At 69.1% G+C, this 57,671-nt stretch carries 52 protein-coding genes (2 of these 52 running past the window's edge); 27 read left to right on the top strand and 25 right to left on the bottom strand.

Annotated features, from left to right (window positions below; all coding sequences use genetic code 11):
• Positions 1–73 carry the 3' end of an NAD(P)/FAD-dependent oxidoreductase gene (locus DI276_RS23630; RefSeq protein ID WP_112266868.1) on the top strand. 1,100 nt of this gene lie to the left of the window's left edge, so the window shows 73 of its 1,173 coding nt (coding positions 1,101–1,173); the start codon falls outside the window, past its left edge; the stop codon is at positions 71–73.
• Here the strand turns inward: DI276_RS23630 and DI276_RS23635 are convergent.
• Both DI276_RS23635 and DI276_RS23640 read right to left on the bottom strand, forming a co-directional pair.
• Positions 40–690, bottom strand: a complete 651-nt coding sequence (locus tag DI276_RS23635; protein WP_198680845.1) for a response regulator transcription factor — start codon at positions 688–690, stop codon at positions 40–42. The genes DI276_RS23630 and DI276_RS23635 overlap by 34 nt on opposite strands.
• The gene (locus DI276_RS23640) at positions 687–1,949 is read right to left on the bottom strand and encodes a sensor histidine kinase (protein ID WP_112266872.1); all 1,263 of its coding nucleotides are present in this window, start codon (positions 1,947–1,949) and stop codon (positions 687–689) included. The genes DI276_RS23635 and DI276_RS23640 overlap by 4 nt, the downstream gene beginning before the upstream one ends.
• A 208-nt stretch (positions 1,950–2,157) precedes the next feature.
• Between DI276_RS23640 and DI276_RS23645 the strand changes: the two genes are divergently transcribed.
• Both DI276_RS23645 and DI276_RS23650 read left to right on the top strand, forming a co-directional pair.
• Positions 2,158–3,318, top strand: a complete 1,161-nt coding sequence (locus tag DI276_RS23645) for an ABC transporter substrate-binding protein (RefSeq protein ID WP_269814292.1) — start codon at positions 2,158–2,160, stop codon at positions 3,316–3,318.
• A gap of 177 nt (positions 3,319–3,495) precedes the next feature.
• The gene (locus DI276_RS23650) at positions 3,496–4,239 is read left to right on the top strand and encodes an MBL fold metallo-hydrolase (protein ID WP_112266877.1); all 744 of its coding nucleotides are present in this window, start codon (positions 3,496–3,498) and stop codon (positions 4,237–4,239) included.
• Here the strand turns inward: DI276_RS23650 and DI276_RS23655 are convergent.
• A complete protein-coding gene (locus DI276_RS23655) occupies positions 4,226–4,648 on the bottom strand; it encodes a VOC family protein (protein ID WP_112267661.1) in 423 nt (140 codons plus the stop codon). The genes DI276_RS23650 and DI276_RS23655 overlap by 14 nt on opposite strands.
• 10 nt (positions 4,649–4,658) lie before the next feature.
• Positions 4,659–5,093 carry a helix-turn-helix transcriptional regulator gene (locus DI276_RS23660; RefSeq protein ID WP_408610571.1) on the bottom strand — a complete coding sequence of 145 codons (435 nt, stop codon included), beginning with the start codon at positions 5,091–5,093 and terminating at the stop codon, positions 4,659–4,661.
• A 151-nt stretch (positions 5,094–5,244) separates the two neighbouring features.
• On the opposite strand from DI276_RS23660, the gene DI276_RS23665 reads away from it, so the two are divergent.
• Positions 5,245–5,955 (top strand): NPP1 family protein, encoded by a 711-nt coding sequence (locus tag DI276_RS23665; protein WP_198680846.1) that lies wholly within the window; start codon positions 5,245–5,247, stop codon positions 5,953–5,955.
• A 52-nt stretch (positions 5,956–6,007) separates the two neighbouring features.
• Here DI276_RS23665 and DI276_RS23670 read toward each other — a convergent pair whose 3' ends face one another.
• Complete coding sequence (locus DI276_RS23670) at positions 6,008–8,269, bottom strand: glycosyl hydrolase family 18 protein (protein WP_408610574.1); 2,262 nt, start codon at positions 8,267–8,269, stop codon at positions 6,008–6,010.
• A gap of 171 nt (positions 8,270–8,440) precedes the next feature.
• Between DI276_RS23670 and DI276_RS23675 the strand changes: the two genes are divergently transcribed.
• Both DI276_RS23675 and DI276_RS23680 read left to right on the top strand, forming a co-directional pair.
• On the top strand, positions 8,441–8,887 hold the full coding sequence (locus tag DI276_RS23675) for a hypothetical protein (RefSeq protein ID WP_112266883.1): 447 nt from the start codon (positions 8,441–8,443) through the stop codon (positions 8,885–8,887).
• A 69-nt stretch (positions 8,888–8,956) separates the two neighbouring features.
• A complete protein-coding gene (locus DI276_RS23680) occupies positions 8,957–9,121 on the top strand; it encodes a hypothetical protein (RefSeq protein ID WP_157984893.1) in 165 nt (54 codons plus the stop codon).
• A gap of 19 nt (positions 9,122–9,140) precedes the next feature.
• On the opposite strand, the gene DI276_RS23685 is transcribed toward DI276_RS23680, so the two are convergent.
• The 4 genes from DI276_RS23685 to DI276_RS23690 are packed head-to-tail and all read right to left on the bottom strand — an operon-like array spanning position 9,141 to position 11,264.
• Positions 9,141–10,136: a YdcF family protein gene (locus DI276_RS23685; RefSeq protein WP_112266887.1), complete on the bottom strand. Its 996-nt coding sequence runs from the start codon at positions 10,134–10,136 to the stop codon at positions 9,141–9,143.
• A gap of 22 nt (positions 10,137–10,158) precedes the next feature.
• Positions 10,159–10,329, bottom strand: a complete 171-nt coding sequence (locus DI276_RS51190; protein ID WP_198680847.1) for a hypothetical protein — start codon at positions 10,327–10,329, stop codon at positions 10,159–10,161.
• 16 nt (positions 10,330–10,345) lie between these two features.
• Positions 10,346–10,498: a hypothetical protein gene (locus DI276_RS51195; RefSeq protein ID WP_198680848.1), complete on the bottom strand. Its 153-nt coding sequence runs from the start codon at positions 10,496–10,498 to the stop codon at positions 10,346–10,348.
• Positions 10,499–10,511: 13 nt separating this feature from the next.
• Positions 10,512–11,264: an aminoglycoside phosphotransferase family protein gene (locus DI276_RS23690; RefSeq protein WP_112266888.1), complete on the bottom strand. Its 753-nt coding sequence runs from the start codon at positions 11,262–11,264 to the stop codon at positions 10,512–10,514.
• Positions 11,265–11,326: 62 nt separating this feature from the next.
• Between DI276_RS23690 and DI276_RS23695 the strand changes: the two genes are divergently transcribed.
• Together DI276_RS23695 and DI276_RS23700 are read left to right on the top strand one after the other, a co-directional pair.
• Positions 11,327–12,088: an IclR family transcriptional regulator gene (locus DI276_RS23695; RefSeq protein ID WP_112266890.1), complete on the top strand. Its 762-nt coding sequence runs from the start codon at positions 11,327–11,329 to the stop codon at positions 12,086–12,088.
• Positions 12,089–12,118: 30 nt separating this feature from the next.
• Positions 12,119–13,564: an aldehyde dehydrogenase family protein gene (locus DI276_RS23700; protein ID WP_112266892.1), complete on the top strand. Its 1,446-nt coding sequence runs from the start codon at positions 12,119–12,121 to the stop codon at positions 13,562–13,564.
• Between the two features lie 13 nt (positions 13,565–13,577).
• On the opposite strand, the gene DI276_RS23705 is transcribed toward DI276_RS23700, so the two are convergent.
• From DI276_RS23705 to DI276_RS23735, 7 genes are all read right to left on the bottom strand, one after another.
• Positions 13,578–14,213: a response regulator gene (locus DI276_RS23705; protein ID WP_112266894.1), complete on the bottom strand. Its 636-nt coding sequence runs from the start codon at positions 14,211–14,213 to the stop codon at positions 13,578–13,580.
• Complete coding sequence (locus DI276_RS23710; protein ID WP_112267665.1) at positions 14,210–15,073, bottom strand: sensor histidine kinase; 864 nt, start codon at positions 15,071–15,073, stop codon at positions 14,210–14,212. Before DI276_RS23710 ends, DI276_RS23705 begins: the two co-directional genes overlap by 4 nt.
• Positions 15,070–16,281: a serine hydrolase domain-containing protein gene (locus DI276_RS23715; RefSeq protein WP_112266896.1), complete on the bottom strand. Its 1,212-nt coding sequence runs from the start codon at positions 16,279–16,281 to the stop codon at positions 15,070–15,072. The genes DI276_RS23710 and DI276_RS23715 overlap by 4 nt, the downstream gene beginning before the upstream one ends.
• Positions 16,282–16,373: 92 nt before the next feature.
• Positions 16,374–17,924, bottom strand: a complete 1,551-nt coding sequence (locus DI276_RS23720; protein WP_112266898.1) for an MDR family MFS transporter — start codon at positions 17,922–17,924, stop codon at positions 16,374–16,376.
• Positions 17,921–18,544, bottom strand: a complete 624-nt coding sequence (locus DI276_RS23725; RefSeq protein ID WP_112266900.1) for a TetR/AcrR family transcriptional regulator — start codon at positions 18,542–18,544, stop codon at positions 17,921–17,923. Before DI276_RS23725 ends, DI276_RS23720 begins: the two co-directional genes overlap by 4 nt.
• Positions 18,545–18,607: 63 nt before the next feature.
• Positions 18,608–19,360: a DUF427 domain-containing protein gene (locus tag DI276_RS23730; RefSeq protein WP_112266902.1), complete on the bottom strand. Its 753-nt coding sequence runs from the start codon at positions 19,358–19,360 to the stop codon at positions 18,608–18,610.
• Positions 19,361–19,384: 24 nt separating this feature from the next.
• Positions 19,385–20,374: a ribose-phosphate diphosphokinase gene (locus tag DI276_RS23735; RefSeq protein ID WP_269814293.1), complete on the bottom strand. Its 990-nt coding sequence runs from the start codon at positions 20,372–20,374 to the stop codon at positions 19,385–19,387.
• Between the two features lie 475 nt (positions 20,375–20,849).
• Between DI276_RS23735 and DI276_RS23740 the strand changes: the two genes are divergently transcribed.
• Positions 20,850–22,334 (top strand): alpha/beta hydrolase, encoded by a 1,485-nt coding sequence (locus tag DI276_RS23740; protein ID WP_112266906.1) that lies wholly within the window; start codon positions 20,850–20,852, stop codon positions 22,332–22,334.
• 54 nt (positions 22,335–22,388) lie between these two features.
• Here the strand turns inward: DI276_RS23740 and DI276_RS23745 are convergent, their stop codons facing one another.
• Positions 22,389–25,151 (bottom strand): AAA domain-containing protein, encoded by a 2,763-nt coding sequence (locus tag DI276_RS23745; protein WP_157984894.1) that lies wholly within the window; start codon positions 25,149–25,151, stop codon positions 22,389–22,391.
• A 40-nt stretch (positions 25,152–25,191) separates the two neighbouring features.
• Here DI276_RS23745 and DI276_RS23750 point away from each other — a divergent pair, with 40 nt between their 5' ends.
• Positions 25,192–26,076, top strand: a complete 885-nt coding sequence (locus DI276_RS23750) for a phosphotransferase (protein ID WP_232836861.1) — start codon at positions 25,192–25,194, stop codon at positions 26,074–26,076.
• Here DI276_RS23750 and DI276_RS23755 read toward each other — a convergent pair.
• The 3 genes from DI276_RS23755 to DI276_RS23765 form a co-directional block, all read right to left on the bottom strand.
• On the bottom strand, positions 26,073–27,884 hold the full coding sequence (locus DI276_RS23755) for a S8 family peptidase (RefSeq protein ID WP_112266912.1): 1,812 nt from the start codon (positions 27,882–27,884) through the stop codon (positions 26,073–26,075). The genes DI276_RS23750 and DI276_RS23755 overlap by 4 nt on opposite strands.
• Positions 27,885–28,048: 164 nt before the next feature.
• Positions 28,049–28,987 carry a sigma-70 family RNA polymerase sigma factor gene (locus DI276_RS23760; RefSeq protein ID WP_112266914.1) on the bottom strand — a complete coding sequence of 313 codons (939 nt, stop codon included), beginning with the start codon at positions 28,985–28,987 and terminating at the stop codon, positions 28,049–28,051.
• Positions 28,988–29,052: 65 nt separating this feature from the next.
• A complete protein-coding gene (locus DI276_RS23765) occupies positions 29,053–30,333 on the bottom strand; it encodes a hemolysin family protein (protein WP_112266916.1) in 1,281 nt (426 codons plus the stop codon).
• Positions 30,334–30,425: 92 nt separating this feature from the next.
• On the opposite strand from DI276_RS23765, the gene DI276_RS23770 reads away from it, so the two are divergent.
• The 8 genes from DI276_RS23770 (at position 30,426) to DI276_RS23805 (ending at position 37,463) form a co-directional block, all read left to right on the top strand.
• Positions 30,426–30,827 (top strand): ATP-binding protein, encoded by a 402-nt coding sequence (locus DI276_RS23770; RefSeq protein ID WP_112266918.1) that lies wholly within the window; start codon positions 30,426–30,428, stop codon positions 30,825–30,827.
• 79 nt (positions 30,828–30,906) lie between these two features.
• The gene (locus tag DI276_RS23775) at positions 30,907–31,317 is read left to right on the top strand and encodes a hypothetical protein (protein ID WP_157984895.1); all 411 of its coding nucleotides are present in this window, start codon (positions 30,907–30,909) and stop codon (positions 31,315–31,317) included.
• 10 nt (positions 31,318–31,327) lie between these two features.
• The gene (locus DI276_RS23780) at positions 31,328–32,389 is read left to right on the top strand and encodes a sensor histidine kinase (RefSeq protein ID WP_198680849.1); all 1,062 of its coding nucleotides are present in this window, start codon (positions 31,328–31,330) and stop codon (positions 32,387–32,389) included.
• Positions 32,386–32,991: a response regulator transcription factor gene (locus tag DI276_RS23785; protein ID WP_112266924.1), complete on the top strand. Its 606-nt coding sequence runs from the start codon at positions 32,386–32,388 to the stop codon at positions 32,989–32,991. The genes DI276_RS23780 and DI276_RS23785 overlap by 4 nt, the downstream gene beginning before the upstream one ends.
• 59 nt (positions 32,992–33,050) lie before the next feature.
• On the top strand, positions 33,051–35,825 hold the full coding sequence (locus tag DI276_RS23790) for a type 2 lanthipeptide synthetase LanM family protein (RefSeq protein WP_112266926.1): 2,775 nt from the start codon (positions 33,051–33,053) through the stop codon (positions 35,823–35,825).
• An 18-nt stretch (positions 35,826–35,843) separates the two neighbouring features.
• A complete protein-coding gene (locus tag DI276_RS23795; protein WP_112266928.1) occupies positions 35,844–36,038 on the top strand; it encodes a mersacidin/lichenicidin family type 2 lantibiotic in 195 nt (64 codons plus the stop codon).
• Positions 36,039–36,157: 119 nt separating this feature from the next.
• Positions 36,158–36,703, top strand: a complete 546-nt coding sequence (locus tag DI276_RS23800) for a hypothetical protein (protein ID WP_112266930.1) — start codon at positions 36,158–36,160, stop codon at positions 36,701–36,703.
• Positions 36,704–36,716: 13 nt separating this feature from the next.
• Positions 36,717–37,463: a hypothetical protein gene (locus DI276_RS23805; protein WP_112266932.1), complete on the top strand. Its 747-nt coding sequence runs from the start codon at positions 36,717–36,719 to the stop codon at positions 37,461–37,463.
• Here the strand turns inward: DI276_RS23805 and DI276_RS23810 are convergent.
• Complete coding sequence (locus tag DI276_RS23810) at positions 37,460–38,095, bottom strand: GntR family transcriptional regulator (protein WP_112267667.1); 636 nt, start codon at positions 38,093–38,095, stop codon at positions 37,460–37,462. The genes DI276_RS23805 and DI276_RS23810 overlap by 4 nt on opposite strands.
• 66 nt (positions 38,096–38,161) lie before the next feature.
• Here DI276_RS23810 and DI276_RS23815 point away from each other — a divergent pair, with 66 nt between their 5' ends.
• Both DI276_RS23815 and DI276_RS23820 read left to right on the top strand, forming a co-directional pair.
• The gene (locus DI276_RS23815) at positions 38,162–38,581 is read left to right on the top strand and encodes a VOC family protein (RefSeq protein WP_112266934.1); all 420 of its coding nucleotides are present in this window, start codon (positions 38,162–38,164) and stop codon (positions 38,579–38,581) included.
• Positions 38,582–38,683: 102 nt separating this feature from the next.
• Positions 38,684–39,925 (top strand): cytochrome P450, encoded by a 1,242-nt coding sequence (locus DI276_RS23820; RefSeq protein ID WP_112266936.1) that lies wholly within the window; start codon positions 38,684–38,686, stop codon positions 39,923–39,925.
• A 3-nt stretch (positions 39,926–39,928) separates the two neighbouring features.
• On the opposite strand, the gene DI276_RS23825 is transcribed toward DI276_RS23820, so the two are convergent.
• Complete coding sequence (locus DI276_RS23825) at positions 39,929–40,519, bottom strand: TetR family transcriptional regulator (RefSeq protein ID WP_112266938.1); 591 nt, start codon at positions 40,517–40,519, stop codon at positions 39,929–39,931.
• A 139-nt stretch (positions 40,520–40,658) separates the two neighbouring features.
• Between DI276_RS23825 and DI276_RS23830 the strand changes: the two genes are divergently transcribed.
• The 7 genes from DI276_RS23830 to DI276_RS23860 all read left to right on the top strand — a co-directional run bounded on the left by DI276_RS23830 (position 40,659) and on the right by DI276_RS23860 (position 54,743).
• Entirely contained in the window at positions 40,659–43,718 is a 3,060-nt protein-coding gene (locus DI276_RS23830; RefSeq protein ID WP_198680850.1) for a S8 family peptidase, read from the top strand.
• Between the two features lie 111 nt (positions 43,719–43,829).
• Positions 43,830–45,092, top strand: coding sequence for an alpha/beta hydrolase family protein (locus tag DI276_RS23835; protein WP_232836863.1), 1,263 nt, complete (start codon positions 43,830–43,832; stop codon positions 45,090–45,092).
• Positions 45,093–45,410: 318 nt separating this feature from the next.
• Positions 45,411–49,214, top strand: coding sequence for a discoidin domain-containing protein (locus DI276_RS23840; protein WP_112266942.1), 3,804 nt, complete (start codon positions 45,411–45,413; stop codon positions 49,212–49,214).
• A 26-nt stretch (positions 49,215–49,240) separates the two neighbouring features.
• Positions 49,241–52,567 carry a CARDB domain-containing protein gene (locus tag DI276_RS23845; protein WP_112266944.1) on the top strand — a complete coding sequence of 1,109 codons (3,327 nt, stop codon included), beginning with the start codon at positions 49,241–49,243 and terminating at the stop codon, positions 52,565–52,567.
• A gap of 67 nt (positions 52,568–52,634) precedes the next feature.
• Positions 52,635–53,486, top strand: a complete 852-nt coding sequence (locus DI276_RS23850) for a universal stress protein (RefSeq protein WP_112266946.1) — start codon at positions 52,635–52,637, stop codon at positions 53,484–53,486.
• 6 nt (positions 53,487–53,492) lie between these two features.
• Positions 53,493–53,894, top strand: coding sequence for a hypothetical protein (locus DI276_RS50160; protein ID WP_157984896.1), 402 nt, complete (start codon positions 53,493–53,495; stop codon positions 53,892–53,894).
• A 33-nt stretch (positions 53,895–53,927) separates the two neighbouring features.
• Positions 53,928–54,743, top strand: a complete 816-nt coding sequence (locus tag DI276_RS23860) for an MBL fold metallo-hydrolase (RefSeq protein WP_112267671.1) — start codon at positions 53,928–53,930, stop codon at positions 54,741–54,743.
• Here the strand turns inward: DI276_RS23860 and DI276_RS23865 are convergent.
• The 3 genes from DI276_RS23865 to DI276_RS23875 all read right to left on the bottom strand — a co-directional run.
• The gene (locus DI276_RS23865) at positions 54,731–55,297 is read right to left on the bottom strand and encodes a dihydrofolate reductase family protein (protein WP_112266950.1); all 567 of its coding nucleotides are present in this window, start codon (positions 55,295–55,297) and stop codon (positions 54,731–54,733) included. The genes DI276_RS23860 and DI276_RS23865 overlap by 13 nt on opposite strands.
• Before the next feature lie 30 nt (positions 55,298–55,327).
• Entirely contained in the window at positions 55,328–56,263 is a 936-nt protein-coding gene (locus DI276_RS23870) for an alpha/beta hydrolase (protein ID WP_112266952.1), read from the bottom strand.
• Between the two features lie 92 nt (positions 56,264–56,355).
• Positions 56,356–57,671, bottom strand: partial view of a neutral/alkaline ceramidase gene (locus DI276_RS23875; RefSeq protein WP_112266954.1) — the 3' portion only. It continues 685 nt past the right edge of the window; the window shows 1,316 of its 2,001 coding nt (coding positions 686–2,001); the start codon falls outside the window, past its right edge — the gene reads right to left on this strand; the stop codon is at positions 56,356–56,358.

The raw sequence follows: 57,671 nt of genomic DNA on the forward strand, positions 1-57,671 counted from the left end.
CAACGCCAAGCTGTTCGGCCGGATGCGCCGGCAGCTCGCTCAGCCGCCCGGCGTCACGATCCCCGCCTCGTAGGCGAAGACCACCGCGTGCGTCCGGTCGCGCAGCTGCAGTTTGGCGAGCACCCGTGACACGTGCGTCTTCACGGTCGTCTCCCCCAGGTACAACGCGGCGGCGATCTCCGCGTTCGACGCGCCCTTCGCGAGCTCGACCAGCACCTCGAACTCGCGGTCGGTCAACGACGGCGGCCTGATCCGCTCCTGTTTGGTCGCCGTGCTGAACCGCGCGATGACGCGTCTGGTGACCTCTGGCGACAGCAGTGCGTCGCCACGGGCCACCACTTTGACGGACTCGACGAGGTCCTCCGGCGAGGCGTTCTTCAGCAGGAAGCCGCTCGCGCCCGCCTGCAGCGCCTCGAACAGGTAGTCCTCGCGGTCGAACGTCGTCAGGATGACCACGCGGGTGCCGTTGCCCGCGGACAGGATCTGCCGGGTGGCTTCGAGGCCGTCCATGCGCGGCATCTGCACGTCCATCAGCACCACGTCGGGCCGCAATGTCGCCACCAGCTCCACGGCCTCGGCGCCGTCACCCGCTTCGCCGACGACCTCGATGCCCGGTTCGGTGCCGAGGATGACCCGGAAACCGGCGCGGACCAGGTCCTGGTCGTCAGCCAGCACGACTCGCAAACTCACGCGTTCTCCTCCGTGGGGAGCGATGCACGGACCAGATAACCCGCATCGCGCCGTGGGCCTGCCTCCAGCGAACCGCCGTGCACAGCCAGACGTTCACGCATCCCGACGAGGCCGAAACCTGAGCCTGCGGTGGCTTTGCGCCCGCGGCCGTCGTCGGAGATCTCCAGTTCCAAAGCGCTGTCCAGGAACCGCATCCGCACGTCGACCCGTTGCGCGTCGGCGTGTTTCACGACGTTCGTCAACGCTTCCTGCACCACGCGGTAGGCGGAGAGGGCGACGGCCGGCGACACCTCGCGCGGGTCGCCGTAGACGCCGTGCTCGACCTTCAAACCGGCGGCGCGGGCGTTGTCGAGCAGCTCCGGCAGGTCGTCGAGACCCGGATTCGCGCGGAGATCCGGCTCCGCGTCCGCTCTGAGCACGCCGAGGAGGCCGCGCAGCTCGTTGATCGCGGTCCGTGCGGTCTGTTCGACCGTTTGCAGTGCGTCGCGTGTGGTTTCGGGATCCGAGTCGAGGACCCGGCGGGCGGCACCGGCCTGGATGCCCATCACGGAGACGTGGTGTGCCACGACGTCGTGCAGGTCGCGCGCGATCCGCATGCGTTCGGCGGCGATGGCGCCACGCGTGTTCTGCTCCTGTGAACGCCGCAGTTCCTCGGCCTTGAACTCGAGCTGGGCCTGCCGGCGTGCGGCCGTCCACGCCATTTCGCCCGCCACGTAGGCGAAGACGAAGAAGAAGATGTTGAACTCCAGTCCGTAGAGGACGGAGGCGAGCACCGGATCCATCGGTCCCGCGGCTTTTTCGAACTCCCCCACCGGCCCGAGCAGGGCCTTCACCAGAGCGAAGCCCAGCCACAGGAACATGGCGACGATGACGCCGATGCGGGACCAGCGCGCCAGGACGCGGTTCTGCTCCCACGCGCCGACGGTGAAGATCGCGAGGAAGAGGATCCCGGACGGCACGAGGTTGTCGCCCACCTGCTGCCACTGCGCGGCGATGAACAGCGCCGACACCACGAGCAGGACCGCCACCGGGTAGCGGCGGCGCACCACGAGCGGCACCGCCAGCGGGAGCATCCAGGCGAGCTGCTCGTTCAGCTCGGGAGCCCGGCCGAACGTGAACGCGCCCATGCTGTTGACCAGCACGGTGGCCTCGAACGCGCAGACCAGCACGAGCACGGCGATGCCGATGTCACGCCGCCGTTGGGCGCGCGTCGGGCCAGGACGCCGCCACTCGTTCCACACGGGCTCTTCCACCCTCATACGGTACCTGCGCCGGATTTTCCATTGGTAATCGAAGCTATTCACCCCGGAGGGTGTTTCCGGCCACAAAATTGGACGTGTTGAGACCTGTTACCCAATACTTCGCGCTACCCACGAGTAACCTCCCTGCGACGAGGTCTGAATGTCCATTCGTCACCTGTTCCTAACCCTTCCTCTGCTGCTCACCGCCTGTGCGTCCGATGACCAGATGACCGAACCTGTTCGCACTGGTCCAGGCGTCTCCACTGAATCGATTTCGCTCGGCGTGTTGACAGACATGACAGGCCCGTTCAAAGGGACTTCGGTTTTTCGGATCCGCGGCTACGAGCTCTATCTCGACGAAGTCAACAAACGCGGCGGCGTGTGCGGCCGCCGGATCGAGCTGAAGCACAAGGACCACGCTTACGACGTGCAGAAGGCGCTCGACGGCTATTTCGAGCTGGAACCGCAGGTACTGGGTTTCATCGACGTCGTGGGCCAGCCGATGACCGCGGCCATCGAGCCCGACCTGATGCAGACCAGGGCACTGACCGTGCCCGTCTCGTGGGCCGCGTCCCTACTGGGCAACCCGCACATGATGGTCGTCGGCACCACCTACGACCTCGACATCATCAACGGCCTCGACCACTACAAGCGCAAGGGCTCGTTGGGGGCCGGCGACACGATCGGACACGTCCACCTGCGCGGCAGCTTCGGTGACAACGCCCTGGAAGGTTCTCGTTTCGTCGCCGAGAACTGGAACATGAAGGTCGCCGAACAAGCCGTCACCGAGACGACGGCCAACCTCGTCGAGCAGATCACCGCTTTGAAGACCGCCGGTGCCAAGGTGCTGGTGCTGTCGCTGACCCCGCCGCAGACCGCGGCCGCCGTGGGCATCGCCGCGCAGCTCGGCTGGACCGTGCCGATCCTGTCCAGCGCCGTCAGCTACGACCCGGCGATCATGGAGTCGCCGGTGGCCCCGGTGTTCGCGCGGCAGGTCCTGCTCACCTCCCCGGTCGCGCCGTGGAGCGCCGACGTGGAGGGCGTCCGCCAACTGCGCGACGGCTACCACCGGCGCTTCCCCGGCGAGGAAGGCACGCTCAACACGGTGCACGGCTACACCGTCGCGATGGCGTTCGTCGCCGTGCTGGAGAAGGCCTGCGGCAAACGGGACCTGAGCCGCGACGGGGTGCTGCGCGCATTCCACGACACCAACAACCTCACGACGAAGAGCCTCACCGGCGAGCTGCGGTTCTCGCTGGTGGGGCGGCCGTCCGCGACCCAGTCGTACATGGCGCGGCCGGATGCGAAGGTGCCGGGCACGCTGAAGGTGGAGGCAGGCCTCCACGAGTCGGAACTGGTGAAGCTCAAGGGCACCCGCGCCCGTTGATCTAGTGGCGTGGCCCAGAGCGTTGCCAGGCGAATTCGCGGTCAGACGGGTGCATCGTGGTGCCGCCCCCGCGTCTTCATACTGGACGTATGGGGGCGCGGGGGCGGTGCCGCGAGGCGCCCTGCTGAGCATGAATTACCCGGCCGTCGTTCTGGGCCACGCCGCTAGAGTCGGCCGATGGACCTCAGCCTCACCGTGCTCGGGTGCGCGACGCCGTACCCGAGCACGGACAACCCGTGCTCCGGCTACCTGGTGTCGCACGGCGACACTCGCGTGTGGATGGACGCGGGCACCGGCACGCTCGGCCCGCTCCAGCGCCACACGCGGCTCGAGGACCTGGACGCGATCTGGATCTCGCACCTGCACGCGGACCACAGCGCGGACCTGCTCACCGCCTACTACGCCCTGCTGTTCGCGGATGTCTCGCGTCCGCCGGTCCCGCTGTACGGCCCGCCCGGGATCGCCGACCGGCTCGCCGGCTTCCTCACGAACGGCCCGGAGCGCAGCCCGGTCGAGTCGGCGTTCGAGATCACCGAGCTCCGGGATGGACTGGAGGCGTCAGTCGGTTCGTTGCGGCTCACCACAGCGGCGGTCGAGCACGGCATCCCGGCGTTCGCGGTGCGAATCGACGCAGACGTGTCGTTGACGTTCTCCGGCGACACTTCGCCGTGTTCAAGTCTCGTCGAACTGGCGCGTGGCACCGACGTGTTGTTGTGCGAGGCCGAGAGCACGGAGAAGAACCCGGCCCACCACACGCCCGAGGACGCTGGCGAGACGGCAACCGCCGCGGGCGCGGGCCGGTTGATCATCACGCACGTTGGCCGCTTCCTGACCCCGCAGGAAGCGGTCACCCGTGCCTCGTCCCGGTACGCGGGGCGGATCGAGTACGCCGCGCCCGGCACCACGTTCACCGCTGGTTGATGCGCACCAGGTTGCCGGCCGGGTCGCGGAACGCGCAGTCCCGCACGCCCCACGGCTGGTCCTCCGGCTCCTGCAGCACCTCACCGGCGCCTGACTGCTCGACCCACGCCTTGGCCTGGTCGAACGTGCCCTGCAGGTCCTTCGAGGCGAGCGAGACGGCCGTGTAGACGCCCTTCGCCATGAGGACGGCGATCGTGCGGCGCTCCTCGTCGCTCACGCCGGGGTCGGCGGCGGGCGGGTGCAGGACGATGCCGGTCTCCGGCTGGTCGGGTGGGCCCACGGTGATCCAGCGCATGGTGCCCTGGCCGACGTCCTGGCGGACCTCGAAGCCGAGGCCGTCGCGGAAGAAGCCGAGGGACTTCTCGGGGTCGTCTGCCGGCAGGAACGCCGCGGCGATGATGACTGACATGGCGATCAACCTAATCGGGCGAACCGGCTGCCGCTTCTCGATTCCTGATCGGACGCATCACGGCTTTGGCCAGACAGTTCGGGATGCCGTGGCCGTCCTCGGCGGCGACCTTCTTGTACTGGCTCGGTGACATGCCGACCAGTTCGGAGAAGCGGGTGCTGAACGTGCCGAGCGACGTGCAGCCGACTTCGAAGCAGACCTCGGTGACGGACAGGTCGCCGCGCCGCAGCAGGGTCATCGCGCGTTCGATGCGGCGGGTCATCAGGTAGCTGTACGGGGACTCGCCGAACGCGGCGCGGAAAGCGCGCGACAGGTGGCCCGCGGACAGGTGCACGCCGCGGGCCAGCGCCGCGACGTCGAGCGGTTCGCGGTACTCGCGGTCGATCCGGTCGCGCACCTTGCGGAGCAGGACCAGTTCCTGCAGGCGCGGGTCTTGGGCGGTCACGGGAGACAGATTACGGCCAGGTCCCAGTTGATGTTCCGAAAACGTTTCGGTCGCCAGCCTCCGACCCACCCTGCCAGTGATCGGAGAGAGCACAACCATGTTCCCTGCACGGAAACACCTTGTGGCTGGAGGTGCCGCCGTCCTTCTCGCCATGGGACTGACGACCAGCGCTTCGGCCGCCGTGCTGACCCCGCTGCCCACGAACGCCACGTCGTTCCAGCGGACGTTCCAGCCCTTGTTCGACTACGACGGCGACGGTTGCCTGCCCGTCGCGGCCATCGACAGCAGCGGGAGGCTCAACGGCGGCCTCAAGGACAGCGGGCCCGTTACCGGTCAGTGCCGCAGCGGCCACCTCGGTCAGGCCAACACGTATTCGCGGGCCAAGTGCAACAACGGCTGGTGCGCTATCTCGTACGCCCTGTACTTCGAGAAGGACATGAGCTGCGCCGGCTGCACCGCCACCTCGCACCGCCACGACTGGGAGGGCGTTGTGGTGTGGGTGCCGCAAGGGCAGCCGACCCCCGGCTACGTGTCCGTGTCCGTGTCCCGGCACGGACAGTACGAGACCAAGTCGTGGAGCGACGTTCCGGCGAAGACCGGCACCCGCGTCCGGGCCGTCTACCACAAGGACGGTGTCAGCACGCACGTCATGCGCTTCGCCGGCGCCGACGAACAGCCGGAGGCGTGGGGAGACGGCGGCTGGGACGAGCCCGCCCTGCTCAGCTGGGAGAACCTCGCCCCGGCCCTGCGGGACACCTTGAACGGCTCTTCGTGGGGCAACGCCAACTTCCCGCTGCAGGACGGCAGGTGGCCGACTGAGCTGTCCAGGGCCAAGCCGTCCGGAATCCCGTTCCAGCCCTGAGGAACGAGGGTTTCCGTTGTCCTGGACGAGGACAACGGAAACCCTCACGGCCTCAGCAGGCGCCCTGGTCGCGCCAGACGCCCCACTCACCGGTGGTGCCGGGTTCCTCGTTCTGCGTCCACCACTGGGCCTTCCACTTGCGGCCCTTGTGCGACACCTCGTTGCCGCCCGTGTAGACCTTGCCGCTCTCCCACGCCGGCAGCGAGCAGGTCGGCGGGTTCGACGTCGTGGTCGTCGTGGACGTGGTGGTCGGCGTGCTGCCGCCACCGATCCGCGGGTGGTCCGCCGAGATCGCGTAGGACTGACCGCCGAAGGTGAACACGAAGTTCGACGGCGTCGAGATCGGCAGCTGGTAGCTGACCGTCAGCTCGATCGACGCGCCCGGTGCGAGCGACTGCCACGACGGCAGCGTCAGCTCCGCCTTCTGGAAGTCGCCCTTCAGGCCACCGACGTTGGACCCGCTGTGCCCCTTCGTCACGACCTTCAGCCCGAACCCGGACTGGTCGGCCATGCTGCCGGGCGCGCTGGTGCCGTAGTCGAACGCGATCTTCGTGCCACCGGGGATGGTGACCGCGGACCGGTTCGTGAACTTGATCTTCGGCGTGATCGGGTAGTTGTTGTCGCCCAACGCGAAGCCGTGCACGTCCACGTCAACGGCCAGAACCTGGGACTGCTGGGCGGAAGCCTTGGCAGCACCGTAAGGCGCGGCGCCGTTCAGGCCGGTGTTGATCGTCGACAGCAGGGTGTCGCCGATGAAGTACTCCTTCTTCACGGAGTCGTACCTGTAGTCGCCGGCGAGCTCCCAGATCATGATGCCGCCGAGGCCCTTGTCGCGCACGTACTTCGCCTTCTCCGCGATCGACTGCTCGGTCTCGGTGGAGAGGAACACCTTCTTGTCGTTGTTCCACAGCCACGGCGACTTCAGCGTCGCGTCGTAGTACGGCGTGTACGTGCCGGTGAGGCGGTCGGTCGGGTCGTTGACCGGGTCGAGGCCGTACTGCGCGGAGTACGAACCGGTGACCTTGGCTTCAAGGTTCTTGGTGTGCCACAACGGGTTCACCCCGGACGGCACCTCCGCGCCACCGGCCGTGACGTCGTGCCAGATGTTGTCGATGCCGGTCGCGCCGTTGCCGCACGGCGTGGTCGAGCCGACCGAGGAACCGGTGCCGGGCGGGCACTTCGACTGGTCCGGCAGGGCCGCGCGTCCCCACAACCCGTTCGTGCCACCGGTGACGCCCTGCCAGCCGCGCGAGTAGAACGGCACGCCGATGTTGATGCGTCCGGCCTGCATTGCGCCGCGGTAGTAGTGGTACGACCAGTCGGTGTTGAGATAGCCCATGCCCTCGTACTGCGGCGCCGTGTACACGCCACCGGCCGCGAGCTCGCCGTCCTTGCCGTCGTCGTAGAGAGCGGCGTTCGGGCCGACGAAGTGGTTCCACGAACCATGCAGGTCGTAGCTCATGACGTTGAGGTAGTCGAGGTACTTGACCACCTGGTACGACTCCTGGCCGCGCAGCAACCAGCCCGACGCGGGCACGGCCGCGGTGAGCAGGTAGTGCTTGCCGTCCGCGGCACCGGCGCGGTCGAGCTTCTCGCGCAGCGTCTTCATGATCGCCTGGTAGCCGGCCCACAGGGTGCCGCGGTTGGCGTTGGAGATCCAGAAGTCGTCCGGGTTGCCGGCGTGGTTGTTCGACGTCGCGTACTCGTAGTCGATGTCAGCGCCGTTGAATCCGTACTGGCGCAGGAAAGCCACGACCGAGTCGGCGAACGTGTCGATCGCCGCCTGCGACTGGCCCAGCTTGTAGAAGCCGCCGGACGCGTTGCGCGTGCCGTCGGCGTTGAAGAAGCCACCGGTCTCCGCCCAGCCGCCGACGGAGATCAGCGTCTTGACGTTCGGGTGCTGCTTCTTGAACTTCGTCAGCTGGTTGAAGTGCCCCTTGTAGGGCAGCGACGGGTCCATCTCGGCACCCGCGACGCCCGGCCACTCCATGCCGATCGACGAGTTGTTGGCGCTGTTCGCACCCACCGAGATCTTGTTCTGCGCGTCGATGTGCGCGAACGCGTAGTTGAGGTGCGTGACCTTCGTCCAGGGGATGTCCTTGGCGAGGTACCCGGGCTGACCGTTCTTGCCGGTGCGCCAGCTGGTGAAGTACCCGATCACGCGCCGGGACTTGTCGGTCCCCATGTTCTCGCGGCCGGCGGTGTCGTAGACGGTGCAGTAGGGCACGTCGACGCCGGCTGTCTTGTAGAGCCCGTCCGGCCGGCAGTCCTCATGGGCTGCGGCGGCCGTGGGGGCGTTCGTCACGGCTATCACTGTCCCGGCTAGCAGGGCTAGCACCGGGACCACTCTGCTGAGCAGTCGCAAGACAAGGACCTCCTGGCTAGGGCGGCGGCCACTGCGCAGACGGTAAAATGGTCCAGACCTTTGCGTCAATAGTCGATCACTGACATTGGTTGTCAGTGATACCGATTTAGCGTTCCCGGCATGAGTGAGAACGATTTCGACTTCTTCCACGGCCGCTGGCACGTCGCCCACCGCAAGATCGCCGACATCCCCGGACGCGGCACCGAGTGGGTCGAGTTCGGGGCGGAGACCGAGTGCCGGCCGATCCTCGGCGGCGCGGCGAACGTGGAGAGCCTCCGTGCCGACGACTGGGAGGGCATGACGCTGCGGCAGTACGACCCCGCACGGGAGGTCTGGCGCATCTGGTGGGCCTCCACCCGCGCTCCCGGCCACCTCGACCCGCCGGTCGAGGGCAGGTTCACCGACGGGCAGGGCGTGTTCTTCGGCGACGACGTGGTGGGCGGGCACGAGGTGAAGGTGCGGTTCGACTGGACCGCCGGCGAGGAGCCCGTCTGGCAGCAGCAGTTCTCCTACGACGGCGGGGAGACGTGGGAGACCAACTGGGTCATGCGGTTCACCCGCGCCTGACCTGCGGGTTCAAAGTTCCTGCAAGCGCGCGGTCGCATGCTGGAGGAACCGCCGAACTGGGGAGGTGTCATGGTGGGGAAGAAGACAGCGGGCGTTCTGGTGCTCGCGGCAGCGGCTCTCGTGCTCGGGATGGGCACGGCATCGGCCGCAGGGGATGACAGTGGTCAGGGCACGCGGGTGACCGGCACGGACGGCACGCGAGTGACGTCGCAGGACTCAGGAACACTGACCTGAGAACCGGGGCGGGCGGCTCTCAGCTGATCTGGGTCAGCGCGAGACCGCCCGCCATCAGCAACGCACACGCCAGCCCGTGCACGACCGGGTTGCGCACCAGCAACGCCACGAACTCCCGCAGGAACGCGCTCGGCACGAAGTACCAGGCCGTCGGCGCGCCGATGACCTGCAGCCGCAGCCCCTGCTTGTGCGACAACACGGCCGTGCGGAACACGTGGTAGTTGTTCGTGACCGCGACGACCCGGCCGATGTGTCCGCGTTCGGCCAGCAACTTCTTGCTGTAGCGGAGGTTCTCCTCCGTGGTGGTCGCCTGGTCCTCGAGCACGATGTCGTCCTCTGGCACCCCGCGTTCGACCAGGTACTGGCGCATCGCGAACGCCTCGGAGACCTCCTCGTCCGCGCCCTGTCCGCCGGACACCACGATGATCGGTGTACGGCCGGCCTCCTGATCGCGCCGGTACAGCCGCAACGCGCGGTCGAGCCGGGACGCGAGCAGCGGCGGCACCCGTGAGCCGATCAGGCCGGCGCCGAGCACCACGATGCCGTCGAACCCGCTGCGGCGGCCGGTGCGGCCGTAGATCACGGAGTAGAGCAGCAGGCTCACGAACAGGAACGCGATGTACGCGGACACCAGGAACAACCCGATGGCGCTGCCGCGGATCCAGTCGTTGGCCTGGCCGATGCCCCAACCGAAGTAGATCATCTCGCCGATCAGCGCGAGCCCGGCCAGCAACGACAGCAGGTTGCCCAGCGAACGGCCCTCGCGGCGGACCATGACCAGGCCGTTCGCCAGCAACGCCAGAGGCAGCAGCAGGAGGCCCAGCACGGCGAGCAGGAACGCGAGCAGCAGCGGCAGGCTGACCACCGGGTTGTCGCGCCCGGCCTCCGCCAGCAACAACAACAGCATCACCAGCGAGATGCCGAGCCAGATCGCGTTGCTCAGCCTGCGCCGGTCGCGCACCATCCCGTACACGAAGATCGATGCGGGGACGATGAACAGCAGGCCGGCGAACACCGGCCAAGCGTAGTACCGATGATCAGTCAGTGCTCTCGGTTTCCGGTGCAACGGGCTTCGGCCGCGGCCTCAGCCGCACCGCGCCCGTCGTGAGGTCGAGCGGACCGGTCTCCTCGAAGTCCTCGCCGGTACCGGAGTCCCCCGCCTCGCTGCGGAGCTTGCGTCCCGGGAACAACTCACCCAACTGCCCCATGACCTCGACCCTACTCTCAGAACAGGGCGACGAGCAGCAGGATCACGGCGATCACGACCAGGATCGGGATCAGCGCCCCGCCAGGCGGCCTGCGGTAGTGGCTGCGGACCGTGGTGGTGCGGAACCAGCTGTACGGGGTGCTGCGGCGGTGCCGGCGTACCCAGGGCATTCTCGACACTCCTTCAGACGATGGGCTCCCTGGATACCCCGATTTTCAGCCGGTCACGCACGCCGGCCAGGCCCTCCGCCGTCACCTGCGGATCCCCGATGTCGTTGCCGTACAACACTTCGTGCCACGGACCGAGCTGATGCCACCGCAACGCGCGCATCCGCAGGTCTTCCGTTGGGCCATATGCCGCAGCGAGCGCGTCCGCGAACTCGGGCGGAGTCGAGTGCAGCGCCCAGGCCAGGTCGAGCGCCGGGTCCCCGAGCTGGAGGTCACCGAAGTCGATCACGCCGGTCAGCACTCCGTCGGTGCCCAGGACGTGCTCGGGGCCGATGTCGCCGTGCACGAGCGTGTCCGCGGGCAGGTTCCGCAGTTCGGCCAGCAACGCCGCGCCTTCCGGTACGTGCGGCAGGACTTCGGCGCGGAACCGCTCGATCGGCAGTGGCGTCCGGCGGACACCGCGCAACGCTGCCTCTTCCGCCGCAACCGCGTGCAGCGCCAGCAGGAACTCGCCCAGCTGACGGCCCTGGACCGCGTTCGGGGACGCCAGTTCCTCGCCGCGCACCAGTTCGTGCCGGACGACCAGCGGGTCCGCGGAGACGATGACGGGCACCGGGACCGGCAGGGGCAGCAACGGCGCGAGCCACGGCATCACCACGGTCTCGCGCACCAGTTGCGGGCCGATCTCCGGACGGCGCGGCCGCCGGTCCACCCACCGGCCGTCGATCAGATCGGCCCTGCTGTCCCAGCCTTCGCCCAGGTAGGTCACGCGTCCAGTGTGGCCAATCGGGCCGACAGGGCTGAACCGACTTTCGCGTGCAGAATTCTGGGATGACCGCCACCGTGTCCTCGAAGCTGCTGTCGCTGCTCGGCACGTTCGACGCCCGTCACCGCCGGCAGACGCTCAGCGGCATCGCCCGGCGCAGCGGCCTGCCGATCAGCACGACGCACCGCCTGCTGGCCGAGCTGGAGGCGTGGGGCGCGGTGCGGCGCCTGGAGTCCGGCGAGTACGTGATCGGCCGCCGGATCTGGCGGCTCGGGCTGCTGGCGGCCGGCGAGGTCGACCTCAGCCGGGTCGCGGAGCCGTTCCTGCACGACCTCCACGCGGCGACCAGGGCGGTGGTGCACCTGGCCGTGCGCGAAGGGACCGAGGTGCTGTACCTCGACCGGGTGTCGGGCCACGCGTCCGTGCCGATCGTCAGCTCGACGGGCAGCAGGTTGCCGTTGCACTCGACCGGCGTGGGCAAGGTGTTGCTCGCTTTCGCGCCCCCTGAGGTGCAGGAAGAGGTGCTGGAGCACCACCTGACGCGGCTGACGGCGTACACGGTGACCGAGCCGGGACGCATGCGCGCACAGCTGCACCGGATCCGGCGCGACGGTTACGCGCAGACGTTCGAGGAGATGACGCTCGGGGCGTGCAGCGTGGCGGTGCCGGTCGAGGTGGACGGGCACGTCGTGGCGGCGCTCGGGATCGTGGTGCCGGACCTGCGCAACGTCCGGGCCCGGCTGGTGGCGGCGTTGCAGGTCGCGGCGAAGGGCATCGGGCGGACACTGCATCCGGGTTTCCACCCACCGGAAGAAGGTATTGGATGACGTACCTCACAAGCGGTTGAATCTTCAACCGTGGCAAGCGAAAAGCGTGAGCTCATCATCGGCGGCGAAAGCGTTCCCGCGTTGGACGGCCGCACCACTGACGACCTCAACCCCTACACGGGTGAGGTGTACGCCGTCGTCGCAGCGGCCGGGACCGCCGACGTCGCGCGTGCCGTCGACGCCGCGGAGGAGGCGTTCGCGGAGTGGTCCGCGACGCCGCCGTCCGCCCGGCGGCGAATTCTGCTGAAAGCCGCCGACATCCTGGAATCCCGCACGCCGGAGGCCATCGCGCTGATGGCCCAGGAGGTCGGTGGCGTCGCCGGGTGGGCCGGTTTCAACGTGATGCTGGCGGCCGGCATGCTGCGCGAGGCAGCCGCGGCGGTCACCCAGCCCGTCGGCGAGGTGCTGACGACGGAGAAGCCGGGGCAGCTGTCGCTCGCGGTGCGGGAACCGCTCGGCGTGGTCGCGGCGTTCTCGCCGTGGAACGCGCCGATCATCCTGAGCACGCGCGCCGTCGCCGCGCCGCTCGCCGCCGGCAACACCGTGGTGATGAAGCCCAGCGAGGACGCGCCGATCGCGGCCGGGCTGTTCATCGCCGACGTGCTGCACGAGGCCGGGTTGCCGGCGGGCGTGCTCAACGTCGTGACGAACGCACCGTCCGACGCCGCCGAGATCGCGGAGGCGCTGATCGCCGACCCGCGGGTGCGGGCGGTGAACTTCACCGGGTCGACCGGGGTCGGGCGGATCGTCGGAACCCTTGCCGCGCAACACCTCAAGCCCGCGGTGCTGGAGCTCGGTGGCAAGAACTCGTTGCTGGTGCTCGACGACGCGGACCTCGACCACGCGGTCGAGGCGGCGACGTTCAGCGCCTTCTTCAACGCCGGCCAGATCTGCATGTCGGCCGACCGGATCCTGGTGCACCACTCGGTGGCTGAGGAGTTCACCACGAAGTTCGCCGCCAAGGTCGCCTCGCTCCCCCACGGCGACCCGGCCGACCCCGGCACGGTGATCGGCCCCGTCATCACGCCGCGCTCCGCCGACCGCGTGGCCGCGCTGGTCGCCGAGGCGGTCGACGCCGGCGCTCGCTTGCGGACCGGCGGTGACGGCGTCCCGTTCGTGCTGGACGGTGTGACCCCGCAGATGCGCATCTTCACCGAGGAGATCTTCGGCCCGGCCGTCGTCGTGACCACCGTCGCGGACGACGACGAGGCCGTCGCCATCGCCAACAACACCGAGCACGGCCTGACCGCAGGCATCCTCACCGAGGACTCTCGGCGTGGCCTCGCCCTGGCTCGGCGGATCCGCACAGGCATCGTGCACGTCGGCAACCAGACCGTGGACGACGCGCCGCAGGTGCCGTTCGGCGGGGTCAAGGCCAGCGGGTACGGCAGGTTCGGCGGCCGGTGGGGCATCGAGTCCTTCTCCAGCACCCGGTGGGTCACCATCGCCGGCGGCCACGGCCACTTCCCCATCTGACGAGGGGACCCGTTCAGCTCGTCAGTCCCGCTTCGTGCGCCACGATCGCCGCCTGCACTCGGTTCTCCGCCCCGAGCCGGGTCAGGATGGCGCTCACGTGCCCCTTCACCGTGCCCTCGACCAGCTCCAGCCGCCGCGCGATCTGCGCGTTCGACAGCCCCTCCCCGAGCAACGCCAGCACGTCCCGTTCCCGCGCGGTCAGCGACTCCACGCGGGACCGGGCCTCGCTGACCCGACCGCCGCGGAACCGGGTGATCATCCGGGCGGCCACCTTGGGCGCCAGGTAGGCGCCACCGGACGCCAGCGCGTGCACGCCCGCGATCAGCTCGCGCGGATCGCCCGACTTCAGCAGGAAGCCGCGCGCGCCGCCGTCCAGGGCCTGTTCGAGGTAGCCGTCGTCGTTGAACGTCGTCAGCATCGCCACGCCGAACCCCAGGCGCGCCAGCTCACGTGCCGCTGCCAGCCCGTCGGTCCTCGGCATCCGAACATCGAGCAGCACCACGTCGGGACGGTGCTTCAAAGCCAGGTCGATGGCCTCACGGCCGTCCGCCGCCTCGCCCACCACCTCGATCATCGGGTCCGAACCGAGGATGGCGCGCACGCCCGCACGCACCATCGCCTCGTCGTCGGCGAGCAGAACGCGAATCACGAATCCCCCGCGTGCGGAAGCGTTGCCACCAGCTCAAATCTGCCGTCGTCCCGGCTGGTCCGGAGCGTACCTCCCGCGAGCCGCACCCGTTCGCGCAACGCGATCAAGCCCAACCGGCTGCCCGCACCGCGGCGCAGGCCGAGGTCGTTGCTCGCCTCCACGACCGTGGTGGCATCGGCCGTGGTCACGCGAAGCACCACCACGGACTTCGGTGCGTGCTTGGCGGCGTTCGTCAACGCCTCCTGCACCACTCGATGCACCGCGGACTCCACTGTGGACGGGAACCCTCCCTCCACAGTGAACTCGACCTGCAATCCGGAAGCCACCGCGCGGTCGACCAGATCCCGTAGCTCCACGACCGCGGGCGGATCGCCGTCACGCAGCAGGAACACCAGGTCTGCCAACCGTTCCGTGGCAGCGGAGGCGGCCACCCGGAGCTGAGCGGCCGCTGCCTGGTGCTCCGCGGGCAGGTTCATCTCCATGGCACCCGCCTGCAACGCGATCAGGCTCAGCTCGTGGCCCAGCGTGTCGTGCACCTCGTGCGCGATCCGCGTGCGTTCGCGCAGGTGAGCGGCCTCCACGCCGGCTGCGGCCAGTGCGGCCTGCTGGTGGCCCACACGCCCGAGGAACCACGGCAGTGCGACCGCGAGCCCCACCAGGAAGAGGCCCATGAGCCCGCCGAGAACACCGGCCGCGAACACCGAAGCGGGCCACCAGGACGCGGTCCGACGTCCGAGCAGGAACGAGATCACGAACAGCGGGACCCACACCACGACCGTCCACGGCGGAACGTTCGCCTGCATGAAGAACGACACGGCAACCGCTGCGGCGACGCACGCCGCGAGAGCCACGATCTTCATCGACGCCACCTCACGACCGCCACGCTGACGTTCAGCACACTGGACACGCCCAACCACACCACAAGCGGCAGCGAATAGTGCATCAGTTGGTAGAACGTCATGTCCCTCCCGCCGCCGTACAACGCCCCCAGCAACGTCGGCGCCGCGACCAGCACACCCAGCGGCACGAACCTGAGCGTCTGCCACGCCTTGTGAAAACGTCGCGGCCGCCGCAAAGCACGAACACCGAGCGCCACGGACAACAGGGTCAACGCGGCCAGCACGAGATCGATGATCAGCCGGTACGAGCCGACCTCCGGCGGCGTCCTGCCGTCCAGGACGTCCGCGATCCCGTTCTCCAACGCGTAGGTGCCCTCGTTGCCGAGCGAGATCCCGCTGTTGGACATCACCGCGATCCCGTGGCCGGACGACGTCAGCAGCTGGCCGGCCGTGCCGGTGAACCAGATCCCGCCGTGCCTCAGCTGGCCCTTCGAGTCGGCCTTCCAGCCCATGCCGTCCTGCGGCGCCAGCTTCGGTTGCGCCGCCAGCCACTTCGCCATGTCCGCGGCCGTGCTGATGATCCCGTCCGACCCGGTCAGGAACCGGTGCGGCTCGGTCAGCGAGACCGAGAAGCCGTAGGCGTACCCGTAACCGCGCCGGAAGTCCGGCGGCAGATCGCGTGGCGCCACGTCGATCGCCACGGTGTCGCGCATGCCGAGTGGCTCGAACACGTGCTTCTTCAAATACGCGTTGAAGTCCTCACCGGACGCCAGCTCCACCAGCCGCGCGGCCAGGTGGTAGTTCGTGTTGGTGTACCGGAACTGGCCGTCGGGGACCGCCTCGCGCAAAACCTCCCGAGCCCGTTCGGCAGCCTCCGCAGCGGTGTTCGGTTGCGGCAGGCTCTTCTCCGGCAACGTCCGATCGCTGATGCCGGACGTGTGGTTCAACAGCTGACGTGGCGTGACACGAGAGTCGAAAACAGGTGCGTCCAGGTCGAGCTTGCCGGCGTCGGCGAGCTGACGGACGGCGAGCGCGGTGAACGACTTGCTGACCGACGCGATCGCCATCTTCGAGTTCTCGGTGATCGGCGCGCCCGTCGAGTCGTGGCCGTAGCCCTGGACCGCGATCACCTGGTCCCCCTTGGTGATCGCGACCGCGACGCCAGGATGCGAGGACTCGCCCATAAACGTGGAAACGAACAGCGTGAGCGCTGCACCCCAGATGTTCATGGGACAGAAGGTATGGAGCGCGAGCAGAACAAACCCGACCCGAAAGACAGAGCGGACCCCCGACGAAAGTCAGGGGTCCGCTCCACCACACCTCAGTGACTGGCGGCCATCTCCGCGGCCAGCCGGTCGTCACCGCTCTGCTCCTTGAGCGGCTTCTCCTTGATGAACAGCACCGCCAGCAGCGCCAGCACCGCGAACGGCGCGCCCACCAGGAAGATCTCGGCGGTGGCGGTGGCGTAGATGTCGGCGATCACGGCCTTGACCTCGGGCGGCAGCACCGCGAGGTCCGGCACCTGCGCACCGTCGGAACCACCCATCGGGCCGAACTTCTCGGCCGCGAGCGACGACACCTTGCCGGCCAGCACTGCACCCAGGGCCGAGACACCGATCGCACCGCCCAGCGAGCGGAAGAACGTCAGCGTCGACGTCGTGGCACCCAAATCTTTGGCCGGCACGTCGTTCTGCGCCGCCAGCACCAGGTTCTGCATCAGCAGACCCACGCCGACGCCGAGCACGAACATGTGCACGGACACCATGAACACCGTGGTCTGTGCCGTGATCGTGGACAGCAGCAGCATGCCGCCGACCATGATCACGCCACCGGACACCAGGAAGGCCTTCCACCTGCCGTACTTCGTGATCAGCTGACCCGCCACGGTCGACGAGATCAGCAGGCCGAAGATCAGCGGCAGCCCCAGCAGACCGGCCTGCGTCGGCGTCTTGCCGAGCGAGAGCTGGAAGTACTGCGAGAGGAACACCGTGCCGCCGAACATCGCGACACCCACCAGGGCGCTGGCGATGGTCGTCAGCGCCACCGTGCGGTTGCGGAAGATCGACAGCGGCACGATCGGGTCGTGCGCGGTGGCCTCGACGCGCACCGCCGCCACCAGCAGCAGCACGCCCAGCGTCACCAGGCCCGCGGTCCAGCCCGACGCCCACTCGAACTTCTGCCCGGCCAGCGAGGACCAGATCAGCAGCGTCGAGACACCGGACACGATCAGGAACGCGCCCAGGTAGTCGATCTTCGTCTCCTCCTTGCGCACGACCGGCAGGTGCAGGGTGCGCTGGAGCAGCCAGATCGCGGCGAGGCTGAACGGCACGCCGATGAAGAAGCACCAGCGCCAGCCGAGCCACGAGGTGTCGACGAGCAGGCCGCCGATCAGCGGGCCCGCCACCGTGCCGACGCCGAACACGGCGCCGAACAGGCCGGAGTACTTGCCGAGCTCGCGCGGCGGGATCATCGCGGCCATCACGATCGTCGCGAGCGCCGTGACGCCACCGGCGCCCAGGCCCTGCACGACGCGGCTGACGATCAGCATCTCGATGTTCTGCGAGAAGCCCGCGATCAGCGAGCCGACCACGAACAGGCCGAGCGAGGCCTGGATCAGCAGCTTGCGGCTGTAGAGGTCGGCGAGCTTGCCCCACAACGGCACGGTCGCCGTCATCGCGAGCAGCTCAACCGTGACGATCCAGGCGAAGATCGACTGCGAGCCCTTCAGCTCGGCGACGATCCGCGGCAGCGCGTTCGAGACGACGGTGCCGGCGAGGATCGCGACGAACATGCCGAGCATCAGGCCCGACATGGCCTGGACGACGTCTCTCTTGCTGTGGACTGGTGTTGGAGCATCGGTTTCGGTGCTCATGATCCCCCTTCGTGGTGACGCGGCGCGTGAGCCAGCCCGGAGCCGAACAGGTCGAACGCTTCGCCGACCAGGTCGCCGAGCGCCACGGTGTCGTCGAGCGCCCACCGGGTGACCGCACAGCGGAACGAGGCCGTCCCCGCGGCGACCATCAGCCGCGGGTACAGGTGGCTCTCCGGCAGTCCGGCGCGCTCCGCCACCGCGGTCACGAGCAGCTGCTCGGCCTCCGCGTTCGTGGCGAACGCGCGGACCAGCAGGTCCGGGCGCTGCATCAGGACGTCCTTGCGCAGCAACCACAGGTCGCGAGCGTTGTTCAGCTCCTCGTCGATCTCCGCGAGCACGGCCGAGCGGAACGCCTCGAACGGGCTGACCCCGGCGGGCCCGGCGAGGATGCGCGCGGCCATGCGCGGACCCACCTCCGGGTCCGCGCCGATCAGCGCCTCGTCCTTGCTCGCGAAGTAGTTGAAGAACGTCCGCACCGACACGTCGGCCTCGGCGGCGATCTCCTCCACGGTGACGTGGTCGTAGCCCTTCTCAGCGGCAAGACGCAGCGTCGCCCGCTCGAGCGCGGCACGCGTGCGGCGCTTCTTGCGGTCGCGCAGGCTCTCCCCCGGCTGGTTCACGTCTCACACGATACAGGAGAGTTTTGCAGTCACTGCAACTTTGCAGTGTGTGAAGTACGTCGCCTACGACCAGGGGGTTTTGGGCTTGTCCTGGAGTTCACCGTCGATGAAGAGGTCGACTCGCTCGCTGTAGAAGCACGCGAGCCCGGCGACCTTCTGGCTCTCCGGCAGCGGCGTGCGGTAGATCCACACGATGTCCTCGTGAAGCTTCCCGTTCACCTCGACCGACCAGTAGTCGGCGGTCCCCTTGTACGGGCACTGCGTCCGGGTGTCCGACGGCCTGAGCAGATCGAACCGGACGTCGCTCAACGGCAGGTAGTAGCGCGGCGGAAGGCTCGTCTCGAACAGGATGCGCGGCTGCGACGACGCCGCGAGCGTCACGCCGTCGAGCGCGACCCGCACGTGCCGCGAGCTGTTCAGGACGTCGACCCGCTTGTACGGGTCGCGCGGGTGGACGTAGATCGGTTCGTCCTCCTCCAGCCACTCGTCCATCGCGGCGAACTCGAACCGGACGACGTCGCGCAGCTCCTCGATCGGCGAGTCCGCGTAGATCATCGCCGCGCCCTCGGCCGTGCCGCCCGCCGTGACGACGTCGTGGACCCGGCCCTCACCCCTGCTCGGCGAGTGCTTGGTCTCCCCCGTCGGCTTCAGCTCGGCGCGGACGGAGGAAAGCGGCAGGTAGTAGGCGGGGTAGTGCGGGATCTCCCAGACCAGTCGTGGCGTGGTCGTGTCCGCGACCAGCTCGCCACCGAAGTACGCACGGACTCGCTTCGCCGAGCGCTCTACGCGTACCCGGCCACGCTGTTCGTTGCCCATGTCACAGCACAACGCGCCACGCGATCAGGCATTCCCGTCGAACAGGCTGGTCACCGAGCCGTCCTCGAAGACCTCCTGGATCGCCCGCGCGAGCAGCGGGGCGATGCTGAGCACCGTGAGGCCCTGGAAGCGCTTCTCGTGCGGGATCGGCAGGGTGTCGGTGAGGATCACCTCGCGCGCCTTGCTGGCGATGAGCCGGTCGTACGCCTCACCGGACAGCACGCCGTGCGTGGCCACCAGGACGACGTCCTTCGCGCCCTGCTCCAGCAGCTGCCGCGCCGCGCCCGTGCTCGTCAGCGCCGTGTCGATCATGTCGTCGACCACGACGCAGGTGCGGCCCTCGACGTCACCGACGACGCGGTTGGCCATGACCTCGTTGGGGCGCAACGGATCGCGGGTCTTGTGGATGAACGCGATCGGGCACCCGCCGAGCAGGTCGGCCCACTTCTCGGCGAGCCTGGTGCGACCCGCGTCCGGCGAGACGATCGTGAGGTCCTCGCTCTGGTACCGCGCCCGGACGTGGTCGGTGAGCAGCCACATCGCGTGCAGGTGGTCGACCGGGCCGTCGAAGAAGCCCTGGGCCTGCGCCGTGTGCAGGTCGACCGTCACGATCCGGTCCGCGCCGGCCGTGGAGAACATGTTCGCGACGAGCCGTGCCGAAATCGGTTCACGTCCAGCGTACTTGCGGTCCTGACGCGCGTACGGATACGACGGCACGACCGCGGTGATGCGCTTGGCCGAGGCTCGCTTGAGGGCGTCGACCATGAGCAGCTGCTCCATCAGCCAGTCGTTGATGGGCGCGCTGTGGCTCTGCATGACGAACGCGTCGGCGCCGCGCACGGACTCCTCGAACCGCACGAAGATCTCGCCGTTCGCGAAGTCGTAGGCGGCCTGCGGGGTGATGCCGACGCCGAGGTGCTTGGCGACGGCCTCCGCGAGCTCCGGGTGCGCCCTGCCGCTGAGCAGGATGAGCTGCCGTTTGGCGATGCCGGGTTTGCCGCTGACCACAGTCACGCTCCACGTTCGTCCGGCTGTCAGCCCGATGGTTCAGCATGGCCGCGAGATCACGCAAACGGTACGTCCGGCCGGTGAGATTCCACGTTGCTGGGCAAATTTGAGTACCCCCATCGGGCACACCCACACGTAGGTCCTCGGCAGGCGCGGACTCCCACCCTCGGTATAGATCGGCTGATTCGGATTCACCCCATGGGGTACGTCGAGTGTGATTTCTTGATCAGCGTGCTTGTGGGGTCAACGGTCATGCCTACCCTCCTCGCATGCCTGCAGATCAGGACGGCCCCGGACCGACACCGCCGGCACCACCACCGAACCCGATCGTGATGAGCACTCCCATCCACGACCAGATCGCCGACCGGCTGGGAGTTCGGCAGAAACACCGACGGCCGGATTGACCGCCTTTCGGAGGTTCTCAGCGCTGTCGCCAGCCGGTAGGAATGGCCCCCTCTGCGGACAAGAGGGGAGCTTGTCGATGCGTTTCACCGTGCTCGCCGCGGCAGCCGCGCTCGTCATCACCGGTGCACCCGTCGCACTGGCCGACAGCGGCGTCCCGAAGATCGACTGGCAGGCGTGCGGACCGGAACACCCCGGTTTCGAGTGCGCCTCGGTGAAGGTGCCGCTGGACTACGACAACCCGCGCGGCGCCACCACCTCCGTGGCCCTGGCGCGCAAGCCGGCCACCGACAAGGCCCGGCGGATCGGGTCGCTGTTCCTCAACCCCGGCGGACCGGGCGGATCCGGCGTGGACTTCGCTCTGGGTGCGGGCAACACGCTCTCGGCCAACCTGCAGGGCCGGTTCGACATCGTCGGCTTCGACCCGCGGGGCATCGGCCGGTCGGATCCGTTGCACTGCTTCGCCAGCGAGGCCGATCTGGCGAAGTTCTTCGAGGGTCTGCCCGGCTTCCCGTACCAGGCGGCGCAGGAGCGGCCGTTCTTCGACCGGTACCGCTCGCTCGGCCCGGAGTGCCGCGACGACCAGACCATCGCGCGCCACATGAGCACCGCCGACGTCGCACGGGACATGGACCTGCTGCGCCGCGCCGTCGGTGACCGCAAGATCTCGTACCTGGGCTTCTCGTACGGCTCGTTCCTCGGCGCCACCTACGCGAACATGTTCCCCCGCAACATCCGCGCGCTGGTGGTCGACGGTGTGCTGAACCCGGAACTGTGGTCGAGCGGCCGGCAGATCGAGTCCGACCGGATCGCGACGAAGGAGGAGTTCCGCGAGTTCCTCCGCAACTGCGACGAGGCGGCGTGCGTGTTCGGCCCGCAGTCGGAGAAGCGCTGGAACGCGCTGCTGGCCTCGGTGCGCGCCAAGCCGATCCAGCTCGGTGACCAGGTCTACACCTACGACGCGGTGATCAGTGCCGCGCTCGGCGCGATGTACAATCCGCGTTCCTGGCCTTCCGCCGCCGCGCTGTTCGACCAGCTGTCCGACGCGTCGGCCTCGGTTTCCGTTGCGGCGGAACCGGATTATCCCAACGGGTTCGACGCCTACAACGGCAACGTGTGCGCGGACATCGAGTTCCCGCGCGCCTTCGAGGCGTACCGCGCGATCGGCCGTTACGCCGCAGCGGGTTCGGAGTTCGGTCCCGCCTGGTGGTGGGGCAACGCGGCCTGCGCGGACTGGCCCGTCAACCACGACCGCTACACCGGTCCGTGGCGCACCCGCACCAGCGCGCCGGTTCTGGTGGTGGGCAACCACTTCGACGGCGTGACGGACTTCCGCGGCGCCCAGGCGGTGAACCGGCAGCTCGCCGGGAGTCGACTGCTCGCCTACGCGGGGTGGGGGCACACGGCGTACGGGTTGAGCAAGTGCGCCACCGACCACACCAACGCGTACCTGCTCAACGGGACGTTGCCGGCCGTCGGGACGGTGTGCCCGGCGAACCCGAACCCGTTCCTCCCGGCGCTGGCTTCGGCGCCGGAGCCGCTCTTCCAGCCGACCCGGCGCTAGCGCACGCGGGGAGCTTTCGTACTCGCTGACCGCACGCAAGGTCCCCGCGTGCGGTCAGCGGCGGAGCTCGTGGGCCAGCTCGACGGCCGCGCGGGCCGGATCGTGGTCGAACCGGCTGCCGAACGCGTCGTGCACCCGCCACCCCGCGTGGGTGAGCGCACGCCAGCGAGCGAGATGCGCCTGTGCCCCTTCCGGGTGCGGGCGCGTCTCCACCGCCACCGCGCCGTCCTTCTCCCCCACCACGAGGTCGACCCGCCACTGCCCCACCGGGTAGCCCGTCCGCACGGTCAGACCTGCACGCACGAGCTCGTCGGCCAAGCGGGCCGTCCACTCGTCCGACGGCTCGACCCCGGCGGTCTCGGTGGGTGGCACGTCCGCGTGCCGCAGGTACTCGCCGACCAGCCCGGGCGGCTCCGGAGCGGACGTGATCACGTGCACGAGCCGGCGGGCTCGCGTGGTCAGCACCGCGAGCAGGTTGCGGTCGTTCACGAACCGCCACCCGCCGGGCTTCGCGTCGGCGGCGAGGCTGATCACCACCTCGTCGAACTCGCTGCCCTGCACCCCGTGCACGGTGCCGACGCGCACGCCACCCGTGGTGATCTCGTCCAGCGTCAGCTCGGTCAGCAGCGCTTCCTCCAGCGCGTCGGCCTGCGCGCGGAACGGCGTCACCACGCCGATCGAGCGCACGCCCGCCGCGACCCGTTTGCGCACGTGGGCGAGCACGGCGTCGATCTCGGTCTGGTTGACGCCCTTCGCGGTGCGCTCGCCGGGCACCCGCTCGGTGTCGATGCAGTCGACGTCCGCGATCGACGGGTGCGTGGTCAGCAGCGCGATCTTGCCCTCGTAGAACTTCGCGGCGGCGAACCCGATCAGGTGCGGCGCGCAGCGGTGGTGCTCGTCGAGCCAGTGCACGCCCGCGGTCGCGGCGGCCGCGTCGAACAGGCTCACCTTCGGCACGTCCAGCCGGTCGCGCAGGTCCTGCGTGCCCTCGGCGTCGACGGCCGCCTGCACGGCCTCGTCGCTCACGAACGACACGTGCCGCAGCTGCCGCGGGTCGCCGCCGATCACCGCGGACCGCCCGCGCAGCAACGCCGGTGCGGCGAGCGGCTGGTCGACGTGGCTCGCCTCGTCGATGATCACCAGGTCGAACATGCCGGGCACCGCCGGCAGGATGTCCTCCACATCGGACAACGTGCCGACCCACAACGGCAGTGCCTCCACCAGGTCCGCGCTGTCGATCTCGGCCAGGCCACGCCTGCGCGCCGCACGCCCCGACCGCAGCGCCTTCGCCAGCGCCGCCACCGCCCTGCGCTCCGGCGAACCCCGCCGGCTGACCGCGAACTCCTTGAGCCACGCGGCGATGGCTGCCCGGCTCGTCTGGTCCTGGGCCACCAGCAACGGCCGCAGCTCGCGGAACGTCGACCCGCCGCTCGCCCCGATCCGCACCGCGGCCGCGGTCTGCTCCGCGGCGGCGATCGCGGCGGCCAGGTCCTCCACCGACGACTCCCCCGCGCCGGTCAGCCGGCGTGCCTTCTTCAGGGCCCAGCTCGTCCGCAGTCCACTCAGGAACCCGGTGCGCGGCCGCAGCAGTCCGTGCAGCTCAGCGAAATCAACACCGGACTCGAAGGCACGAGGAGCGAGCGAACGGTGCGCGGGCATCAACGCCTGATGCCGCCGTGCCTCTGCGGCCAGCCGCTCGTCGTCCAAAGTGGACGCGACCGTGCGTTCGATCCGGCCGACCGCCGCGACCGCTGTACGCCGCTCCTGGTCGAGCGCCTCGAGTTGCTCGGGGTAACTTCTGGCGGACAGACCGTCGCTCAGCTCGCGCGCCATCTCCTGCCGCAACTCGGAATCGCCGAACAACGCCGGCACCGGCCCGCCTGCCCGGCGCAACGCCGCACCGAGCACGTCGGCGGCGTTGCGCGTGCGGCTGGCGAGCAGCACGGACTTGCCCGCCGCCACGGCATCCAGCGCCAACGCGGCGAGCGTGTGCGTCTTGCCCGATCCGGGAGGCCCGCCGACCACGGTGATCCGGGCGCGGTGGGCCTGCTCGACCGCACGCGCCTGGCTGTGGCTGAGCGGCAACGGCGAGGTGATCGGCTCCACCCGGCCGTCGGCGCTGTGCCCCGACCCGTAGAGCGCGGCCAGCGCGGTGTCCTCGAGCCCGGTCGCAGTCGACCACTGGAACAACGCCGAACCCTGTTCGGTGGTCACCACGGGCTCGCCGGCGTGCAGCCCGGCCCCCATCGCGACCACCAGCTCCCGCCCGTGGAGCAACGAGTTCGGGTCGTCACCGCGCACGATCGGCACGTTCTCGAACCCCGCCAGCCGCAACGTCTCGGTGATCCACCGCTCGGTCGGCGCGAGCATCGCCTCCCGCTCCGCCGTCTGCGACCAGTCGTCGATCAACGGGAACACGGCGACGTCACCGGCCACGTGGAACGCGTAGGTCGACCCCAGCCCGTGATGCACCCGCACCGGCCGTGAGATCAACGGCAGGCAAACCCGCCGCCGCTGGCCACCGATCTCCGCGGGCCCGACCAGGAACGCCCAGCCCAGCCGCAGCAGCCGGTCCTCCTGGTGCAGCGCGTCGAACGCGGCCAGGTGCTGCAGCTGCTCACGGGCCTGCTTCGGCACGGTCCAGGTGATCGGCGTCCACTCCTGCCCGTTCTGGGTGGCCGTGATCGCCCGCCACGACGGCTCGTGGTCGCCGAACCACAGCAGCCCCGCCGCCTTGGAGAGGTCGAGCTGGACCTTCTGCGGCTGCTCGGCGGCGCTCAACCGGGCCAGGGTGCGCAGGACAGCGGGCACGTTCACACCGCACATGGTGCCATTCGGAGCGGTAGCTTCCCCCGTTGTGGAAGATCTTCCCGTCGGCCTGGCCGACCACGAGCTGGCGGCGGGCCTGGCCCGGTTCGGCATCACCGATGTACCGACGTACGTGCCCGTCGGGTTCGGCGACTACCACTGGAAGGTCTCGGACCGGTGGTTCACCTCAGTCGCCGATCTCGCGCACAAGCCGCTCAACGGACTGAAAGACGCCATGAACACTGCGGCAGCGTTGAAGCTCCCGTTCGTCGTGGCACCGTTGCCCGCAGAGAACGGCGACACGGTCGTCCTGCTCAACGAGCGCCACGCACTGAGCGTCTTTCCCTTCCTCGAAGGAGCTTCCGGCAGCTTCGGCGACCAGCCGACTCCGGCCGAACGCGACGAGGTGCTCACACTTCTCGCCGCGCTGCACGCGTGCGAGCCACCGCCGGGCATCCCGGTGGCCACCATCGACCCACCAGACCGGCCCGCCCTCGAAGCACTGCTCGACAACCCCGGCGACTGGTTCTCCGCACCCGCCAGGGAGGTCTTCGTTGCCAAGACCGACCTCATCCGCGACCTGCTGGCCGAGTTCGACCGGCTGAAGAGGCAGACGTCCACAAAGCTCGTTGTGACGCACGGCGAACCGCACCCCGGCAACCTGATCCGCACCACCGACGGCCTCAAGCTGGTCGACTGGGACACCGTCGCCCTGGCCGCACCGGAACGCGACCTGAGCCTCCTCGACGACCACACGGCGTACACGAACCTGACCGGCTACGAACCGAGCGAAGCCGGCCTGGCCCTCTACAAACTCCGTTGGAGCCTCTACGACATCGCCGACTACGCGGTGAAGCTCCGCGCCCCGCACGAACAAACCAGGGACGCGGAGCTCACCTTGCACTACTTCAAGGGAACGCTCGACAGCTACTAGAGCGTCAGGCTCCACGTGTCGATCGTGCCAACGTCAGCGGTGGCCGCGTCCCGGACCCGGAGCACCCAGGTCCCGTTGCGCGTCTCCGACGACAGGTTGACCGTGAAGGTCTGGTCGATGTTGTCCGCGCTGCCACCGGAGCGGTTGCTCAGCGAGTACGCCGAACCGTCCGGCGCGACCAGGTCGACGACGAGGTCACCGCGGTAGGTGTGCTTGATGTGCACCTCGACCTTGCTGGACGCCGAAGCGTTACCCGCGCAGCCGGACACGACGATCGACGACGACACCGTTGAGTTGTCCGGGATCGCGACGTCGGTGCCGTTGGTCTGCGTGCCGCACGAGTCAGAGCCGACCGTCCACGTGAACGAGGCGCTGCCCGAGCCACCGGCGGAAGCAGCAGCCGTGGCGGTCACGTTGTACGTGCCCGCAACGGAAGCCGTACCGGAGATGAGACCAGAAGAGCTGATCGACAGACCGGTCGGCAGGCCCGTGGCGGACCACGTGTACGGCGCGGTGCCACCGGAAGCGGACAGCTGCAGGCTGACCGAGCCGTTCAGCGCCGTCGTCTGGGCGCCGGGGTTGGTCACGGAGACGCCGGGCACGCCGCCGGAGTTGGTGCGCAGCAACAGGTTCGCCGAGTTGGCACCGGGGTTGGTGACCTTGTTCGGCGTGGCACCCGCCAGGATCGCCGCGTGCACCTCAGCAGGAGTCTTGGCCGGGTTGTCCGCCAGGTACAGCGCGGCCGCGCCGGCGACGTGCGGCGAGGCCATCGACGTGCCGCTCATCGTCGCGGTGCCGGTGTTGTTGCTGTAGGACGCGGAAACGATGTCCTGGCCGGGCGCGAACAGGTCGCTGCACGTGCCGTAGGAGGAGAACGACGCGCGGGCGTCGGTGCGGGCGGACGCCATGACGTTGATCGTTTCCCGGACGCGCTGCGGCGAGTACTGGCACGAGTCGTCGTTGAAGTTGCCCGCCGCCACGACGTACGAGACGCCGGCCCGGATCGACGCGCCCACGGCGTCGTCGAGCACGCGGCTCGGCTCGTTCCTGGTACCGGTGTAGAGGCTCATGTTCGCGACCGCCGGCAGGACGGCGTTCGCGGTCACCCAGTCGACGCCCGCCGCCTCGGTGGCGACGGAGCCGCCGCCGGAGCAGTTGAGCACGCGCACGGCCTTCAGCTTGACGTTCTTCGCCACGCCGTAGGTCGCGCCGCCGACCGTGCCGGCCACGTGCGTGCCGTGGCCCTGGCAGTCCTTGCCGTTGCGGCCGTCGGTGAACGCGTCGAACCCGAACGTCGCGCGACCGCCGAAGTCGGCGTGGTCGTAGTTGATGCCCGTGTCGATGACGTACGCGGTGACGTTGGAGGCATCAGTGCTGTAGCTGTACTTGCTGTTCAACGGCAGATCGGCCTGGTCGACCCGGTCCAGCCCCCACGACGGCGGGTTGAGCTGGTCGGTCAGCACCTGCACGGTCCGGTCCTGCTCCACGTAGAGCACGGCCGGGTCGGCGGCGAGGCGCTTGGCCTGCTGCTTCGACAGGGTGGCGGAGAAGCCCTTGAACGCGGCGCGGTAGGTGAAGCCGATCTTGCCGCCGTACCTGCCCGCCAGGTCACCGGCTCTGCCGCCGACCTCCGAGCGGGTCATGGTGTCCTTCAACACCACGATGTAGCTGTCCTGGACGGCGTTCGGCGCGCTTTCCGCGACGATCGGTCCCTCCGGCTGCGCGGCCGCAGCCTGTGGGAGCGCGAACACCGTGCCGACGGCGGCAATCGCCGCCACACCGAGCGTGCGCAGGGTGCGTTGTCTCATCACTGCTCCTTGATCGCAGGGAACCGCGTGCGGAACGCGGGCCGGCCCTCGACGGCCCATGCAGATGCGTCCACACGCGGTTGCGAAACAGCGTTAGTCCGTTATCGGACGTGATGAGTCTTTAGTTGCAACAACGGTCAGTACAAGCGACTTTCGAAGGGTTGTCAGCCGGCGAGCGCGAAAAGATCCTCCGGCCGGCCGGACTGCTTCAGCACGGCGAGCGACTGCTTCTCGAGCTGACGGATCCGCTCGCGGGTCAGGCCGAGCTCCTCCGCGACCTCCTGGAGGGTGCGCTCCCGCCCGTCCTCCAGTCCGAACCGCAGCCGCATGATCCGGCCCTGCCGTTCGGGCAGGACGTCCAACAGCGACCGCACGCCGTCGGTGAACTCCTGGCGCTCCACGAGATCCGGCGCCGACAGCCCGTCGGTGTCCTGGATCAGGTCGCCCAGCACCGAGCCGCCGTCGTCGCCGACCGGCGTCTCCAGCGACACGCAGGTGCGGGCCGCGTCCAGCAGGTCCTGCACGCGCGTGGCCGACACCTTCGCCTCGGCGGCGATCTCCTCCACAGTGGCCTCACGGCCGAGCGCCGAGGAGAGCTTCTGGCCCAGCCGCTTGAGCTTGTTGACCTCCTCCACGACGTGCACCGGCAGACGCACCGTGCGGGTCTGGTCGGCCAGACCGCGTTCGATCGCCTGACGGATCCACCACATCGCGTAGGTGGAGAACTTGTAGCCCTTGGCGTAGTCGAACTTCTCGACCGCGCGGATCAGGCCGAGGTTGCCCTCCTGGACCACGTCCCCGAACGGCAGGCCGCGGAACGAGTGCTTCTTCGCGACCGACACGACCAGGCGCAGGTTCGCGCGGATCATGTGGTCCTTGGCGCGCTCACCCTCGGCGGCGATCCGGCGCAGCAGCCGGGCGTCGCGCGTGGTGTCGCCGATCTCCAGGAGGTGCGCGGCGTAGACCCCCGCCTCGATGCGCTTGGCCAGGTCGACCTCCTCGGACGCGGTCAGCAGCGGTGTGCGGCCGACCTCGCGCAGGTACTGGCCGACCGTGTCCGCGTCCTGCTGCCCGGACGCGCGGTTCTTCAGATCTGCAGGCATGCCAAAGCCCCCCGTTTCCGTTGGCAGGTTGTGGCAGCCGAACTGGCTGCACGGTGTGTAACGGTTCAGAGGTCCACTTCATTCCGCGGTTTCGGCTGTGACCTCAGCCTCACCCTGGTGATCGCGTGGTGCTCGACCTCCAGCACCTCGATCTCCCAGCCGGAGACCCGCACCACGTCACCGGGTTCTTCCGGGATGCGGCCGAGGATCACCAGCACGAGACCCGCGATCGTCGCGTAGGGCCCAGGCGGCCCGGTCAGCTCGACACCGACGTCCACCAGGTCGTGCACGGGGAACGTGCCGGGCAGCTCGATCGACCCGTCCGCCGCGGCTCGCACCGCCACCACGTCCGCGTCGGTCTCGTCGTAGATCTCGCCGACGACCTCCTCGAGCAGGTCCTCCAGCGTCACGATGCCGTCGACCGCACCGTGCTCGTCCACGACCAGCGCCAGCTGCTCGCGCTCCGCCTTCATGCGCCGCAGCGCGTCCGTGACGCGCACCGAGTCCGGCAGGAACATCGGCGCCCGCGCGACGTGGGCCGGCGGCACGGTGTCGTCGAGCAGATCCCGCAGGTGCACCACGCCGATCACGTCGTCCAAGTGACCTTCCTTCGTCACCGGCGCCCGCGAATGTCCGGACCTCGCCAGGACTTCCCGCGCGGCCAGGGTGGTCAAACCTTCCTCGAGCACGGTGACCATCCGGCGCGGCACCAGGACCTCGCGCAGCCGTCGTTCGTGGATCTCAAGTGCGCCGGTCATGATCGTGCGCTGCTCGGGGTTCAGGTGCTGCTGCACCTCGACGAGATCACGCAACTCCTCCGGCGACATCTGTTCCTCCTCGACGTCCGGGTCACCGCCGAAGATCCGCACCACGACGTCGGTCGCCTTGCTGAGCAGCCACACGGCCGGCCTGGACGCGGCGGACAGCAGGTCCAGCGGGCGAGCGATGATCTTCGCCCAGCGCACCGCGTACTGCATCGCCAGCCGCTTCGGCGCCAGTTCCCCGAAGACCAGCGTGAAAAACGTGAGAACGATCGTCACCAGCGCGATCGCGACCCCGTTGGCGGCGCCGCCGAGGAACGCCAGCAGCGGCACGAGCGGCTGCGCGAGCGACACGGCTGCGGTGGCCGAGGCGAGGAACCCGGACAGCGTGATGCCGATCTGGATGGTCGCGAGGAACCTGTTCGGGTCACGCGCGAGCCGGATCAGCGTGCGGTGTCCTTCGCGCTCCAACGACCGGAGCTGGCCCTCGCGCAACGACACCAGCGCCATCTCGCTGCCGGCGAAGGCCGCGTTGAGCAACACCAGCACCCCGACCAGCGCGAGGTTGAACCCGTAGCCGTCCACACGTTTGGGGTAGCACGCGGGGTGGTATTTCGCACCCTGACGGCTTTCTTGAACAGCCAGGAGGGCCTCAGCCGACCAAGGTGGGGATCTAGATGGACACTCCCGAGGTGCTCAGCGCCTCCGCGAGAACCCTGCACACCCTGCCGGAAGATCAGCCTGATCTCGTGGCCATGCGCGCCTGGGTCAGCACTCTGCTGAGAGACCTTCCCGAGGACGTCCGGCTCGACGTTCTGCTCGTGTGCACGGAACTGGCCAGCAACGCCTACGAACACGCAGATGGACCACGCGCCATGCGCGTGCAGCGGCACACCGACTTCATCAGAGTCGAGGTCGACGACCACACGCCGGCCGAGCTGCCGCATCTGGGTGAGTCGCGGTTCGGCGATTCGCGGGGTCGCGGCTTGCTGCTGGTGGCCCACATGTCGCGGTGCTGGGGCACGCGGGAGATGGTGGGCGGCAAGACCATCTGGGCGGAGATCGACACACCCGCATAGCTCGTCCGTGCGTTTTGCACAGAAAAGTCGTGACACCGCGCGGATGGGTCCTGCTGAGGGTTTCGCCGACGCTCAGTACATGACAACGACGAAGACATTCCACTCGACACCGCTGATGCGCGCCCTCATCGACCGTTGGCCGATGGCCGTCGCGTTGGTGGTGTCGTGGGACTTCTGGGACGTACCGCTCGTGCCTCCCGTTTGGACGCTGCTGGCCTGCCAAGCGGCGTACCTCCTGTGGGGCTGGCGAGCGCCGAAGAAGCAGCTCGTGGTGTTCGGCGCCTACACGGTGCTGGCCGCCGTGGTGGTGCTGCTGACGCCGCACGCGCCGCAGGTCGGCGTCCTGCTGATCGCCCTCGGGTGGGGCGCGCACGCGGTGTGGGATCTGGTCCACCACATCCGCGACGCCGTCGTGCCGCGCTGGTGGTCGGAGTTCTGCGGGGTGTTCGACCTGGTCATCGCCGTCACGATCCTGGTGAAGTGGTTCTAGGCTGATGGCGATGAACGATCTTCCGCACACCGCTCTGCGCGGCACCCTGCACGTGCTGTGGGTGGCGACGCTCGTCGTACCGCTCGTCTCGGTGCTGCGCGAGCCGTCCGCCACCCGCTGGCTCGGGGTGCTGGGCCTGCTGATCGTGGCCGTGGCGTACGCGGTGGCGTTGCGGGAGGCCAGGCTGTGGGTGCTCGTGGCAGCCACCCTGGTGTCGATTCCGCTGGTGGCGCCGGTAGGTCCGGACGAGCTGTCGACGTGGGCGTGGATCGGTGGCGGCGCGGCCGGGTTCGCTCCCCTGCTCCTGTCCGGGGTCTGGCGCTGGATGGCCGCGCTCGGCGCGGTCGTGCTGTCGGGGCTCGTCGGGTTCTTCGTGACGCGCGACCACACGACGTACCAGATGATCGCGGCCGCGGTCGGCGTGACGATCATCGCGATGGCCGGGCTCCCGATGTGGTTCGCCGGGCTGCTCGCGCAGGCACGGGCCGGGCGGGAGGCGCAGGCGGAGCTCGCGGTCAGCGAGGAGCGACTGCGGTTCGCCAGGGACGTGCATGACCTGCTCGGGCACCGGCTGACGGTGATCGCGCTGAAGGCCGAGCTGGCCGGACGGCTCGTGGCGGCCGATCCCGCACGGTCGGCCGCGGAGGCGTTCGAGGCTCAAAGACTCGCGTCGTCGGCGCTGGCCGAGGTGCGTGACGCGGTGCACGGCTACCGGTCGGTGGACTTCGGCGAGCAGCTCACCGCCGTGCGCAACGTGCTCCAGGAGGCCGGTATCCGCTGCACCGTCGCGGAGGTCCCGGTGCACGGCGAGGGCGCCACGCAGCTCGCGCTGGCGCTGCGGGAGGCGTGCACGAACGTCCTGCGGCACAGCCACGCGACGTGGTGCATGATCGACGTCGCGCAGGAGGACGGGGAGGTGCGGTTGACCGTCACGAACGACGGCACTGACAAGCCTTCCGGCGAGGGCAACGGGATCCGGGGCATGAGCGAGCGACTGGCGGCTGTCGGGGGCCGGGTGAGTGCCGAGCAGTCGGCCGAGGTGTTCACGTTGCAGGTCGTGGTGCCCGCGTGATCAGAGTCCTGCTGGCCGACGACGAGGAGCTGATCCGCGACGCGCTCGCGGCGCTGCTCGACCTGGAGCCGGACCTCGAGGTGGTGGCCCGCGCCGGCGACGGCCGGGCCGCCGTCGAGGCCGCGCGGGCGCACCGCCCGGACGTGGCCGTGCTGGACCTGCAGATGCCGGAGCTGGACGGCCTGGAGGTGACCGAGGAGCTCGCGCGGGTGCTGCCGTCGTGCGCAGTCGTGATCCTGACCGGCCGCGGCCGCCCGCCGCACCTGCAGCAGGCCCTGCACGCGGGCGCGAAGGGCTTCCTGCCCAAGGGGTCGCCCGGCGGCACGCTGGCCGACGTGATCCGCCGCGTGCACGGCGGTTCGCGGTGGGTCGACCCGGCGCTCGCCGCCGACGCCCTGGCCGCTCCCCCGTGCCCGTTGACCCAGCGCGAGCTCGAAGTGTTGCGGCTGACCGAGTTCGGCACGCCGGTCGCGGAGATCGCGTCCCGCACGTCGCTGTCGGCGGGGACGGTGCGCAACCACCTGTCGGCCGCGGTCGCCAAACTGGGCGTGGCGAACCGGGCGGAGGCCTTCCGGCTGGCGCACGAGCACGGGTGGCTTTGAGGTTTTGAAAGTGGAACAGTTTGGCGCCGGTTCGCGGTTCCGGTGCCACGCTGTTTCCCATGGGCGAGAACATCACGCTGCCGACCGGCGCCGCGAGCTTCCAGCCGGCCTTCGACGATGTCGTTGCCACCGCGTGGAATCGCCTCTGCGCACGGGTCTCGCTGCCCGGCTGGGACACGCTCGCCGACGCGCTGCAGGACGAGCTCCGCGACACGCTCGCCCGCATTGCCCGGCCGACGTTGGTGCTGGAGCTCAACGTGGCCAGGCTGGAAGACCGGTTGCTGGGCGAGACGCCGGAAGACCGTTTTCGCCACTACGTGGAGACCTTGCTGCCCGGCGACTGGCCCGCGCTGCTCGCCGAGTACCAGGTGCTGGACGCGCAGCTGCGGGAGACCGTCGAGCTGTGGATCGACGCGCTCGCTGAGCTGGCCGCGCGACTCGCTGCGGATCTCCCGTTGCTGCAAGGGTTTCTGCTGCCGGACGGCGCTCGCCTGACCGGCCTCAGGACCGGTTGCGACAGCGATCCGCACCGCGGTGGCCGGATCGTGCGCATCCTGGAGTTCACCGCGGGTGACTCCGCTGCCCTGCTGGTGTACAAGCCGCGACCGATGGCCGTCGACGTGGCGTTCCAGGCGTTACTGGCGTACTGCAACACCGGCAACCCGGAGATGCCGCCGTTGCCGTTGCTGAAGGTTGCGGATCAGGGCTCGTACGGCTGGTCCGAGTTCGTGTCGCCAGCCGACTGCACTGATGTTGCTGCTGTACAACGGTTCTATCGCCGCCAAGGTGCGTACCTGGCTTTGCTGCACGTGATCGACGGCGTGGACATGCACCACGAGAACCTCATCGCCGCCGGGGAGAACCCGGTGCTGGTGGACGTGGAGACGCTCTTCGATCGCACCGTGGCCGATGTTGACGCCGGCGACGACGCCACCGCGGTCGCGGGCGCGCGGTTGCGGGATTCTGTGGCGCGCACCATGTTCCTGCCGGGCCGGATGTGGGGCGACGACGAGCACGCCGGGGTCAACATCGGTGGCCTCGGTTCCGGGCAGGAGCAGCTGACGTCGTTCACCAGGCCGATGTGGGACGAGGCCGGCACCGACTCGATGCACCTGGGCGAGCAGCGGGTCGAGATCCCGGTCGCGGCCAACGTGCCCCGGCTCGACGGCGTCGCGGTGCCGGCGTTCGCGCACACCGCCGAGCTGGCCGACGGGTTCACGAGCATGATGCGGTTCCTGTTGCGGAACCGGGAGGAGCTGCTGCGCAGGCCGTTGCGGGCGTTCGACCACGTGCCGGTCCGGCAGGTCCTGCGGGGCACGTCGGGGTACGGGCAGTTGCTGCGGGCGGCCAGGCACCCCGACTGGTTGCGCGACACCAAAACGCGGGACGGGGTGTTCGACGCGCTGGGGCAGGCCGGTGCCGACGAGCTGCACCGGGTGCTGGACGCCGAACGCGCGGACCTGCGGCGGGGCGACATCCCGGTGTTCACGGCCACGCCGTCCACCCGCGATCTGTGGGACAGCCGCGGTGTTCGTCATCCCGGCTTCTTCGAGCACACCGCGCTGGAGCACGTCGCGCAACGGCTGGAAGCGCTGGACGAGCAGGAGATCGGCCGGCAGCGGTTCGTGGTGCTGGCCTCGCTGTCGGCCGCGGAACCGAGTCCCGGAGTCCAGTTCGTGCCGTTCGACGACTCCCTGGAGGCCGCGGTCGCGATCGGTGACATGCTGGTGGCACAAGCGATCCACGGCCGGCGGGACGTGACGTGGCTCGGCATGGCGCCGGCCGGTCAGGACGGCGACTTCCAACTGGCACCGCTCGGACACGACCTCTACCACGGCACCGCGGGCGTCGCGTTGTTCCTCGCCCACCTCGGCGCGCTCACCGGCTCCTCCCGGTACACCGACCTCGCGGCCCTGGCCGCGGAGAGCGTCCGCGCCAACCCCGGCGCGCCGTCCGGCGGCTTCTTCGGCCTGCCGTCCCAGCTCTACGTGCTGGCACACCTGGCGGCGTTGTGGGACGACCCGTCGGTGCTGCCGCCGGCCGACCCGGTGTTCGCGCACCTGACGGCCGGTGTGCCCGACAGCGAGTTCGACCTCGTGTACGGGTCGGCGGGCACGATCCTCGGCATGCTCGCCTGGCACGCCGGCACCGGCGACGACCGGGCGCTGGCCGTGGCAGCCGACCACGGACGACACCTCGCACGGCATGCACTGCGTTCCGACGACGGGGCCGTGTGGCCGACGTACCACGACTCGGCACGCCTGCTCGGTTTCTCGCACGGCACCGCGGGAATCGGGTACGCGCTGAGGGCGTTGTCGCGCGCGCTGGGCGGACACGCGCGGACTGCCGAGCTCGCCGCGGACGCTTTCCGTTACGAGGACGCACGTTTCGACCCCCAGCAGCAGAACTGGCCCGACCTCCGCGACTCGAACCGGCGGTTCGCGGCCAACTGGTGCAACGGCGCGGCCGGGATCGCGTTGTCCCGTCTGGGCGTCGACGACCTCGCCGTCACGACCGCCGTCCAGACCGTTTTGGACAGTCCGCCACCCCTCGTCGACGTGCTGTGCCACGGCACCCTCGGCCTCTCGCTGGTCGTCGCCGACGCGGCCGAGGCGCTGTCCCGCGACGACTGGCGTGCGGCGGTCCGGCAGCAGCTCGACGGGGTGCTGGCCGGATGGCGCTGCGGGTTCTCCCATCCCGAGTCCGCACCCGCGTTGCTGACCGGCGTCTCCGGCATCGGTCTCGGTCTGCTGCGCCTGGCCAGGCCGGACGCCGTGCCGCAGGTGCTGCGACTCGCCCCACCGACTCTCGAGCCGCATCCGGCGGCCCGCTGAGAATTCTGGAGGTACGACATGAAGAACGCGACCATCATCCGCGCCTGGAAAGACGCGGCCTTCCGCGCCACGCTCCCGGCCGGTGCCGTTCCCGCCCACCCGGCCGGTTCGGCCGTCGTGAAGACCGAACTGCTCGGTGCGGCCATGGGTACGACGCCCATCTGCACCGACGGCGGTCCTCGCTGCACCGACTCCGGACCGCACTGTTCCTGATCCGGAGGCGCTGTGCCGGCCTGCCTGTGCAGGCCGGCACTGTCGTTCCCCGGCCATTCCGCACGTACGTCCGGCCCTGGTGCGGTAAGAAGGACTGAGACCGTCTACTGGGGGACGTCTTGGGCGAGCACGCCGTCAAGCTGGTCGAGATCTCGCTGACCGCTGCGGAGGCGCGGAGTCGCGCTGTCGCGGTCACGTCGTGGTTGCTGGACCGCGAGGTGATCGTGCCGAACACCGCACGCGACGAGGTCATGGCGCCGAGCGAGTTCCGCGCCGGTCCGCGTTGCTCGGACGCCGCTCTCGAGGCGGAACGGTGGGTCGGCGGCGGCCACACCGGCGTCGACGTAGTGGCGCAACGCGTGGTGCACCACGCCATCGCGAACTACGAGCCGCCGACGTGTCCCCACTGCTCCGCGGCGGCGATCGACTTCGACGACCACCACGCGTTGATCGAACCGTGGCTCCACGATCGCGTCGAGGCATCCGTTCTGTGTGTCACTTGTGGACGGTCGACGTTGGCCGGCGATCTGGAGGGGCGCTGGTCGTTCCAGATCGGTGACCTGGCGGTGGTGTTCCACAACTGGCCGCCGCTGGCCGACGGGTTCGTCGCCGAACTGGGCGCCCTGATGGGGCCGCGCACCCGGATGGTCGTCGAGCACCTGTGAACTGGGGGAGTTCATGAAGCCGATCTGGATCATCGTCATCACCGTCGGCGGCCTGCTGATCTTCGGCGGCCTGCTGACGTGGATGCTCGTGTGGCTGCACCGGTCGAACAAGGCCGAGGAAGCAGGCATCGAGCAGCGCCAGCGCGAGCAGTTCCCGGCGCGGGGCTGGCACCACACCGCCCGCGACGACCGCGCCACCGAGGTGTTCAACGAGCTGGAGCGCTATCCGAAGCTGGTGCCGGTCGTGGTCGGCATCGACCGCTCACCGCGGGCCGTCGAAGCCCACGACATCATCACCGGCCGGCACCGCGGCCGGCCGTTCCTGGCGGCGCTGTTCATCGTCAACGAGCCCGTGGACACCTCGAACAACCTCCAGGGCCAGTTCGGGGTGCGGTGGACGGCCGTGTGGGTCCGCACGCCCGTGGCGCGGCCGACGCTGGACGTCCGTCAGGTGCTGCGGGTGGAGAGCCGGATCAACGAGGGGCTCGGCCTGGGCGACATCAAGATCGGCCATCCCGAGTTCGACAGCCGCTACCAGGTCACGTGCGCGGACGAGGCCTTCGCGCGGGCCGTGCTGGTGCCGGACGTCGTCGACTTCCTGCTCACCGACGAGCGCGACTGCCGCGGCTTCTGGATCCGCGGCACCCAGTTCGACGCCTACAACGCGACGGGCGAGCACCGCGACCCGGTCGTGCTCGCCGCCGATCTGGACGTCCGGTGCGACCTGCTGGACCGCATCCCACGGCACGTCTGGCACTAGGACGTGAGCACGTCGAACGCGTGCTTGCGGTGCTCCGCGAACAGCTCCAGCGCACCCTCCACGTTGCCCAGCCGCAGCGCCGCCACCAGGTCGCGGTGCTCGTCCCGGATCTGCTCCAGGTAGCCCTCGGAACTCACGTTGACCCGCGTGATCAGGAACAGGTGCACCTGCGACCGGATCGCCTCCCACGCCTGCAGCAGCCGTGAGTGGTTCGCGACGGAGTACACGGCGTCGTGGAACGCGATGTCGCAGCGCACCATCTCGTGCGGCGTCTCCGCGCGGTCCATCGCGGCCGCGGTCTTCTCGATCAACGTCAGGTCGGCGTCCGTCGCCTGGTCGACCACGCGGCGCACGGCCAGGACCTCCAACGCCGCGCGCAGGCTGTCCAGCTCGGCCACGTCCTGCAGCGACAGCGCGGTCACCGTCGCGCCGCGGTGCCATTCGGTGTGGACGAGGCCCTCGCGTTCGAGCTTCTGCAGCGCTTCGCGGATCGGGCCGCGGCTCACCTGCAACGCCTCGGACAGCTCCACCTCGCGGAGTGCCTCGCCCGGCGCGTAGCGGCCGTCGAAGATCGCCTCGCGGATCTGGTCGGCGACCTCGGAGCTCAGGCCTCGGCGCCGAGCTGGAGCCATCTTCGTCATGTCGCAATGTTAACAAGGACACAAGGCGTCCACTTGTCTCAATGTTAACATTCCTACATGCCCGACATCCCACGCTTCCACCTGGCCATGCCGGTTGACGACCTCGACGCCGCCCGCCGCTTCTACGGCGAGACGCTCGGCCTTGAGCAGGGCCGCAGCTCCGACACGTGGATCGACTGGAACCTGCACGGCCACCAGTTCGTCACGCACCTGGCGCCGAAGAAGTCCGAACGGGTGCACAACCCCGTCGACGGCCACGACGTGCCGGTCCCCCACTTCGGACTGGTCCTGACCGTCGACGAGTTCACGAAGCTGGCCGGGAAACTCCAGGAAGCCGGCACCAAGTTCGTCATCGAGCCGTACGTGCGGTTCAAGGGCGAGCCCGGCGAGCAGTGGACGATGTTCCTGCTGGACCCGGCCGGGAACGCGCTGGAGTTCAAGGCGTTCGCGGACGACTCCCAGGTGTTCGCCGTCTAAAGCCCAGGCAAAAATCTTGCACAACGCGCAAGTTTCTGTAGCGTGGGAGGTGACCCCGAGCCACGACCTGGTCACGCCGGGTCAGACAGGGAGAAGGCCACCATGACCACGGCAGAGCGGCAGCGCAGCGCGCAGGAGCTCATCCGCCCGCAGCTGCCCGCCGAGCTCATCGAGCGCGGCAAGTGCCCGTTCGACCCGGCCAGCGGACTGACCGAGTTGAGCGGGCACGGGCAGATTCACCGGATCGAGCACAACGACGAGACCATCTGGCTCGTCACCGGGCACGACGAGGCGCGGGCGGTGCTCGCCGACCCGCGGATGAGCTCCGACCGGATCAACAGTCCGCGGGCCCGCAAGCTGATCTCGCCAGAGCTGCACGCGCAGATGTTCCCGCCGGAGCGGCGGGCCGGGTCGTTCATCTTCATGGACGCCCCCGAGCACACCCACTACCGCAGGCTGCTGACGGGCCAGTTCACCGTGCGGCGGATGCGGGACCTGACGCCGCGCGTGCACGAGATCGTCACCGCCCAGCTGGACGCGATGATCGAGAAAGGCCCGCCCGCGGACCTCGTGCACGACTTCGCGCTGCCGGTGCCGTCGCTCGTCATCTGCGAGCTGCTGGGCGTCGACTACGGCGACCGCGACGAGTTCCAGCGCCGCACGTCCACACTGCTCAGCCTGAAGACGACGATCGACGAGCAGATCGAGGTCAACGCGGAGCTGCGCCGGTTCATGCAGGGGCTCGTGCGCGACAAGCAGAAGAGCCCCGGCGACGACTTGCTCTCCGGCCTCGTCCGCGACACGGACCTCACCACCGACGAGCTCGCCGGCATCGCGAACCTGCTGCTCATCGCCGGTCACGAGACCACGGCGAACATGCTGGCGCTCGGCACGTTCGCGCTGCTGGAGCACCCGGAGGAGTTCCGCAAGCTGCGCGAGCACCCCGAACTGGCGGAGAACGCGGTCGAGGAGCTGCTGCGGTACCTGTCGATCATCAGCATGGGCGTCTCGCGGCACGCCAAGGAGGACGTCACGATCAGCGGTGTCACCATCCGCGAGGGCGAGACCGTCGTCGTGTCCGTGCCGGCGGTGAACCGCGACGAGAGCCAGTACCCGGACCCGCACGAGCTGCGCGTCGACCGGCCGCGCGGGCACCACGTGGCGTTCGGGCACGGCATCCACCAGTGCCTCGGCCAGCAGCTGGCCCGCGTCGAGATGACGGTCGGCTTCACCGAACTGCTGCGCCGGCTGCCCTCGCTGCAGCTCGCCGTGCCCGCCGACGAGGTGCCGCTGCGCACCGACATGTCGATCTACGGCGTGCACGCCCTGCCAGTGAAGTGGTGAGTGCTACCTGGTGAACCCGGCGCCGAGCTGGTCGATCATCTTCCCGATCAGCTCGGCGGCCGTGTACCGCTCGGACGCCGTCGGCGTGTCCAGCCACCACTGCACGACCGAGCGCAGCGTCGCGAGGATCGTCGAGGCCGTCACGGCCGGATACGGGTCCACCGACGCGTCGAGGCCGCACCGGTCGGCGATGACCGCGGTCAGCTCCTGCTCGCGCGCGGAGTAGGCGGCGAACACGTGCGGCAGCAACGCCGGGTGGCGGCGCAGTTCCCGTGTCGCACGAAGACGCTCGAGGTCGACGTGCGCCGGATACATCGAACGCAACGCCTCGCGCAGTGCGACCAGCACCGGCTCTTCCCTGGGCCGGGCCGCGAACTCGCGCACGAACGTCTCGGCCGTCTGCCTGTCGCCGGCCATGACCGCTTCCTCTTTCGAGGAGAAGTAGTTGAAGAACGTCCGCAGCGACACGCCCGCGGCCCGCGCGATCTGCTCGACCGTCACCCCGTCGAATCCGTGCTCGACGCACAGGCTCCACGCGGCATCACCGAGCGCGGTCCTGGTGGCAGCCTTCTTGCGTTCCCGCAGGCCAGTCATGGCGGACAGGTTAGTGCGCTGCTCCACACCCTTCGTACTGAGACGCACCTGTACCGGAAATTGGTTTAGACCTTGCCACGAGGTGATCGTCGCAATACGGTCCGTGAGATCGCTCTCACAGACCCCACGGAGGACCCCGGTGCGTCTACTCGGAGTCGTCGTACTGGCCGGCGCCCTGCTCACCGCCGGTCAGGCAAATGCTTCTCCCACAAGAACAACGGCTGTCACTCTCATCACGGGCGATCAGGTGCTCACCGGCCAGCGCGCGGTCAGACCCGCACCGGGCCGCGAGCACATCCTCTTCCGCACCTACACCGCTCAGGGTCATGAGTTCGTGGTGCCGTCCGACGCCATCCCGATGATCGCGGACGGCCGTCTCGACGAGCGCCTGTTCGACATCACCGAGCTCGCCACGTACGGCGGCGCCCTGCCGGTGATCGCCACCTACCCGGCGGGCTCGCTCAGCGCGCAGTCCGGCCTCCAGCTGCGCAGCATCAACGGCGTGGCGTTCGACGCCGCCAAGACGCCACTCGCCGGTGGCCTGTCGGCGTCCGGCGCCCGCAAGATCTGGCTGGACGCCAAGCGCAAAGCGAACCTCGACCGCAGCGTCGCCCAGATCAACGCCCCTGCGGCCTACGAGGCGGGCTTCACGGGCAAGGGCACCACGGTCGCCGTCCTCGACACGGGCGTCGACCAGACCCACCCGGACCTGAAGGACCGCGAGATCGCCGAACGGAACTTCACGACCTCCCCGGACGCGGTCGACCGCTACGGCCACGGCACGCACGTGGCGTCGATCATCGCGGGCACCGGCGCGAAGAGCGGCGGCAAATACCGCGGCGTCGCACCGGACGCGCAGATCCTCGACGTGAAGGTGCTGGGCGACAACGGTTCCGGCCAGGACAGCGCGATCATCGCCGGCATGGAGTGGGCGGTCGAGCAGGGCGCCCAGATCGTCAACATGAGCCTCGGCGGCTACGACACCCCGGAGATCGAACCGCTGGAGGAGGCCGTCAACCGCCTGTCCGCCGAGAAGGGCACGCTGTTCGTGGTCGCCGCCGGCAACAGCGGCCCCGGCACGAGCACCATCGGCTCCCCCGGCACCGCCGATGCCGCCCTGACCGTCGGCGCGGTCGACGACGCCGACCAGCTCGCCGAGTTCTCGAGCCGCGGCCCGACCAAGGCCGGCACGCTCAAGCCCGACCTCACCGCGCCGGGCGTCGGCATCGTCGCCGCGCTGCACTCCGACGGCAGGATCGGCCCGCCGGTGGTCGAGGGCTACACCTCGCTGGACGGCACCTCGATGGCCACCCCGCACGTCGCAGGCGCCGCCGCTCTCCTGCGCCAACAACACCCTTCGTTGAACGGCGCGGCGCTCAAAGCGCGCCTCACGGGCAGCACGACGCCCACCGCGAACCTGACCCCGTTCGAGCAGGGCTCCGGCCGCGTAGACGTCGCCAAGCTGATCAAGCAGAACGTGACGTCCTCACCGACCAGCATCAGCTTCGGCACCCACCAGTGGCCGCACACCGGCGAACCCGTGCTGACCAAGGAGATCACCTACACCAACGCGGGCTCCACACCGGTCACCCTCGACCTCACGACCGAGACGACCGGCTCGCTGTTCACCGTCTCCCCCGCCCGGCTCACCGTCCCCGCAGGCGGTTCCGCTGCTGCCGTGGTGAGTGCGGACATCGCCAAGCAACCGGCCGGCGGCGTCATGGGCGGCGCGATCGTCGCAAATGGACTGCGCACGGCCGTCGTCGTCGACCTGGAGACCGAGAGCTACGACGTCAAGATCACCGGAACCGAACGCTCCGGCTCCGTTGCTCCCTCCACCTTCGCGTTCCTGATCAACGTCGACACCGGCGCCCGCGTCTGGCCTCAAGCCGGTGTCGCCCGCCTCGCCAAGGGCCGCTACCTCCTGAGCGGCAGCGTCCTGTCGTCCGGCGAGACCTACACCCACGACGTCGTCAACTACCCGAACCTGACCGTCACCGGCAACGCTTCGATCAACCTCGACGCCCGGCAAGCCAAGCCCGTCCAGGTGAAACTCCCGGTGGCCGCGCAGCTCTCGTTGCTGCAGACCGGTTTCGAACGCGTCGTCAACGGCACCAGCTACACCATCGGCAACTTCTCCGTCGGCGGCGTCATCGACCACCTCGGCGTCGCGCACCTCGGCCCGGACTCCCCCGAGGTCACCGGCAAGATCGCCACGTTCTGGACCGCGGGCCCCGACTTCTACGGCCTCGCCTGGTACCAGAAGGGCCACGCGCCGAACGGTCTCACCAAAACCGTCGCCCGCAAGGACCTCGCGGTCGTGCAGGTGGACATGCCGGCTTTGCGGGCGGGCCAGACCGCCAGCATCGGCCACACCTCGTCCCCCGCGGGCCGCGCCGACTGGGGCTACGGCTCGCTCGACAACCTGGCCGCGGGCCCGCGTACCGAGTACTACGGCGGCGAGGGCGGCGACTGGTCGCGCAGGTTCAACCTGTTCGACTCTTCTGGCAACATCGGCGCCCTGGTCACCCCGCTACGGCACTACAAGCCCGGCCGTTCCTACACGGAACCGTTCAACCGCGCGGTGTTCGGCCCGGCCCTGCCTCTTTCGCGCGACATCCCGCACACGTTCCGCACCGGCGACCTCATGCGCGTCACCGTGCCGCTGTTCGGCGACAACGCGGGCAACGAGGGCTACAGCCCGGTCACCTCCGCCCAGACCACCGTGTACCGCGACAACGTCAAGGCGTGCGAAACCGCCGAGGCGGGCTGGTGCCTGACCGACGTCCAGCCCGGCGCCGCGAACTACCGCGTCGAGACCACCGCTACGCGCGACACCCCGTTGAGCAGCAAGGTCTCCGGCGTCTGGACGTTCCGCAGCGACACCACCGCCCGGCAGACGGCCCTGCCGCTCAGCGTCGTCCGCTTCACCCCGCAGCTCGACGACAACGGCTACGCCGCGGCCGGCCGCATGCTGTCCGTGCCCGTCTCGACCCAGTCGCAGACCGGCTCGGTGCGCGTGACGTCCGTCGAGGTCTCCTACGACGGCGGCACGACCTGGCGTTCCACCCCGGTCACCAGCAGCCGCGTGCTGCTCGCCCATCCCGCTCAGGCCAAGTCGGTTTCCTTGCGCGCCAAGGCGTCCGGCCCTGGTCAGACCGTGGAGCAGACCATCGTCAACGCGTACCTGCTGCGCTGATGAACCGGCCCGCGCGCTCCGCCGCCCACCAAGGCGAACGAGTGCGCGGGCCTCCCCATCCCCATCGCGTAGCTTGGACGTGTTGGACTGGGGCGACAGCGGGGGTTCGGGGTGCGGAAACTGACCGACGAGATGGTCGTCGACCACTGCCCGCCCGCCCAACCCCCGCAACCACCGACAGACGTGCACATCCCCGGCCGGCACGTCGCCGAAGTCGCCCGTCACCCAGACGGCCGGCTCGCGGTGATCACCTGGTCGTCGCCGAAGATCGACCCCGGCCTGCTCAACCCCGCTCTGCACGTCGTCGAGAACGGCAAGATCACCGACCTGGGCCCGACACCGGCCGACGCGGGGAAACCGGTGTGGTGGGGCGACGAGATCTGCTACCTCGCCCTGACACCGCCACATCTGCAAGGCGGCAACGCGGTCTTCGACCAACGACACCGCAACCTCACCGAGGGCATGCCCGCGTGTCCCACCGATCTGGTCCAGGACGACGGCAACGCGCCGATCATGGTGGTCGCCACCGGGCTGGACACCGAGTTCCACCGCCTCGGGCAGGGACTCCTCGCGCGCGTCCGAGGATCACACCAGCCGCGCGGCGGACACGCCGACCAGCTCGGCGACCTCGCGTGGGGCCGCCAGGAACGCCTCCGCTACCAAGCCGCGGACGGACTGGAGATCGACGGGCTCCTGGTGCTGCCGGTGCACAAGACCAGGGAGGACGGGCCGTTTCCGCTCGTCACCCTCGTCCACGGCGGACCGTACGACCGGTGGGCCGACGAGTTCCAGCTGCAGTGGGTGCCGTCCGCGCAGTGGTTCGCGCATCAAGGGATCGCGAGCTTCCTGCCCAACCCCAGGGGCAGCCTGGGCCGGGGCCACGAGTTCGCGAAAGCGGTCGCCGGACGGGTCGGCCAGGAGGAGTGGCACGACATCGAGACCGGGATCGATCTTCTCGTGGACCAAGGCGTGGCCGACCCGGACCGGCTCGGCATCGCCGGCTGGAGTCACGGCGGGTTCATGGCCGCGTGGGCGACGACGCAGACCGACCGGTTCCGGGCCGCGCTCGTCGGCGCGGGCATCTCCGACTGGCCGAAGCTGATCGAGAAAGGCGAGTGGGGTGCGTTCGAGGCGGCGCTCGGCGACAGCGCGGAGCACAGCCCGATCACGTACGCGGGCCGCATCCGCACGCCGCTGCTCATCGTGCACGGCGCCGACGACACCAACGTGCCGGTGGAGCAAGCCGAGCTGTTGCACGCCGCAGTTCCCGGCTCCGAGCTCGTCGTCTATCCCGGCGAAGGGCACTCACTGCGCAACCGTGAGCACAGGCTGGATCTGCTGAACCGAGCCAGAAGCTTGTTCGCGAAGCTCTGAGACTTGCGCAAGGCTTGCGCAACCGAGGCCGCGAACCATGTAAGCGGACGCAAGTGAGCTCATCGGCCGGGCATCAATTTCTCGCGAGCGTTCGGGAGCGAACCTCCCACAGCCACCGCCAAGCCGCCGCTGGTGGTCGCCCATGCGGCAGCGACCAGAGCGTTCAGCTGCCCGAACACGGACACGTCTTTCCTGTTCAGAGCGGTCTGTCGCAAATTTGCGCAATCACGTCGACATATTGCGGTAATCTGCTGGGCACTTCTACGGTGAGGCGCGCCACACCCCCTCGCGTCCCCACCGAGAAGGGCCAAGCACGCCATGTCATCGACGACACGCGTTCGCTCCCTGCTAGCCCCGTTAGCCGCGATAGCCCTCACGGCCGCCACGCTCGTCGCAGCCCCTGCCGCGCAAGCCGCGCCCGTCAGCATCGACCTGCACAAGCAGACCCGCATCGACCAGGTCACGCTCAAAGCCCCGCGCAACGGCACGGAGACCTTCGCCGTGCAGACGAGCCTCGACGGCAGAGGCTGGTCGACGCTCGTCGCGGAACAACCGCACAGGTTCAACGACGGCAAGGTCACCCTGAAGGTCGACCCGACGCTGGTTCGGCACGTCCGCGCCACCAAGACCACCGCCAAGCTGGAGATCCGCGAGGCCGCTGCCAGTGCCAAGCTGGCGGCCACCTACAGCGCCAGCAGCACCAACCAGAACTACACCGCGAACAACGCCGGCGACGGCAACCAGGGCACGTACTGGGAGAGCGCGAACAACGCGTTCCCGCAATGGATCCAGGCCGATCTCGGTTCGGCGGTCAAGGCCGACCGGGTCCTGCTGAAGCTGCCGACCGCGAACTGGGGCACCCGCACCCAGACCCTCTCCGTCCAGGGCAGCACCGACGGCACGAACTTCACGAATCTCGTGCCCAGCAAGGGTTACGAGTTCAACCCGGCGAGCGCCAACACCGTCACCATCGACTTCACCGCGGTCACCACGAGATACGTGCGGCTGCGGATCACCGCCAACACCGGCTGGCCCGCGGGACAGATCAGCGAGTTCGAGACCCACGGCCCGGCAAGCGGTGACACGCAGGCCCCGACCGCGCCGGTCGGTCTCGCCTTCACCCAGCCCCAGGCCGGGCAGATCCGGTTGACCTGGAACGCCAGCACGGACGACGTCGGCGTCACCAGCTACGACGTGTACGCCAACGGCAGCCTCCGGACCACCGTCACCGGCACCACCCACACCGACAGCCAGCCCGACGGCCTGCGGGTGACGTACCACGTGATCGCGAAGGACGCGGCCGGAAACCAGTCCCCCGCCAGCAACTCCGTGACGCGGGAAGGCGCCTCCGGCACGAACCTCGCGCAGGGCAAGCCCGTCACAGCGAACCACCACGTGCACAACTTCGTCGCGGCCAACGCCAACGACGGAAACCTCAGCACTTACTGGGAGTCCAACGGGTTCCCCGGCACGCTGACCGTCCAATTGGGATCGAACGCGGACGTGCAGCAGATCGCGGTCAAGCTCAACCCCGACCCGATCTGGGGCGCCCGCACGCAGAACGTCGAGGTCCTCGGCCGCGAGCAGAGCGCCACCGGCTTCACGAGCCTCGTGTCGGGACGCGACTACCGATGGGACCCGGCGAACGGCAACAGCGTCACGATCAACGTCAGCGCCCGCGTCGCGGACGTCCAGCTGCGGTTCACGGCCAACACCGGCGCGCCCGGCGGCCAGGTGGCGGAGATCCAGGTGTTCGGCACCCCTGCCCCGAACCCCGACCTCACCGTCACCGCGACGTCGTTCACGCCGGCGAACCCCGTCGAGACCGACCAGATCACGCTCAACGCGACCGTCCGCAACGCGGGCACGGCGGCCGGCACAGCCACCGACGTGACGTTCTTCCTCGGCACGACCGGCGCAGGAACGGCCCAACTACCAGCCCTGCAACCGGGTGCGCAGGCGAACGTCAGCACCACGATCGCGGCCCGGCCGGAAGGCTCCTACGAGTACACGGCCAAGGTCGACGAGACCAAGCAGGTCGCGGAGCAGGACGAGACCAACAACTCCCGCCTGCACCCCAGCGCGCTCGTCGTGACGCCGGTGCCGAGCTCCGACCTGGTCGCGGTGCCGTCCTGGTCGCCGAGCAACCCCGGCAACGGCCAAACGACCACGTTCAGCGTCGCGATCAAGAACCAGGGCTCCATCGCGTCAACAGCAGGCGCCCACGGCATCACCGTCGCGATCCTGAGCAACGGCACCACGGTCCGCACGTTGACCGGCAGCCACACCGGCACGATCAACGCCGGCGCGACGACCGCCGCGGTCAACCTGGGCACGTGGCAGGCTGCCGACGGCCGGTACACGATCCGCACGACGATCGCGAACGACGGCAACGAGATCCCGGCCAAGCAGGGCAACAACACCAGCGAGCAGTCGCTGTTCATCGGCCGCGGCGCCAGCGTTCCGTGGCAGCACGTCGAGGCCGAGGACGCCACCACGGCAGGCGGCGCGCAAGTCCTGAGTCCGAACAGGACGATCGGCGACCTCGCCGGTGAGGCGTCCGGACGACGGGCGGTCACGCTGACCAACACCGGCGCGTCCGTCGAATTCACGACGTCGGCGCCCACCAACACTCTGGTCACCCGCTTCTCGATTCCCGACAGCTCGGGCGGCGGTGGTATCACGTCCAACCTCAACGTCTACGTCAACGGCCAGTTCCACAAGGCCATCGACCTGACGTCGAAGTACATGTGGCTCTACGGCAACGAAGCCAGCCCGGGCAACTCGCCGGGAGCGGGCGGACCGAGGCACATCTACGACGAGGCCGACGTCATGCTCAACTCGACGTTCCCGGCGGGCACGAAGATCAAGCTGCAGAAGGACGCGGCCAACACCACGAACTACGCGATCGACTTCGTGAACTTCGAGGAGGTCCGCGCCGCCGGAAATCCTGACTCCGCGCGCTATGCCGTGCCCGCCGGGTTCTCCCACCAGGACGTGCAGAACGCGCTCGACCGCGTCCGGATGGACACCACCGGCACGCTGATCGGCGTCTACCTGCCCGCCGGCACCTACCAGACCGCGCAGAAGTTCACCGTGTACGGCAAGGCGATCCGGGTGGTCGGCGCCGGGCCGTGGTTCACCCGGTTCCAGGCACCGACGAGCCAGGAGAACACCGACGTCGGCTTCGACGCGCAGTCGTCCGCGAGCGGCTCGACGTTCAGCGGGTTCGCCGTGTTCGGCAACTACACGCAGCGCATCGACGGGCCGGGCAAGGTGTTCAACTTCGCCGGCGTGCAGAACACGACCATCGAGAACATCTGGGTCGAGCACATGATGTGCCTGTTCTGGGGCAACAACGTCGACAACAACACCATCAGGGACAGCCGGATCCGCGACATGTACGCCGACGGCCTCAACATGACCAACGGGTCGGCGGGCAACCAGATCGCGAACATCGAGGCCCGCTCGACCGGTGACGACGCGTTCGCGCTGTTCGCCGCCACCGACTCCGGTGGTACCGGCCAGCAGAACAACACCTTCGAGAACCTGAGCGTGCTGACGCCTTGGCGCGCGGCGGGTCTCGCGGTCTACGGCGGCAAGCTCAACACGTTCCGCAACATCTACGTGGCGGACACGCTGACCTACTCCGCGGTGACGATCAGCTCGCTCGACTTCGGGTACCCGATGGAGGACTTCGGGCCGGAGCCGACGACGTTCAGCGGGCTCACGCTGGTGCGGTCCGGCGGCCATTTCTGGGGCGCGCAGACGTTCGGCGCGATCTGGATGTTCAGCGCTTCCAAGAAGTACACCGGGATCCGGGTGAGCGACGTCGAGATCATCGACCCGACGTACAGCGGAATCATGTTCCAGACGAAGTACAACGGCGCCCACGAGAACATCTTCCAGGACACCGTGCTGGCCAACGTCAGCATCTCGGGTGCGCGCAAGAGCGGTGACGAGTTCGACGCCAAGTCCGGTTTCGGCCTGTGGGCCAACGAGATGCCGGAACCAGGTCAGGGCCCAGCGGTGGGCGCGGTGACCATCAACGGGATCCGGTTCAGCAACAACTTCCAGGACATCAGGAACACGACCACCACTTTCACGATCACCATCAACTGATTTCCCCTGCCGTGAAGGACAATTCAATGAAAAACACGCTATTGAGGCGTGCGGTGAGTGCTGCGCTCGTCACCGCACTGACACTCTTCGGACTGACACCAGCGGCAGGAGCAGCAGTCGTCCGGCTGTCCGCCACCCTGACCGCGTCCAGCACCAACGGCCCGTACGGCGCCGGGAACGCCGGCGACGGCAACCAGGGCAGCTACTGGGAGAGCACGAACAACGTGTTCCCGCAGTGGATCCAGGCCGACCTGGGCGCCGCGAAGGACGTCAGCAAGGTCGTGCTGCGCCTGCCCTCGAACTGGGAGCAGCGCACGCAAACCCTTGCGGTGCAGGGCAGCCAGAACGGCTCGCAGTTCACCGACATCTCCGCGTCGAGCGGCCGGGTGTTCTCCCCCAGCTCGAACAACACGGTGACGCTCGACTTCGCGGCGACCAGCGTCCGGTACGTCCGCGCGACGATCACCGCGAACACCGGCTGGCCAGCGGGTCAGCTCAGCGAGTTCGAGGTGCACGGCGAGGACCGGGGAGACCCGCCACCGAGCGGCGACAACCTGGCCCAGGGCAAGCCCGTCGAGGAGTCCGGGCACGTGCACGACTTCGTGGCCGCCAACGCCGTGGACGGCAACCTGGGCACCTACTGGGAGTCCAACGGTTTCCCCGGCCACCTGACCGCGAAGCTCGGCTCGAACGCCGACCTCACCTCGATCGTCGTGAAGCTCAACCCCGACCCGATCTGGGGCGCGCGCACGCAGAACTTCGAGGTGCTGGGCCGCGAGTCGAGCGCCACGGCGTTCGCGACCCTGAAAGCACGCGCCGACTACCGGTTCGACCCGGCCAACGGCAACAGCGTCACGATCCAGGTGAGCGGCCGGGCGGCGGACGTGCGGCTGCACTTCTACGCCAACACCGGCGCGCCCGGCGGCCAGGTCGCCGAGCTCCAGGTGTTCGGGGCGGCCGCTCCGGCTCCCGACCTGACCGTCACGAACCTGACGTGGGCCCCGCAGAACCCGAGCGAGGCCGACGCGATCAGGCTGACCGCGACCGTGCGCAACGGCGGCACGGTGGCGTCCGGCGCGACCACGCTGAACGTCACCCTCGGCGGCACCTCAGCGGGCACCGCGCAGGTCGGCGGCCTCGCTCCCGGAGCCACCGCCACCGTCAGCGTGGACGCCGGTCGGCGAGGTGCCGGGTCCTACGCCGCAGCGGCTGCGGTGGACCCGGCCAACCAGGTCGCGGAGACCAACGAGGGCAACAACGCCTTCTCCTCGGGATCTCCCCTGGTGGTCGGTCAGGCACCCGGACCGGACCTGCAGATCACCGGCATCACGCCGAACCCGTCGTCGCCGGCCGCAGGTCAGCAGGTGACGTTCGCGGTGCAGGTCAACAACCGCGGAACGTCAGCAGCGGGCGCGTCGGTGACCCGCGTGGTCGTCGGCGGCAGCACGCTCACCGCCAACACCGCCGCGATCAACGCCGGTCAGACCGTGACCGTCAACGTCGGCACGTGGACGGCCACGAACGGCGGCGCCACGGCCACTGCAACAGCCGACGCGACCGGCCAGGTCGCGGAAACCAACGAGAACAACAACACCGCGACCCGGTCCATTGTGGTCGGGCGCGGCGCCTCGGTGCCGTTCACCAGCTATGAAGCCGAAAGCGGCCGCTACCAGGGCCAGTTGCTGGAGGCGGACCCGACGCGCACGTTCGGGCACACCAACTTCGGCAGCGAGTCCAGCGGCCGCAAGTCGGTGCGGCTGGACGCGCAGGGGCAGTTCGTGGAGATCACCTCGACGGTCAGCACGAACTCCGTCGTGGTCCGCAACTCGATCCCGGACGCGGCGGCCGGCGGTGGTCAGGAGGCGACGATCAGCCTGTACGCCAACGACCAGTTCGTGCAGAAGCTGACCCTCTCGTCGCGGCACAGCTGGCTGTACGGCACCACCGACGACCCCGAGGGCCTCACGAACCGGCCGGGTGGCGACGCCCGCAGGTTGTTCGACGAGTCGTCGACGTTGCTCGCCAACAGCTATCCGGCGGGCACGAGGTTCAAGCTGCAGCGCGACTCCGGTGACAACGCGCAGTTCTACGTCATCGACCTGATCGACCTGGAGCAGGTCGCGCCGCCGTCGCAGAAGCCCGCCGAGTGCGTGTCCATCACGCAGTACGGGGCCACCGCGAACGACCAGACGGACGACGCGGACGCGATCCAGCGTGCCGTGACCGCCGACCAGAACGGTGAGATCCCGTGCGTGTGGATCCCGGAAGGCAGGTTCCGGCAGGAGAAGAAGATCCTGACCCAGTTCAACAGCGGCGGTCACAACCAGGTCGGCATCCGCAACGCCACGATCCGCGGCGCCGGCATGTGGCACGCGCAGCTGTTCTCGCTGACCCAGCCGCAGGACGCGGGCACGATCAACCACCCGCACGAGGGCAACTTCGGGTTCGACATCGACGACAACACGCAGATCTCCGACATCGCGATCTTCGGTTCCGGCCGGATCCGCGGCGGTGACGGCGGCGCGGAGGGCGGTGTCGGCCTGAACGGCCGGTTCGGCAAGAACACGAAGATCACCAACGTGTGGATCGAGCACGCCAACGTCGGCGTGTGGGTCGGCCGCGACTACACGAACCTGCCCGACCGCTGGAACCCCGGCGACGGACTGCAGTTCAGCGGCATGCGCATCCGCGACACCTACGCCGACGGCATCAACTTCACCAACGGCACGCGCAACTCCACGGTGTTCAACTCGTCGTTCCGCACCACGGGCGACGACGCGCTGGCGGTGTGGGCGTCGAAGTACGTGAAGGACCAGAACGTGGACGTGGGCAGTGGCAACGCGTTCCTCAACAACACGATCGCGTTGCCGTGGCGTGCCAACGGAATCGCCATCTACGGAGGTGCGAACAACCGGGCGGAGAACAACATCATCTCCGACACGGCCAACTACCCCGGCATCATGCTGGCGACCGACCACGACCCGTTGCCGTTCTCGGGTACGACGTTGCTCGCCAACAACGCCCTGCACCGCACCGGTGGCGCGTTCTGGGGTGAGGCGCAGGAGTTCGGCGCCATCACGCTGTTCTCGCAGAACCTGCCGATCCCCGGCGCGGTCATCCGGGACACCGAGATCCTGGACTCCACCTACGACGGGATCCAGTTCAAGGGTGGCGGCAGCGGGATGCCCGACGTGCAGATCACCAACGTGCGGATCGACAGGTCGAACAACGGCTCGGGCATCCTCGCGATGGCCCAGGCCCGCGGTTCGGCACGCCTGACGAACGTGACGATCACCAATTCGCGGGACGGGAACATCCTCATCGAGCCCGGCTCGCAGTTCGTCATCGGCTAGAGATCACCCGGAGATCACCTTTAGAACCGCCTCCGGCCGGGTATCCCCAGGCCGGAGGTGGTTTCTCATGTCCGCGGTCGTGGTGGGTTTCGACGGTTCCGACCTCTCCCGGCAAGCCGCTCTCTGGGGCGCTGAGGAGGCGTCCAGGTGCGGTGCGGCCCTGCGGGTCGTGCAGGCCGTCCGCTCACCGCTCCCCGAGCCGGTCTTCATGCCGATGTCCGCGCCGGTGCCGGAGTTCGTCACCGAGGAGACCATGCGCCGCTCCGCCGAGGACCACCTCGCGGAGCTGGCCCAGGAACTGCGGCAGGGCTGGCCGGAGCTGCAGCTCGACACCGCCGTGCGCCTCGGCCGCCCGGTCGACGTGCTCGCCGAGGAAGACGGCTCGTTGCTGGTGCTCGGGTCGTCCGGCCGCACCGGCATCGCCGAGATGTTCCTCGGCTCCACCGCCGCCGGACTCGTGTCGATCGGTGGTCGTCCTGTCGTCGTGACGCGCTCCGGGCCGTTGGACGGCCGTGTGGTCGTCGGTGTCGACGGCTCCGAGACCTCCGCGGACGCGATCGAGTTCGCCTTCGCGTTCGCTTCCCGTCACGGCCGTGAGCTGTTGGCCATCCACGCGTGGAGCGACATCGGCTGGGCCGAGCTGCCCGAGCAGGACTTCGACCACATCCGCGTGGACCTCGCGAAGCTGCTGGAGGACCAGCTCGCCGAGCACCGCGCCCGCAACCCCGAGGTCCACGTCGCGCAGGAGGTCGCCTTCGACGCGCCGGCGCGTGCGTTGCTCCAGGCGGCCGACGGCGCGGCGTTGATCGCGGTCGGCAGCCACGGACGCGGCGCGGTGAAGCGTGCAATTCTCGGTTCGGTCAGCCACGCTGTGCTCCACCACGCGCCGTGCCCGGTTGCCGTGGTCCATCGGAGGTGACGCGAGATGCGCGGGTTAGCGGCCGTGCTGTTGTGCTTGGTGCTGGCTTCGTGTGCTCAGCAGGCGCCGCCTGGAGCTCCGGCGTCGAGCACGCCGACGTCCGACACCTCCACACCGAGTCTCCCTGACCCCTTGCCGCCCTCGTCCGCACCGCTCACCACCACCACGCCGTCGCGGGCGCTGGAGCCGGGGATGACGGTCCGCGGCACGGTGGCGGAAGGCGTCGAGGCCGGCTGCCTGATCCTGAACACCGGCACCGCGCAGTACCTGCTGCTCGGCGCCGACCCCACGATCGCGGTGGCCGGTGCCGAGATCGAGGTGACGGGGCGCGCCGAGCCGGGAGCGATGACGACCTGCCAGCAGGGCACGCCGTTCAACGTCCAGAAGACTCTCCGCATCAACCCTTGACCTCGACGTTGATCGAGGTTGAAGACTTCGATCATGACGATCTGGATCTGCGGAACCTGCGGGGTCGAACACCCCGACAGCGCACAACCTCCGGTTGCCTGTGAGATCTGCGCCGACGAACGGCAGTACGTGCCGGCGTCCGGCCAGGTGTGGACGACGCTGGAGAAGCTCGCCGCCGACGGTCACGACCTGGTGCACCAGGAGGTGGAGCCGGGCCTGCACCGGCTGCACCGGGAACCGGAGTTCGGCATCGGCCAGTGGACGTACGTGGTGCAGACGCCGCAAGGCAACCTGCTGTGGGATCCGCCGAACTACATCGACCAGCCGCTGCTGGACAAGATCGCCGAACTGGGCGGCGCCGCCGTGATCGTGGCCAGCCACCCGCACATGTACGGCTCGCAGGTCAGCCTCAGCCACCGGCTCGGGAACGTCCCGGTGCTGGTGCACTCCGCCGACCGGCAGTGGGTGCAACGGGAGGACCCGGTGATCCGCGAGTGGTCGGGTGCGGAGGAGGTGCTGCCCGGCGTCACGCTCGTCGAAGCGGGCGGACACTTCCCCGGCGCCGCGGTCGCGCACATCGCCGCCGGGAAGGGCACCTTGCTGGTCGGGGACGCCATGGTGCCGGTGGTGGACACCGGCTGGGTGACGTTCATGCGCAGCTACCCGAACCAGATCCCGCTGTCCGCCGGGCTGGTGCGGCGGATCGTGCAACGGCTGGAGCCCTACGCGTTCGACCGCCTCTACAGCCTGTTGGGCAGGTCGGTGCTCGGCGACGCCAAGGAGGCGGTGCGCCGCTCCGCCGACCGCTACATCGCGTGGGCCGGCGGAGCAAACGATCACCTCGGGTAGGTGACGCGATAGCGCACGTGCGTGACCGCCGGCGAGGAGATCGAGAACTCCTGCTCCAGCGCCGCGGACACGCCGTCGAACAGTCTGGTGCCGCCGCCCAGGACCAGTGGCACCAGGTTGAGCTGCACCTGGTCGAGCAGTCCCGCCCGCAGCACCGCCTGGCCGGTCTCGGCACCCATCACGACGACGTCGCGGTCACCGGCCGCCGCCACGGCCTGCTTGACGGCGGCCACGACGTCGGTGACGAAGGTGAAGGAGGCCGACCGGGCGGGCAGCGGGGGCCGTTCGGTGCTGGTCAGCACGAACGTCGGCGCCGGGTAGGGCGTGTCCTCCCAGTGCGGCAGGCCGAGCTCGAACGTGCGCCGGCCGCAGACGACCGCACCCGCCGACGCGGTCGTCCAGGCCGTGACCTCCCGGTCGACCGGCGCGGGCGAGCCGAACATCCACGCGTGCAGCGCTTCGCCGCCTCGCCCCAGCGGATGTTCCATCGAGACGTCCGGGCCGGTGACGTAGCCGTCCAGCGAGATGCTCTTGTGCAAGATGACGTTTCCCATGCACAGGCAGACCACCGGGCGGCCGGGAACTCATCGGTCCAGGGCCTCGCGCAGGAACGCTGCGGCCTGGTTGATCGCTGCCTCGGCGGCGTGCGTGCCCCGCAACGCGTTCAGCATCACGAAGTCGTGGATCGCACCCGCGTACCGGACGGCGGTGACGGGCACACCGGCCTCGCGCAGCTTGTCCGCGTAAGCCTCGCCCTCGTCGCGCAGCACGTCGGCCTCTGCGGTGATCACCAGTGCCTGTGGCAGGCCGGCGAGCTGTTCCTTCGTCGCTCGCAGCGGAGACGCGGTGATCTCCGCGCGCTCCACCGGGTTCGTCGTGTACTGGTCCCAGAACCACTGCATCGCGTCGCGGCGCAGGAAGTAGCCCTCGGCGAACTGCAGGTAGGAGTCGGTGTCGAAGGACGCGTCGGTCACCGGGTAGAAGAGCACCTGGGCCTTCAGCGCGACGTCGCCACGTTCCTTGGCCTGCAACGTCAACGCCGCCGCCATGTTGCCGCCGACCGAGTCACCGGCGACCGCGATGCGGGTCGCGTCGAGGCCGTACTCGCTGCCGTTGCTCAGGATCCACTGGGCGGTGGCGTAGTTCTGGTTGATGGCAACGGGATAGCGGGCTTCTGGCGAGAGCGAGTAGTCCGGGAACACCACGGCCGCGCCCGCCTTGGTGGCCAGTTCGCGGACCAGGCGGTCGTGAGTGTGGGCGTTGCCGAAAACCCAGCCGGCGCCGTGGATGTAGAGGATGACGGGAAGCTGCTCGGTGGCGCCGAGCGGCTTGACCACCCGGACCTTGAACCCGTCGAGCTCGACCCGTTGCTCGTCGACCTCGGGCTTCTCGATCGCACCCGACTGGACCTCGTCGACGGCCTTGCGGCCCTCCTCCGGGGCGAGCTCGAACAGGAACGGCGGCTGGGCGGTGGCGGCGGCGAACTCGGCGGCGGCGGGCTCGAGAACTGGGCGCTTCATGGCTGCTCCTTCAGGTCGGATGCCATGAAAGCTAGTGCGCGATTAAATCGTGCACAACGTAATCGTTGCCTCACCGCCGCCGGGAATAACCGCTAGCCCACGGTGAACGGTGCGGTCGCGCCGGTGAAGCCGGTGATCTTGCCTGTCCAGCCGGACTTCTCGTCGCCGTGGTGCACGATCCGGTAGGTGCCGGCGGGCGTACTCGGCGGGATCTGCCAGGTGATCGTGGCGTTCGAGAACGCGATGCCGACGCGTTCCCACTTGTAGCGCGTCGACCAGTCACCGTCGTCGGCGACACGCACCCACTGGCCGTTCACCTGCTGCTGCACCTCGAGGAACGTCCCGTTGCGGTGCAGGTTGTTCTTCGGGTGACCGGTGACGAACACAGCCGTGACGGTCTCCCCGCGCGCGTAGGACGACTTGGGCGCGGACAGCACGTCGCCGTACTTCTTGTCTGCGGGCTTGTCGTCGAGCACGACACCGGTCTGCAGGTTGATGTCGGTGAACGGCGGCTTGCCGGGGTTCGGACCGGCGGGCAGCGCGGTGCCGGCCTTCATGGACGCCGCGAGCTTGCCGAACTCCTGCTGGTATGCGGGCGTGGTGTTGCGACCGAACAGCGTGGACCCGCCCTCGTACTGCTGCGAGTCGTACTCCTCCGGTGTGGTGACGTACTGGCTGTAGTCGTTGGCGTAGCCCTGGATCAGCACGTTCTGCACCGGCACGCCGAGCTCGGCGGCGACGGTCTTGCGGATGCGCAGGCCCGCGGTGATCGTCACCTCGGACGGCATCGCGACGAGGTGCAACTGTCCGATGCGGACGATCTGCAGCGGCACGATGTTCGGCGTGGCACCGATCAGGCCCGTCGGCACCAGCGACGCCTTCGGGAACTGACAGTCCCGCAGCCACTGCGGGACCTCCATCTGCAGCGGCTCGAACAGCTTCTTCCACGGCGACTGCATGCCCTCGTTGAAGCCGGGGAGCGCCGGGCCGTCCTCGATGCTGCCCGCCATCGTCGACGCGCCGACGACACCGTTGCACGTCGTGCCGGGCTTGCCGTCGCTGGTGTAGCGGCCCTCGACCTGCACGGCCGACATGTCCACGAACCGCATCCGGTAGTCGACGCCGCCGGAGAGAGCCGCCTGCGGGCCGCGGTAGACCTCCTGCGCCTTGCGGTTCTGCCGCTCGCCGATGATGCGCGTGTTCTCCCACTCGTTGTCGGTGGGGCCGGAACCGGGCTTCAGGTTGAGGTTCGGCGACATGTCGCCGGCGTTGGTGTTCGGGAACGCCGCCACGAAGCCGGCCGTGTTGTCCAGGTACCGCACGCCCTTGTCGTCGTGCTCCCACTGGTACGCCGCATAACCCTTGTTGTCCGGGGTGATCAGCGTGTTGGCGTTGGTGATCGACGTGT

It is taken from the genome of Lentzea terrae (assembly GCF_003265345.1).
GTDB classification, from domain to species: domain Bacteria; phylum Actinomycetota; class Actinomycetes; order Mycobacteriales; family Pseudonocardiaceae; genus Lentzea; species Lentzea terrae.

Bases quoted from the DNA above. Each gene is read 5' to 3' on its own strand.
- DI276_RS23645 (WP_269814292.1), top strand. From the start codon at position 2,158: ATGACCGAACCTGTTCGCACTGGTCCAGGCGTCTCCACTGAATCGATT.
- DI276_RS23815 (WP_112266934.1), top strand. From the start codon at position 38,162: ATGCCCGACATCCCACGCTTCCACCTGGCCATGCCGGTTGACGACCTC.
- DI276_RS23820 (WP_112266936.1), top strand. From the start codon at position 38,684: ATGACCACGGCAGAGCGGCAGCGCAGCGCGCAGGAGCTCATCCGCCCG.
- DI276_RS23740 (WP_112266906.1), top strand. From the start codon at position 20,850: ATGCGTTTCACCGTGCTCGCCGCGGCAGCCGCGCTCGTCATCACCGGT.
- DI276_RS23680 (WP_157984893.1), top strand. From the start codon at position 8,957: ATGGTGGGGAAGAAGACAGCGGGCGTTCTGGTGCTCGCGGCAGCGGCT.
- DI276_RS23695 (WP_112266890.1), top strand. From the start codon at position 11,327: ATGACCGCCACCGTGTCCTCGAAGCTGCTGTCGCTGCTCGGCACGTTC.
- DI276_RS23675 (WP_112266883.1), top strand. From the start codon at position 8,441: ATGAGTGAGAACGATTTCGACTTCTTCCACGGCCGCTGGCACGTCGCC.
- DI276_RS23865 (WP_112266950.1), bottom strand. From the start codon at position 55,297: ATGGGAAACGTCATCTTGCACAAGAGCATCTCGCTGGACGGCTACGTC.
- DI276_RS23755 (WP_112266912.1), bottom strand. From the start codon at position 27,884: ATGAGACAACGCACCCTGCGCACGCTCGGTGTGGCGGCGATTGCCGCC.
- DI276_RS23850 (WP_112266946.1), top strand. From the start codon at position 52,635: ATGTCCGCGGTCGTGGTGGGTTTCGACGGTTCCGACCTCTCCCGGCAA.
- DI276_RS23860 (WP_112267671.1), top strand. From the start codon at position 53,928: ATGACGATCTGGATCTGCGGAACCTGCGGGGTCGAACACCCCGACAGC.
- DI276_RS23760 (WP_112266914.1), bottom strand. From the start codon at position 28,987: ATGCCTGCAGATCTGAAGAACCGCGCGTCCGGGCAGCAGGACGCGGAC.
- DI276_RS23825 (WP_112266938.1), bottom strand. From the start codon at position 40,519: ATGACTGGCCTGCGGGAACGCAAGAAGGCTGCCACCAGGACCGCGCTC.
- DI276_RS23840 (WP_112266942.1), top strand. From the start codon at position 45,411: ATGTCATCGACGACACGCGTTCGCTCCCTGCTAGCCCCGTTAGCCGCG.
- DI276_RS51195 (WP_198680848.1), bottom strand. From the start codon at position 10,498: ATGCCCTGGGTACGCCGGCACCGCCGCAGCACCCCGTACAGCTGGTTC.
- DI276_RS51190 (WP_198680847.1), bottom strand. From the start codon at position 10,329: ATGGGGCAGTTGGGTGAGTTGTTCCCGGGACGCAAGCTCCGCAGCGAG.
- DI276_RS23780 (WP_198680849.1), top strand. From the start codon at position 31,328: ATGAACGATCTTCCGCACACCGCTCTGCGCGGCACCCTGCACGTGCTG.
- DI276_RS50160 (WP_157984896.1), top strand. From the start codon at position 53,493: ATGCGCGGGTTAGCGGCCGTGCTGTTGTGCTTGGTGCTGGCTTCGTGT.
- DI276_RS23775 (WP_157984895.1), top strand. From the start codon at position 30,907: ATGACAACGACGAAGACATTCCACTCGACACCGCTGATGCGCGCCCTC.
- DI276_RS23640 (WP_112266872.1), bottom strand. From the start codon at position 1,949: ATGAGGGTGGAAGAGCCCGTGTGGAACGAGTGGCGGCGTCCTGGCCCG.
- DI276_RS23810 (WP_112267667.1), bottom strand. From the start codon at position 38,095: ATGGCTCCAGCTCGGCGCCGAGGCCTGAGCTCCGAGGTCGCCGACCAG.
- DI276_RS23790 (WP_112266926.1), top strand. From the start codon at position 33,051: ATGGGCGAGAACATCACGCTGCCGACCGGCGCCGCGAGCTTCCAGCCG.
- DI276_RS23845 (WP_112266944.1), top strand. From the start codon at position 49,241: ATGAAAAACACGCTATTGAGGCGTGCGGTGAGTGCTGCGCTCGTCACC.
- DI276_RS23770 (WP_112266918.1), top strand. From the start codon at position 30,426: ATGGACACTCCCGAGGTGCTCAGCGCCTCCGCGAGAACCCTGCACACC.
- DI276_RS23655 (WP_112267661.1), bottom strand. From the start codon at position 4,648: ATGTCAGTCATCATCGCCGCGGCGTTCCTGCCGGCAGACGACCCCGAG.
- DI276_RS23730 (WP_112266902.1), bottom strand. From the start codon at position 19,360: ATGGGCAACGAACAGCGTGGCCGGGTACGCGTAGAGCGCTCGGCGAAG.
- DI276_RS23720 (WP_112266898.1), bottom strand. From the start codon at position 17,924: ATGAGCACCGAAACCGATGCTCCAACACCAGTCCACAGCAAGAGAGAC.
- DI276_RS23870 (WP_112266952.1), bottom strand. From the start codon at position 56,263: ATGAAGCGCCCAGTTCTCGAGCCCGCCGCCGCCGAGTTCGCCGCCGCC.
- DI276_RS23795 (WP_112266928.1), top strand. From the start codon at position 35,844: ATGAAGAACGCGACCATCATCCGCGCCTGGAAAGACGCGGCCTTCCGC.
- DI276_RS23665 (WP_198680846.1), top strand. From the start codon at position 5,245: ATGGGACTGACGACCAGCGCTTCGGCCGCCGTGCTGACCCCGCTGCCC.
- DI276_RS23805 (WP_112266932.1), top strand. From the start codon at position 36,717: ATGAAGCCGATCTGGATCATCGTCATCACCGTCGGCGGCCTGCTGATC.
- DI276_RS23650 (WP_112266877.1), top strand. From the start codon at position 3,496: ATGGACCTCAGCCTCACCGTGCTCGGGTGCGCGACGCCGTACCCGAGC.
- DI276_RS23715 (WP_112266896.1), bottom strand. From the start codon at position 16,281: ATGAACATCTGGGGTGCAGCGCTCACGCTGTTCGTTTCCACGTTTATG.
- DI276_RS23710 (WP_112267665.1), bottom strand. From the start codon at position 15,073: ATGAAGATCGTGGCTCTCGCGGCGTGCGTCGCCGCAGCGGTTGCCGTG.